Origin of the sequence: Bradyrhizobium sp. CCBAU 25338, assembly GCF_028128965.1 — a bacterium.
Taxonomy (GTDB): Bacteria; Pseudomonadota; Alphaproteobacteria; order Rhizobiales; family Xanthobacteraceae; genus Bradyrhizobium; species Bradyrhizobium liaoningense.
The window spans coordinates 169,827-225,568 of the sequence record NZ_LFKY01000041.1 but is presented as its reverse complement, the minus strand read 5'-3'; the positions used below and the strand labels follow the sequence as shown (position 1 = coordinate 225,568).

General features: G+C 65.5%; 53 protein-coding genes (1 of these 53 only partly in view). 25 read left to right on the top strand and 28 right to left on the bottom strand.

Features of this window, described 5'->3' with window-relative positions:
- The 4 genes from ACM42_RS28060 to ftsZ form a co-directional block, all read left to right on the top strand.
- Positions 1-883: the 3' portion of a D-alanine--D-alanine ligase family protein gene (locus ACM42_RS28060; protein WP_271530889.1), read on the top strand. 104 nt of this gene lie to the left of the window's left edge; 883 of the gene's 987 nt are visible here — the last part of the coding sequence; the start codon falls outside the window, past its left edge; its stop codon occupies positions 881-883.
- A 350-nt stretch (positions 884-1,233) separates the two neighbouring features.
- Positions 1,234-2,268, top strand: coding sequence for a cell division protein FtsQ/DivIB (locus tag ACM42_RS28055; RefSeq protein ID WP_271530888.1), 1,035 nt, complete (start codon positions 1,234-1,236; stop codon positions 2,266-2,268).
- The gene (ftsA, locus tag ACM42_RS28050) at positions 2,265-3,587 is read left to right on the top strand and encodes a cell division protein FtsA (protein ID WP_028177058.1); all 1,323 of its coding nucleotides are present in this window, start codon (positions 2,265-2,267) and stop codon (positions 3,585-3,587) included. The genes ACM42_RS28055 and ftsA overlap by 4 nt, the downstream gene beginning before the upstream one ends.
- An 87-nt stretch (positions 3,588-3,674) precedes the next feature.
- A complete protein-coding gene (gene ftsZ, locus ACM42_RS28045) occupies positions 3,675-5,468 on the top strand; it encodes a cell division protein FtsZ (RefSeq protein WP_271530887.1) in 1,794 nt (597 codons plus the stop codon).
- 117 nt (positions 5,469-5,585) lie between these two features.
- Here the strand turns inward: ftsZ and ACM42_RS28040 are convergent, their stop codons facing one another.
- Positions 5,586-5,891 carry a hypothetical protein gene (locus ACM42_RS28040; RefSeq protein WP_271531185.1) on the bottom strand — a complete coding sequence of 102 codons (306 nt, stop codon included), beginning with the start codon at positions 5,889-5,891 and terminating at the stop codon, positions 5,586-5,588.
- Between ACM42_RS28040 and lpxC the strand changes: the two genes are divergently transcribed.
- The 3 genes from lpxC to recN all read left to right on the top strand — a co-directional run bounded on the left by lpxC (position 5,829) and on the right by recN (position 9,632).
- Positions 5,829-6,791 carry a UDP-3-O-acyl-N-acetylglucosamine deacetylase gene (gene lpxC, locus ACM42_RS28035; RefSeq protein ID WP_271530886.1) on the top strand — a complete coding sequence of 321 codons (963 nt, stop codon included), beginning with the start codon at positions 5,829-5,831 and terminating at the stop codon, positions 6,789-6,791. The genes ACM42_RS28040 and lpxC overlap by 63 nt on opposite strands.
- Before the next feature lie 248 nt (positions 6,792-7,039).
- Positions 7,040-7,930, top strand: a complete 891-nt coding sequence (locus tag ACM42_RS28030; RefSeq protein ID WP_028177055.1) for an outer membrane protein assembly factor BamD — start codon at positions 7,040-7,042, stop codon at positions 7,928-7,930.
- A gap of 13 nt (positions 7,931-7,943) precedes the next feature.
- Positions 7,944-9,632, top strand: coding sequence for a DNA repair protein RecN (gene recN / locus ACM42_RS28025; RefSeq protein WP_271530885.1), 1,689 nt, complete (start codon positions 7,944-7,946; stop codon positions 9,630-9,632).
- Between the two features lie 116 nt (positions 9,633-9,748).
- Here recN and ACM42_RS28020 read toward each other — a convergent pair whose 3' ends face one another.
- A complete protein-coding gene (locus tag ACM42_RS28020; protein WP_271530884.1) occupies positions 9,749-10,036 on the bottom strand; it encodes a GIY-YIG nuclease family protein in 288 nt (95 codons plus the stop codon).
- 113 nt (positions 10,037-10,149) lie between these two features.
- Here ACM42_RS28020 and ligA point away from each other — a divergent pair, with 113 nt between their 5' ends.
- Entirely contained in the window at positions 10,150-12,297 is a 2,148-nt protein-coding gene (gene ligA / locus ACM42_RS28015) for an NAD-dependent DNA ligase LigA (protein WP_271530883.1), read from the top strand.
- A gap of 117 nt (positions 12,298-12,414) precedes the next feature.
- Here ligA and ACM42_RS28010 read toward each other — a convergent pair whose 3' ends face one another.
- Both ACM42_RS28010 and ACM42_RS28005 read right to left on the bottom strand, forming a co-directional pair.
- Positions 12,415-13,689: a multidrug effflux MFS transporter gene (locus tag ACM42_RS28010; RefSeq protein WP_271530882.1), complete on the bottom strand. Its 1,275-nt coding sequence runs from the start codon at positions 13,687-13,689 to the stop codon at positions 12,415-12,417.
- Between the two features lie 238 nt (positions 13,690-13,927).
- Positions 13,928-15,757, bottom strand: a complete 1,830-nt coding sequence (locus ACM42_RS28005; RefSeq protein WP_271530881.1) for an aminopeptidase P family protein — start codon at positions 15,755-15,757, stop codon at positions 13,928-13,930.
- 186 nt (positions 15,758-15,943) lie between these two features.
- Here ACM42_RS28005 and ACM42_RS28000 point away from each other — a divergent pair, with 186 nt between their 5' ends.
- A complete protein-coding gene (locus ACM42_RS28000; protein WP_271530880.1) occupies positions 15,944-16,123 on the top strand; it encodes a hypothetical protein in 180 nt (59 codons plus the stop codon).
- 115 nt (positions 16,124-16,238) lie between these two features.
- On the opposite strand, the gene ACM42_RS27995 is transcribed toward ACM42_RS28000, so the two are convergent.
- Positions 16,239-17,126 (bottom strand): 50S ribosomal protein L11 methyltransferase, encoded by an 888-nt coding sequence (locus tag ACM42_RS27995; RefSeq protein ID WP_271530879.1) that lies wholly within the window; start codon positions 17,124-17,126, stop codon positions 16,239-16,241.
- Between the two features lie 163 nt (positions 17,127-17,289).
- Between ACM42_RS27995 and ACM42_RS27990 the strand changes: the two genes are divergently transcribed.
- Positions 17,290-17,445: a Flp family type IVb pilin gene (locus ACM42_RS27990; RefSeq protein WP_124160098.1), complete on the top strand. Its 156-nt coding sequence runs from the start codon at positions 17,290-17,292 to the stop codon at positions 17,443-17,445.
- A gap of 288 nt (positions 17,446-17,733) precedes the next feature.
- Here ACM42_RS27990 and ACM42_RS27985 read toward each other — a convergent pair whose 3' ends face one another.
- A complete protein-coding gene (locus tag ACM42_RS27985; protein WP_271530878.1) occupies positions 17,734-19,344 on the bottom strand; it encodes a phytoene desaturase family protein in 1,611 nt (536 codons plus the stop codon).
- Between the two features lie 238 nt (positions 19,345-19,582).
- On the opposite strand from ACM42_RS27985, the gene ACM42_RS27980 reads away from it, so the two are divergent.
- Complete coding sequence (locus tag ACM42_RS27980) at positions 19,583-21,862, top strand: fused MFS/spermidine synthase (RefSeq protein WP_271530877.1); 2,280 nt, start codon at positions 19,583-19,585, stop codon at positions 21,860-21,862.
- A 150-nt stretch (positions 21,863-22,012) separates the two neighbouring features.
- Here the strand turns inward: ACM42_RS27980 and ACM42_RS27975 are convergent, their stop codons facing one another.
- A complete protein-coding gene (locus ACM42_RS27975) occupies positions 22,013-23,008 on the bottom strand; it encodes a glycerophosphodiester phosphodiesterase (protein ID WP_271530876.1) in 996 nt (331 codons plus the stop codon).
- Positions 23,009-23,046: 38 nt separating this feature from the next.
- Complete coding sequence (locus tag ACM42_RS27970) at positions 23,047-23,829, bottom strand: L,D-transpeptidase (RefSeq protein WP_035675393.1); 783 nt, start codon at positions 23,827-23,829, stop codon at positions 23,047-23,049.
- A 329-nt stretch (positions 23,830-24,158) separates the two neighbouring features.
- Here ACM42_RS27970 and ACM42_RS27965 point away from each other — a divergent pair, with 329 nt between their 5' ends.
- Positions 24,159-24,485 (top strand): hypothetical protein, encoded by a 327-nt coding sequence (locus tag ACM42_RS27965; RefSeq protein ID WP_271530875.1) that lies wholly within the window; start codon positions 24,159-24,161, stop codon positions 24,483-24,485.
- 119 nt (positions 24,486-24,604) lie between these two features.
- Here ACM42_RS27965 and ACM42_RS27960 read toward each other — a convergent pair whose 3' ends face one another.
- Together ACM42_RS27960 and ACM42_RS27955 are read right to left on the bottom strand one after the other, a co-directional pair.
- A complete protein-coding gene (locus ACM42_RS27960; RefSeq protein ID WP_028178298.1) occupies positions 24,605-25,366 on the bottom strand; it encodes an ABC transporter permease in 762 nt (253 codons plus the stop codon).
- Positions 25,363-26,286 (bottom strand): ABC transporter ATP-binding protein, encoded by a 924-nt coding sequence (locus tag ACM42_RS27955; RefSeq protein WP_271530874.1) that lies wholly within the window; start codon positions 26,284-26,286, stop codon positions 25,363-25,365. Before ACM42_RS27955 ends, ACM42_RS27960 begins: the two co-directional genes overlap by 4 nt.
- Before the next feature lie 281 nt (positions 26,287-26,567).
- On the opposite strand from ACM42_RS27955, the gene ACM42_RS27950 reads away from it, so the two are divergent.
- A complete protein-coding gene (locus ACM42_RS27950; protein WP_271530873.1) occupies positions 26,568-27,287 on the top strand; it encodes a hypothetical protein in 720 nt (239 codons plus the stop codon).
- 167 nt (positions 27,288-27,454) lie between these two features.
- Here ACM42_RS27950 and ACM42_RS27945 read toward each other — a convergent pair whose 3' ends face one another.
- Positions 27,455-28,117, bottom strand: a complete 663-nt coding sequence (locus tag ACM42_RS27945; RefSeq protein WP_271530872.1) for a TetR/AcrR family transcriptional regulator — start codon at positions 28,115-28,117, stop codon at positions 27,455-27,457.
- A gap of 196 nt (positions 28,118-28,313) precedes the next feature.
- On the opposite strand from ACM42_RS27945, the gene ACM42_RS27940 reads away from it, so the two are divergent.
- From ACM42_RS27940 to ACM42_RS27925, 4 genes are all read left to right on the top strand, one after another.
- Positions 28,314-28,493, top strand: a complete 180-nt coding sequence (locus ACM42_RS27940) for a hypothetical protein (RefSeq protein WP_442868951.1) — start codon at positions 28,314-28,316, stop codon at positions 28,491-28,493.
- A 54-nt stretch (positions 28,494-28,547) separates the two neighbouring features.
- Positions 28,548-28,793 (top strand): hypothetical protein, encoded by a 246-nt coding sequence (locus tag ACM42_RS27935; protein WP_271530871.1) that lies wholly within the window; start codon positions 28,548-28,550, stop codon positions 28,791-28,793.
- Between the two features lie 9 nt (positions 28,794-28,802).
- On the top strand, positions 28,803-29,168 hold the full coding sequence (locus ACM42_RS27930; protein ID WP_271530870.1) for a hypothetical protein: 366 nt from the start codon (positions 28,803-28,805) through the stop codon (positions 29,166-29,168).
- A gap of 138 nt (positions 29,169-29,306) precedes the next feature.
- Positions 29,307-30,251: a LysM peptidoglycan-binding domain-containing protein gene (locus ACM42_RS27925; protein WP_271530869.1), complete on the top strand. Its 945-nt coding sequence runs from the start codon at positions 29,307-29,309 to the stop codon at positions 30,249-30,251.
- A 108-nt stretch (positions 30,252-30,359) separates the two neighbouring features.
- On the opposite strand, the gene ACM42_RS27920 is transcribed toward ACM42_RS27925, so the two are convergent.
- Positions 30,360-31,433, bottom strand: a complete 1,074-nt coding sequence (locus tag ACM42_RS27920) for a tartrate dehydrogenase (protein WP_271530868.1) — start codon at positions 31,431-31,433, stop codon at positions 30,360-30,362.
- A 148-nt stretch (positions 31,434-31,581) separates the two neighbouring features.
- Here ACM42_RS27920 and ACM42_RS27915 point away from each other — a divergent pair, with 148 nt between their 5' ends.
- Positions 31,582-32,406 carry an aspartate dehydrogenase gene (locus ACM42_RS27915; RefSeq protein ID WP_271530867.1) on the top strand — a complete coding sequence of 275 codons (825 nt, stop codon included), beginning with the start codon at positions 31,582-31,584 and terminating at the stop codon, positions 32,404-32,406.
- 3 nt (positions 32,407-32,409) lie between these two features.
- On the opposite strand, the gene ACM42_RS27910 is transcribed toward ACM42_RS27915, so the two are convergent.
- The 9 genes from ACM42_RS27910 to ACM42_RS27870 all read right to left on the bottom strand — a co-directional run bounded on the left by ACM42_RS27910 (position 32,410) and on the right by ACM42_RS27870 (position 40,627).
- Positions 32,410-33,711, bottom strand: a complete 1,302-nt coding sequence (locus ACM42_RS27910) for a PQQ-dependent sugar dehydrogenase (protein ID WP_271530866.1) — start codon at positions 33,709-33,711, stop codon at positions 32,410-32,412.
- A gap of 138 nt (positions 33,712-33,849) precedes the next feature.
- On the bottom strand, positions 33,850-34,059 hold the full coding sequence (locus ACM42_RS27905; RefSeq protein ID WP_028178309.1) for a hypothetical protein: 210 nt from the start codon (positions 34,057-34,059) through the stop codon (positions 33,850-33,852).
- Between the two features lie 152 nt (positions 34,060-34,211).
- Positions 34,212-34,838, bottom strand: coding sequence for a methyltransferase family protein (locus tag ACM42_RS27900; protein ID WP_028178310.1), 627 nt, complete (start codon positions 34,836-34,838; stop codon positions 34,212-34,214).
- Positions 34,839-34,865: 27 nt separating this feature from the next.
- Positions 34,866-35,897: an NAD-dependent epimerase/dehydratase family protein gene (locus ACM42_RS27895; RefSeq protein WP_271530865.1), complete on the bottom strand. Its 1,032-nt coding sequence runs from the start codon at positions 35,895-35,897 to the stop codon at positions 34,866-34,868.
- A 28-nt stretch (positions 35,898-35,925) separates the two neighbouring features.
- Entirely contained in the window at positions 35,926-36,462 is a 537-nt protein-coding gene (locus ACM42_RS27890; protein WP_271530864.1) for an Mpo1 family 2-hydroxy fatty acid dioxygenase, read from the bottom strand.
- A gap of 152 nt (positions 36,463-36,614) precedes the next feature.
- Positions 36,615-37,280: an OmpA family protein gene (locus ACM42_RS27885; protein ID WP_271530863.1), complete on the bottom strand. Its 666-nt coding sequence runs from the start codon at positions 37,278-37,280 to the stop codon at positions 36,615-36,617.
- Positions 37,280-37,696, bottom strand: coding sequence for a hypothetical protein (locus tag ACM42_RS27880; RefSeq protein WP_028178314.1), 417 nt, complete (start codon positions 37,694-37,696; stop codon positions 37,280-37,282). Before ACM42_RS27880 ends, ACM42_RS27885 begins: the two co-directional genes overlap by 1 nt.
- Before the next feature lie 88 nt (positions 37,697-37,784).
- Positions 37,785-38,069: a type II toxin-antitoxin system HicB family antitoxin gene (locus ACM42_RS27875; RefSeq protein WP_271530861.1), complete on the bottom strand. Its 285-nt coding sequence runs from the start codon at positions 38,067-38,069 to the stop codon at positions 37,785-37,787.
- An 8-nt stretch (positions 38,070-38,077) separates the two neighbouring features.
- Positions 38,078-40,627, bottom strand: coding sequence for an ATP-dependent helicase (locus ACM42_RS27870; RefSeq protein WP_028178316.1), 2,550 nt, complete (start codon positions 40,625-40,627; stop codon positions 38,078-38,080).
- A gap of 236 nt (positions 40,628-40,863) precedes the next feature.
- Between ACM42_RS27870 and ACM42_RS27865 the strand changes: the two genes are divergently transcribed.
- Complete coding sequence (locus ACM42_RS27865; protein WP_008556598.1) at positions 40,864-41,037, top strand: DUF1328 domain-containing protein; 174 nt, start codon at positions 40,864-40,866, stop codon at positions 41,035-41,037.
- Between the two features lie 66 nt (positions 41,038-41,103).
- Here ACM42_RS27865 and ACM42_RS27860 read toward each other — a convergent pair whose 3' ends face one another.
- A complete protein-coding gene (locus tag ACM42_RS27860) occupies positions 41,104-41,610 on the bottom strand; it encodes a thioesterase family protein (protein WP_271530859.1) in 507 nt (168 codons plus the stop codon).
- 83 nt (positions 41,611-41,693) lie between these two features.
- On the opposite strand from ACM42_RS27860, the gene ACM42_RS27855 reads away from it, so the two are divergent.
- Positions 41,694-43,118: an FAD-binding oxidoreductase gene (locus tag ACM42_RS27855; RefSeq protein ID WP_271530858.1), complete on the top strand. Its 1,425-nt coding sequence runs from the start codon at positions 41,694-41,696 to the stop codon at positions 43,116-43,118.
- 288 nt (positions 43,119-43,406) lie between these two features.
- Here the strand turns inward: ACM42_RS27855 and ACM42_RS27850 are convergent, their stop codons facing one another.
- Both ACM42_RS27850 and ACM42_RS27845 read right to left on the bottom strand, forming a co-directional pair.
- Entirely contained in the window at positions 43,407-44,882 is a 1,476-nt protein-coding gene (locus ACM42_RS27850) for a caspase family protein (protein WP_271530856.1), read from the bottom strand.
- 102 nt (positions 44,883-44,984) lie between these two features.
- On the bottom strand, positions 44,985-46,151 hold the full coding sequence (locus ACM42_RS27845) for an ABC transporter substrate-binding protein (protein WP_271530854.1): 1,167 nt from the start codon (positions 46,149-46,151) through the stop codon (positions 44,985-44,987).
- Positions 46,152-46,476: 325 nt separating this feature from the next.
- On the opposite strand from ACM42_RS27845, the gene ACM42_RS27840 reads away from it, so the two are divergent.
- The 4 genes from ACM42_RS27840 (at position 46,477) to ACM42_RS27825 (ending at position 53,526) form a co-directional block, all read left to right on the top strand.
- Positions 46,477-48,870 (top strand): bifunctional diguanylate cyclase/phosphodiesterase, encoded by a 2,394-nt coding sequence (locus ACM42_RS27840; RefSeq protein WP_271530853.1) that lies wholly within the window; start codon positions 46,477-46,479, stop codon positions 48,868-48,870.
- A gap of 151 nt (positions 48,871-49,021) precedes the next feature.
- Complete coding sequence (locus ACM42_RS27835) at positions 49,022-50,320, top strand: MFS transporter (protein ID WP_271530852.1); 1,299 nt, start codon at positions 49,022-49,024, stop codon at positions 50,318-50,320.
- 158 nt (positions 50,321-50,478) lie between these two features.
- A complete protein-coding gene (locus ACM42_RS27830; RefSeq protein WP_271530851.1) occupies positions 50,479-53,094 on the top strand; it encodes an EAL domain-containing protein in 2,616 nt (871 codons plus the stop codon).
- Between the two features lie 78 nt (positions 53,095-53,172).
- Positions 53,173-53,526, top strand: coding sequence for a hypothetical protein (locus tag ACM42_RS27825; protein ID WP_271530850.1), 354 nt, complete (start codon positions 53,173-53,175; stop codon positions 53,524-53,526).
- 288 nt (positions 53,527-53,814) lie between these two features.
- On the opposite strand, the gene ACM42_RS27815 is transcribed toward ACM42_RS27825, so the two are convergent.
- The 3 genes from ACM42_RS27815 to ACM42_RS27805 form a co-directional block, all read right to left on the bottom strand.
- Positions 53,815-54,036: a hypothetical protein gene (locus tag ACM42_RS27815; protein ID WP_271530846.1), complete on the bottom strand. Its 222-nt coding sequence runs from the start codon at positions 54,034-54,036 to the stop codon at positions 53,815-53,817.
- Between the two features lie 51 nt (positions 54,037-54,087).
- Complete coding sequence (locus ACM42_RS27810; RefSeq protein ID WP_271530845.1) at positions 54,088-54,330, bottom strand: transcriptional regulator; 243 nt, start codon at positions 54,328-54,330, stop codon at positions 54,088-54,090.
- Between the two features lie 97 nt (positions 54,331-54,427).
- Positions 54,428-54,637, bottom strand: coding sequence for a cold-shock protein (locus ACM42_RS27805; RefSeq protein WP_124160095.1), 210 nt, complete (start codon positions 54,635-54,637; stop codon positions 54,428-54,430).
- 433 nt (positions 54,638-55,070) lie between these two features.
- Here ACM42_RS27805 and rpsU point away from each other — a divergent pair, with 433 nt between their 5' ends.
- Positions 55,071-55,346, top strand: coding sequence for a 30S ribosomal protein S21 (gene rpsU / locus ACM42_RS27800; RefSeq protein WP_100234872.1), 276 nt, complete (start codon positions 55,071-55,073; stop codon positions 55,344-55,346).
- Between the two features lie 91 nt (positions 55,347-55,437).
- Here the strand turns inward: rpsU and ACM42_RS27795 are convergent, their stop codons facing one another.
- On the bottom strand, positions 55,438-55,716 hold the full coding sequence (locus tag ACM42_RS27795) for a DUF1488 domain-containing protein (RefSeq protein WP_271530844.1): 279 nt from the start codon (positions 55,714-55,716) through the stop codon (positions 55,438-55,440).
- Positions 55,717-55,742 lie beyond the last annotated feature (26 nt).

The following is a 55,742-nucleotide window of genomic DNA, read 5'->3' as shown; positions in this document are numbered from 1 at the left end:
GTGGGACGTCGAGGACAAGGTGCATGTCGTCCAGTCGCGGCAGCTGCTCGAACATGCCCGCCCATTCGAGGACGAGTTCAAGCCGGGTACAACAGGCATTCCGCTGGAGCAGGCGCTCGACCAGGCCAAGGCCGAAGGACGGGTGCTGGTGCTCGGCCTGCATGGCGGACGGGCCGAGAACGGCGAATTGCAGGTGATGTGCGAGGCGCGCGGCGTGCCCTTCACCGGCTCGGGTTCGGCCTCCTCGCATCTCGCCTTCGACAAGATCGCGGCCAAGCGGTTCGCCGCCCTCGGCGGCGTGACGCCGCCAGCGAGCGTTGCGCTTGATAATATCGACGAGGCCTTCGCCGAATACGGAAGACTGATCGCGAAGCCGGCGCGCGACGGCTCGAGCTATGGGCTGATCTTCGTCAACGCCAAGCAGGACCTCGTCGCCGTCCGCAATGCGGCCAAGCACGAAGAGTATGTGATCGAGCCCTACATTGCCGGCGTCGAGGCGACCTGCGGCGTGCTGGAGCGCACCGATGGCTCGATCATCTCGCTGCCGCCGATCGAGATCATTCCGGGCGAGGGTAATTTCGACTACGCGGCGAAGTATCTGCTGAAGTCGACCCAGGAGATCTGCCCCGGCCGCTTCGCCCCCGAGATCACCGCAGCACTCCAGGAGCAGGCGATGCTGGCGCATCGCGCGATGTCCTGCACCGGCTATTCCCGCTCGGACTTCATCGTCTCGGACAAGGGCCTCGTCTATCTCGAAACCAACACGCTCCCCGGGCTGACCAAGTCCTCGCTCTACCCCAAGGCGCTGAAAGCCGCAGGGATCGAGTTCGTCGACTTCCTGCGCGGCCTGGTCGAGCTCGCCGGGCAGCGCGTGCAGAAATAATCGGAACTGGTTAACGGCCGGATCGGCGAAATCGCCCGGTTTGGCGGCCAAAACCGGTAAAATGCCGGACATCGCGCCACAAATACCGGATATCGCCGGGCAAAATGCGCATGTCGTTAACGAATTTTACCTTTTGTTTACCAGGACGTCCGAAGGTTAACGCTGGCGGCGCATATGGCGCTTTGGCTGCCGGCGCGTGAGCTGTCGCGGGTGATGTCACCTCCAGCGAACGCTTTGAAGGGGAGAGGTTTTCTTCTGCTGAAGACCAGCACCCGGCCCGGCAGGTCCGAGACGTCATGTTCGCCAGGATCCGCGCGATGTCGCGGGGAAACTGTTGACGAGCTCGTGCAATGGATGGAGCAGGAAGCCTCACCCGATCACTTTTCAGATCGCTGAGGCCCCAAGCTGACCTGAAGGCGGCCGCGGTTGGAGCGGTCGTGCTTCTGCGCGAGTGGGTGCAGGACAAGCGCCAGGAAAGACTCCAGGCCGCGCGCGCCGCAGCCAAGGACAAGATCAAGAGCAGGGCCAAGGCCGTCGTCGAGCGTGAGCCGCCACCGCGCGTCGTTGCGCTGGTCGAGCGCTATCTCCCGCGCCGGGTCGGACTTAGCATGACCGTGCTGCTGCTGATCGGGAGCTGCGGCTTCGGCATCGTCAAGGGCGGCCATCTCCAGGACTTCATCACCGCAGTCAGCGACGCCCGCAACGCGCTCGCCAACTCCGCCGGATTCCGCATCACTTCGGTCGTGATCAACGGCCGCAAGCAGCTCACCCAGGACGAGATCCTCGCAATCGGCGGCGTCAGCGGCCGCTCCTCGCTGCTGTTCCTCGACGCCGAAGCGGTGCGCGACAAGCTCAAGGCCAATCCCTGGATCGCGGATGCGACCGTGCTGAAGCTCTATCCGGGCCAGCTCATGATCGAGCTCACCGAGCGCAAGGCGTTCGCGCTGTGGCAGGAGGCCGGCCGGCTCTCCGTCATCGCCGATGACGGCGCCGTGCTCGAACCCTACGTCTCGCGCCGCTTCCTGTCGCTGCCGCTCGTGGTCGGCAAGGGAGCCGACACGCAGGCGCGCGATTTCCTGGCATTGCTGGCGCGCTATCCGCAGGTCAATTCGGTGACGAAGGCCGCGATCTTCGTTGGTGAGCGGCGCTGGAATCTGAGGCTCAAGGACGGCCTCGACATCCGCCTGCCCGAGCAGGACGTCGGCAACGCGCTGGCGATGCTGTCGAAGCTCGACAAGGACGACAGGCTGTTCTCCCGCGATATCGTCGCCGTCGACTTGCGCCTGCCCGATCGGCTGGTGGTGCAGCTGTCCGAGGACGCCGCCAAGGCGCGAGAAGATCAGTTCAAGGACAAGAAGAAAAAGAAGGCCGGGGATTCCGCATGACCGGTCTCGATCGCACCCAGACGCCGAAGACGCGCCCGATGCCGCACAAGCGCGGCGGCATCGTCGCCTGCCTCGACATCGGCACCAGCAAGATCGCCTGCATGATCGCACGGCTGAAGCCGTCGCCCCCGAGCGATGCGCTGCGCGGCCGCACCCATGCGGTGGAACTGATCGGCTACAGCCAGATCCAGTCGCGCGGGATGAAGGCCGGCGCGGTGATCGATCTCGGCGAATGCGAGCAGGCGGTGCGCCAGGCCGTCGGGCTCGCGGAGAAAATGGCCAAAGTGCGGGTCGAGTCGGTGCTGCTCTCGGTCTCCGGCGGCCGGCTCTCCGGCCAACTGGTCGAAGCCGCCGCAGACATCCGTGGCGGCGCCGTGACGCCCGCCGATGTCAGCCGCGTCACCTCCACCGGCATGCGCCACGCCACCGGCGAGGGCCGCACCGTGCTGCACGCGCTGCCGGTCGGCTATACGCTCGACGGTGTCAAAGGAATCCGCGATCCCCGCGGCATGGTCGCGCACCAGTTCGGCGTCGACATGAACGTCGTCACCTGCGACGCCACCGTGGCGCGGAACCTGATGCTGGCGGTGGAACGCTGCCACATTAATGTCGAAGCCATGGCGGCGAGCGCCTACGTGGCCGGCCTGTCGGTGCTGACCGACGACGAGGCCGATCTCGGCGCCGCCGTCGTCGAGATGGGCGCGGGCACCACCACAATCGCGGTCTATGCCGGCGGCCGTTTCGTGCATGCGGCGGGTTTTGCGGTCGGCGGGCAACACATCACGATGGATCTTGCGCGCGGACTCTCGGCGACCATTGCCGATGCCGAGCGAATCAAGACGTTATACGGGACCGTCATCACCGGCGGATCGGACTCGCGTGAGCTGATGTCTGTGCCGACAGCCGGTGACGAGCAGGATCTGCCGCAGATCGTCTCCCGCGCCACCATCGCCAACATCGTCAAGCACCGTGCCGAGGAAGTCTTCGAAATGGTTCGGGACAAGCTGAAGGATTCGCCCTTCGCCTCAGAGCCCAACGGCCGCGTCGTGCTGTCGGGCGGTGCCTCGCAGCTCACCGGTCTCGTCGAGCTCGGCACCCAGATTCTCGGCCGGCCCGTGCGGGTCGGCCGTCCGCTCGGTTTCGGCCGGCTGCCCAACGAGGCGAAGAACGCCGCGTTCGCGGTGCCGGCCGGACTCCTCGTCTACCCGCAATATGTTCACCTCGAACATGTCGAACCGCGGCATACGCGGCAGCAGGTCAGGACAGGGACCGGCGGATATTTCGGAAAGGTCGGACGATGGCTACGCGAGGGCTTCTGATGACTGCTTTCCGCAATCTTCGATTTTCACCAACTCCCGCGGCCGCCGGCCGGGGCGAACCCACGCGCGCGTGATCGAGAGGCAACCATGACCATCAGCATCAATGTTCCTGATATTCACGAACTGAAGCCCCGGATCACCGTGTTCGGCGTCGGCGGCGCCGGTGGCAACGCCGTCAACAACATGATCACGGCGGGCCTCCAGGGCGTCGATTTCGTGGTCGCCAACACCGACGCGCAGGCGCTGACGATGTCGAAGGCGCAGCGCATCGTGCAGATGGGCACGGCGGTCACGCAAGGGCTTGGCGCCGGCTCGCAGCCGAACGTCGGAGCCGCCGCGGCGGAAGAGGTGATCGACGAGCTGCGCGACCATCTCTCGGGCGCCAACATGGTGTTCGTCACCGCCGGCATGGGCGGCGGCACCGGCACCGGCGCCGCTCCCGTGATCGCCAAGACCGCGCGCGACATGGGCATCCTCACCGTCGGCGTCGTGACCAAGCCGTTCCACTTCGAGGGCGGCCGGCGCATGCGCACCGCGGAAGCCGGCATCAACGAACTGCACAAGGTCGTCGATACGCTCCTGATCATCCCGAACCAGAACCTGTTCCGGGTCGCCAACGAGAAGACCACCTTCGCCGACGCGTTCGCGATGGCCGACCAGGTGCTCTATTCTGGCGTCGCCTGCATCACCGACCTGATGGTCAAGGAAGGCCTGATCAACCTCGACTTCGCCGACGTCCGCGCCGTCATGCGCGAGATGGGCAAGGCAATGATGGGCACCGGCGAAGCCTCCGGCGACAAGCGCGCGCTGACCGCCGCGGAAGCGGCGATCGCCAACCCCCTGATCGACGACAGCTCGATGAAGGGCGCCAAGGGCCTCCTCATCTCCATCACCGGCGGCAAGGATCTCACCCTGTTCGAGGTCGACGAGGCCGCGACCCGCATCCGCGAGGAAGTCGACCAGGACGCCAACATCATCGTCGGCGCGACCTTCGACGAAGCGCTCGACGGCCTGATCCGCGTCTCGGTGGTCGCCACCGGCATCGAGCAGGCCGCGATCGCCCGCAACAGCCAGGCGACCTCCGCGCCAGTCGCAAACCCGGCACCGCAGGCGCAGCAGGCCGCCGCGCCTGCCGCCGCCGCCGAGAGCCGTCTCGCCGACCTGACCGCGCGGCTCCGTGCCGACAACCAGCGTCTGGCCGAGCGCGCCCAGAAGCTGGAAGCGCAGAGCCCGGCCGCCGCGTCGGCGCCGGCTGCTGCCGCGCCCCGTCAGAACGTCGAGCGCGCTGCGCTCGCCGCCATCGCCGCTGCCGTTGCCGAAGCCCCGCAGGCGCCGGCGCCGACACAGACCTATGGCGACGTCACCGTGCGGCCGATCGCACAGAAACCGACCCTGTTTCCGGAGCCCGACATGGCCCCGATCGCAATGCAGGAGCCGATGACGCCCGAAAACTTCATCCCGCCGCAGGCGGAACGTCCGCCGGTCCGCGCGCCGCGGATGCCGCGCATCGAGGAACTGCCGATGCCGGCCCAGGCCGAGATTCGTCAGGCCCGCGGCGAGGTTGAGGAAGAGACCCCGCAGAAGACCCGCCTGTCGCTGCTTCAGCGCCTCGCCAATGTCGGCCTCGGCCGTCGCGACGAGGAGAGCGAGCCGCCGGTCGCCGCCCGCACCGCCGGCCCCGCCATGCCGCCGCTGCCCGAGCGTCGCCCGCAGAAGACCGTGGCGCAGCAGATCGCATCAAGCGAGCCGGTATCAGAGTATGCCCGTCGTCCCGCGCCGCAGGGCCTGGATATGCACGGCCGCCCCGCGCCTGTTGCGCCGGCGCCACAGGGCGACGATCATCTTGATATCCCGGCCTTCCTGCGGCGGCAGGCGACCTGAGGATTGTTACAATAAGGCAGACGGAAAAAGGTCCCGGCAGCAAGCTTGCCGGGACCTTTCCCTTTATCCCGCTCAGATCCGGATTGTTCTGCCAAGCAACTGATTTTAAATCATTAATTACACATTCGGTGGTTCAGTAAAACTGCCGATAACCGCCTCGAGCCTGGGTTCAATTTGGTTAAGCCTTGGCGCGAATACGGCGGGTTTGGGGTAACAATCGGTAAAAAAGCGTGAGTTGGCGCTGTTTGAGGCAGTGACTATGGTTTGCCGTGACTTGGGGATACGGATTCGCGGGGCGTCGGCACTGGCCGGCGAAGCGAGTTTGTATAAGTCGCGATGGTCGTAGTGGGGCGGTTCCTGATGAAATTCAACCGGCAAACAACGCTTCGTGCGCAAGCCTCTGTGGCAGGCGTAGGCGTTCATTCCGGTCTTCCCGTCACTCTCACCCTTGGGCCTGCGCCTGTCGACGCAGGTTTTATTTTTGTCCGTACGGGCCTCGAGGGAAGCGACCGTGAAGTTCAGGCGACCGCCGAGCAGGTGGTGGCGACCGACCTCGCTACCGTTCTCGGCGACCGCAGCGGGCCGCTGGTATCCACCGCCGAGCACGTGCTTGCCGCACTGCGGGGCATGGGCGTCGACAACGCCACCATCGAGATCGATGGTCCCGAAGTGCCGATCATGGACGGCAGCGCCGCGGCCTTCATTGCGGCGATCGAACAGGCCGGCATCGTCACCCAGCCGGCGCAGCGCCGCCTCATTCAGGTTTTGAAGCCGATCTCGGTCAAGGTCGGCGACTCCTTCGGCGAGATCAGGCCGCACACCAGCGGGTTCCGCGTCGAGGTCGAGATCGACTTCACCAATCCCGTCATCGGCCAGCAGAGCTACGTCTTCGATCTCAACCCTGAAGGTTTCCGCCGCGAAATCGGCCGGGCCCGGACGTTCGGTCTGATGTGCGATGTCGCGCGGCTCTGGGGCGCGGGCTATGCCCTCGGCGCTTCCTTCGACAACACCGTCGTGTTCGACGATGAGCGGCTGCTCAATCCCGAGGGCCTGCGCTACGCCGATGAATGCGCCCGCCACAAGGTGCTCGACGTGATCGGCGACCTCTCGCTGGCCGGCCTGCCGCTGCTTGGCGCCTACCGCTCGGTGCGTGGCGGCCACAAGCTCAACCACGCTGTCCTGACCGCGCTGCTCGCCGACCGTACCGCCTGGCGCGTGGTCGAAGGCGAGGCTGCCCGCCGCACCGCGCGTCCCGTGGGCGAAGTCGGTCGCGGCATCGTCGGTGGCCGGATTGCCGCGGCCTTCGGACCGGACGTGTCCTGAAAGAGACCCGTCGCTTCGGCGTTTGGTTGGCGGCTCCCCCCGGGAAACTCCTGGTAACCAAGATCAGCTAGGATTGCGGCACGTTCGCCTTAATCCGGGCGAAATGCCTGCCTATCCGGTGGGTTAACGATCGTTTGTCGGATACATTGGCGTGGTCGCATGGCAGGCACCACGGTTACATTTCGCGCCCAAGGACGGGGTTCGTGGGCTGGCGGACACCGCATCACAGGGCGTCAGGGCTTAAACTCATGTCGGCACAGCGTATGACGCGCGGATATTTCTCGGTCTCGTCGCGAGCCCGTGGGCTGCTGCAGGCCGTCACCTTCATCATGCTCGCGCTGCCGCTCGCCGGCTGCGGCACGGGCTCGCTCTGGGACAAGTTCACTGCCAAGGACGACACCTTCGTCGAGGAGCCCGCCGACAAGATCTACAATGAGGGCCTGTACCTCATGAACGAGAAGAAGGACATGAAGGCGGCGACCAAGAAGTTCGAAGAGGTCGACCGCCAGCATCCTTATTCCGACTGGGCCCGCAAATCGCTGCTGATGTCGGCCTATGCGTCCTATCAGGGCGGCGACTATGACGGCTGCATCGGCGCTGCCACCCGCTACGTGACGCTGCATCCGGGCAGCCCGGACGCGGCCTATGCGCAATATCTGATCGCCGCCTCCCATTACGACCAGATCCCGGACATCAGCCGCGACCAGGCCCGCACCGAGAAGGCGATTGCCGCTCTGGAAGAGGTGGTGCGCAAATATCCGACTTCCGAATATGCGACTTCGGCCAAGGCCAAGATCGAGGGTGCGCGCGACCAGCTCGCCGGCAAGGAAATGAACGTCGGCCGCTACTACGCCCAGAAGCGCGACTACACGGCCGCGATCAACCGCTACAAGACCGTCGTCACGCAGTACCAGACCACCCGCCACGTCGAGGAGGCACTGTTCCGGCTCACCGAGGCCTATATGGCGATCGGCATCGTCGGCGAGGCGCAGACCGCGGCGGCGGTGCTTGGGCACAATTTTCCTGACAGCCGCTGGTACAAGGACGCCTATAATCTTGTAAAATCCGGCGGTCTCGAGCCGAGCGAGAATCAGGGGTCCTGGATCAGCCGGACCTTCAAGAAGATGGGTCTCGGCTAGGAAATTTGGTTCCATGCTGGCGCGTCTGTCGATCCGTGACATCGTCCTGATCGAACGGCTCGATATCGAATTCGCCTCGGGCCTCGCGGTTTTGACCGGCGAGACCGGTGCGGGCAAATCCATCCTGCTCGATGCCTTTGCACTGGCGCTCGGTGGCCGGGGCGATGCCGGCCTCGTGCGCCACGGCGCGGAGCAGGGGCAGGTCACCGCCGTGTTCGATGTCCCGAAGAATCACCCCGCAGCGAAGATCCTCGCCGAGAACGGCCTCGACGATACGAGTGTTGAAGACTCTTGCGAGATGATTCTCCGTCGGGTGCAGCTCGCCGACGGTCGCACCCGCGCCTTCATCAACGACCAGTCGATCAGCGTGCAGACGCTGAAGGCAGTCGGTGCCGCCCTGGTCGAGATCCACGGCCAGCACGACGAGCGCGCGCTGGTCGATGCCGCCACCCACCGCCGCCTGCTCGATGCTTTTGCCGGCCTGGAAAAGGACGTCGCCGAGGTCGAATCGCTCTGGGACGCCCGCCGTACCGCCAATACCGCGCTGGAGGAGCATCGCGCCGCCATGGAGAGCGCCGCGCGCGAGGCCGATTATCTCCGCCATGCCTCCGACGAGCTGAAGCAGCTCGCGCCCAAGGATGGCGAGGAGACCGCGCTGGCCTCGCGCCGCACCACCATGATGCAGGGCGAGAAGATCGCTTCCGACCTGCGCGAGGCGCAGGAGGCGGTCGGCGGCAATCATTCGCCGGTCGCTGCGCTGTCGGCGGCGGTGCGCCGGCTGGAGCGCCGCGGCGTCAACTCGCCGGCGCTGGTCGAGCCTGCGGTGAAGGCGATCGACGCTGCGATCAACGCGCTGGAGGAAGCCGACCAGCATCTCCAGGCGGCGCTCGCCGCGACCGATTTCGATCCGGCCGAGCTCGAGCGCATCGAGGAACGGCTGTTCGCCCTTCGCGCCGCCTCGCGCAAATATTCGACGCCGGTCGACGGCCTCGCCGCGCTTGCCGCCAAATATGCCGCCGACGTCGTGCTGATCGATGCCGGCGCCTCGCGGCTCAAGAAGCTGGAGCAGGCCGCGATCGAGGCAGACGGCCGCTATGCCGCTGCCGCCAAGAAGCTGTCATTGGCGCGGCAGAAATCGGCGGAGAAGCTCAACAAGGCGGTCAATGCCGAGCTCGCGCCGCTCAAGCTCGAACGGGCCAAATTCATGACCCAGGTCGAGACCGACGAGGCCGCACCCGGTCCGCAAGGCTTCGACCGTGTCGAGTTCTGGGTCCAGACCAATCCGGGCACCAAGCCGGGGCCGCTGATGAAGGTCGCCTCCGGCGGCGAGCTGTCGCGCTTCCTCCTCGCGCTCAAGGTCGTGCTGTCCGACCGCGGTTCGGCGCCGACCCTGGTGTTCGACGAGATCGACACCGGCGTCGGCGGTGCGGTTGCGGACGCCATTGGCGGGCGCCTCGCGCGCCTTGCCGGCAAGGTCCAGGTCATGGCCGTGACCCACGCCCCACAGGTCGCCGCCCGCGCCGACCAGCACCTCCTGATCTCCAAGGACGCCCTCGACAAGGGCAAGCGCGTCGCCACCCGCGTCAATGCGCTCGCCGCCGACCACCGCCGCGAGGAAATCGCGCGCATGCTGGCAGGCGCGGAGATCACGGCGGAGGCGAGGGCGGCCGCGGAACGGCTGCTCAAGGCGGCGACGGCTTAATAATACACACCGTCATTCCGGGGCGATGCGAAGCATCGAACTACGGTGCGCACTTGCGCACCTGAGAATCTCGAGATTCCGGGTTCGGCTCCTCGGGCCGCCTCGGAATGACTCCTTCAGTTGCAGATCGAGTCGTAGAGATCATCCCAATTTGGATTGTCCTTCTCGATCAGCTGGGTTTTCCAGGCCCGCTTCCACTTCTTCAGCTCCTTCTCGCGAGAGATTGCCGAGATAGGGTCATCATAGATCTCGAACCAGACCAGTTGCGTGATGTTGTATCTGGCCGTGAAGCCTGGCGCGGCCTTGATTCGATGCTCGTAGACGCGGCGCACAAGGTTATTGGTGATGCCGACGTAGATTGCCCCATCTCGCCGGCTTGCTAGAATATAGACGTAATACGCCACAAGCCCCTCCCAACCGTCATTCCGGGGCGCACGAAGTGCGAACCCGGAATCTCGAGGTTCCGGGTCTGGTCCTTCGGACCATCCCGGAACGACGAGACGCAACCTTAAGTAAAATGGCAAGAGCAGCAAAATCGAAACCGCTTCGCGACGTCGCCGACCTCACCAAGGCGCAGGCCAAGGTCGAGCACATGCGGCTCGCGCTCGAGATCGAGGGGCACAACGAGCGCTACTACCAGGAGGACGCGCCCACCGTCACCGACGCCGAGTACGACGCGCTGCGCCAGCGCTTCAACGCGATCGAGAAGCGCTTTCCCGAGTTCGTCACCGCGGACTCGCCCTCGCAGAAGGTCGGCGCGGCGCCGTCGGGCCGCTTCAAGAAAGTCCGGCATGCCGTTCCCATGCTGTCGCTCGACAACGCCTTTGCCGAAGAGGACGTGCGCGACTTCGTCGGCCGCATCGTGCGATTCCTGAAGCTCGACGACGACAGGGTCGATTTCTCCGCCGAGCCGAAGATCGATGGCCTCTCGATGTCGCTGCGCTACGAGGGCGGCGAGCTCGTCACCGCCGCAACGCGCGGCGACGGTGCGGTCGGCGAGGACGTCACCGCCAACATCCGCACGCTCGAAGACGTGCCCCAGAAGCTGAAGGGCCGCAACGTCCCCGAGATCTGCGAGGTTCGCGGCGAGGTCTACATGACCAAGAAGGCCTTCCTGGCGCTCAACGAGCGGCAGAAGGCCGAGGGCGGCACCATTTTCGCCAATCCGCGCAATTCGGCCGCGGGCTCGCTCCGGCAGAAGGACCCGACCATCACCGCCTCGCGCCCGCTCGGCTTCTTCGCCTACGCGTGGGGGCAGATGAGCGCGATGCCGGAAGACACGCAGAGCGGCATGATCGCCTGGTTCGAGCGCTGCGGCTTCAGGACCAATCCACTGACCAGGCTCTGTCACTCGGTCGAGGAATTGCTCGCCTTTCATCATGCGATCGAGGAGCAGCGCGCACGGCTCGACTACGACATCGATGGTGTCGTCTACAAGGTCGACCGCATCGACTGGCAGGAGCGGCTCGGCTTCGTCTCGCGCACGCCGCGCTGGGGCATCGCGCACAAATTCCCGGCCGAGCGCGCCATGACGGTGCTGCGCGACATCGAGATCCAGGTCGGCCGTACCGGGTCGTTCACGCCGGTCGGCAAGCTCGAGCCGGTCGGCGTCGGCGGCGTCATCGTGCAGAACGTCACGCTGCACAACGAAGACTACATCAAGGGCATCGGCAACAAGGGCGAGGTGCTGCGCGAGGGCCGTGACATCAGGATCGGCGACACCGTCGTGATCCAGCGCGCCGGCGACGTCATCCCGCAGGTGGTCGACGTCGTCATCGACAAGCGGCCCCGTAGTGCCAAGGAGTTCCACTTCCCGAAGAAGTGCCCGTGTCCGCTGCACACCGACGTCGTGCGCGAGGAGACGGCGACGGGCGAGGAGGGCTCGCGCGCCCGCTGCACCGGCGAGTTCGCCTGTCCCTATCAGAAGATCGAGCATCTCAAGCTGTTCGTGTCGCGGCGCGCCTTCGACATCGACGGCCTCGGCGAGAAGCAGCTTCAGTATTTCTTCGACGAGGGGTGGGTGAAGGAGCCCGCCGACATCTTCACGCTGGAGAAGCGCAACGCGAAGCTCAAGCTCGAGGAGATCGAGGGCTATGGCACGACCTCGGTCCGCAATCTGTTCGGTGCGATCGAGAGCCGGCGCAGAATTGCGCTGGAACGCTTCATTTATGCGCTCGGCATGCGCCATGTCGGCGAGACCACGGCGCTGGCCCTGGCTCGCGGCTACGGCTCGTGGGACGCCTTCCACGATGCCTGCCTCAAGGTCGCCAAGGGCGACGAGGAGGCGATCGCGGAGATGGACGCGCTCGACCAGATCGGCGACACCGTGATCAAGAGCATCGCCGATTATTTCGGCGAGAGCCACAACCGCGGCATCGTCGAGCGGCTGACGAAGGAGGTCGAGATCGTCGACGCCGAGAAGCCGAAGAGCAATTCGGCCGTCGCCGGCAAGACCGTGGTGTTCACGGGCTCGCTGGAGAAGATGACGCGGGATGAAGCCAAGGCCACAGCAGAGCGTTTGGGGGCAAAGGTGTCGGGCTCGGTGTCGAAGAAGACCGATCTCGTCGTCGCCGGCCCCGGCGCGGGCTCGAAGCTCGCGGAAGCCAACAAGCACGGGGTCAAGGTCCTGACCGAAGACGAGTGGCTGAAGCTGATCGGGGAGTGAGGTCTCTCTCCGTCATTGCGAGGAGCGTAGCGACGAAGCAATCCAGAATCTTTCCGCAGTGACAGTCTGGATTGCTTCACTCCGCTCGCAATGACGGGGGAGAGAGCACCGCGCCCCCTACATCATCCCCGTCTCTTCCTCCTCGGCCTTGTCGATCAGTGTCTCGCTCACCGTCACCTCGCGCCGAGGGACGACGAAGATCATCGTGCAGGCGCAGAGCAAGGAGATCGCGAGGACCGCGGAGGTGAGCGGCAGAGTCGTTGCGGAATGGCCACCGAGATAGGCGCCGAATTGCGACATCAGCGCGCCGATGCCTTGCTGGAGGAAGCCCATGGCACCCGAGGCGGTGCCGGCAGCCTCCGGGCGGATGCTGATGGCGCCGGCGGCGGAATTCGCCATCACGAACGCATTGCCGGCCATCACGATCATCTGCGTGCCGAACAGCCAGGCGGGCGCCTCGTTCCAGCCGACGAGGCTCCAGAGCAGGTTCAACAGGCTGCCGCAGAGCTGGAGGGCGAGCCCGAGCCAGATCAGTCTCTCCAGTGAGTGCCGCGGCGCAAAGCGCACGCAGAGCAGATTGCCGACGAGATAGGCAAAGCCCGTCGTCGCGAACCAGGCGCCGTATTCGGCGCTGGTCCGGCCCATCTGCGTTACCACGATGTAGGGGCCGCCACCGGCGAAGGTGAAGATGATCTGCGAAGCCAGCACCTGGCACATCACATAACCGACGAAGGCGCGGTTCGTGATCAGCATGCCGACGTCGCGGCGGAAGCCGCTGCCGGCGGCGCGGCTGCGGCGGGTCTCAGGCAGCGCCACCGCGATACCGACGGCGACAACGATCGCGGCGATGGTGATGGCGTAGAAGATCGCGCGCCAGCCGAACGCGGTCTCGATCAGGCCGCCGGTGAGCGGCGACACCATCTGCCCGATCATCAGCGCGGCGATGACGAGACTGATCATCGAGGCGACGCGGTCGCGCTCGTAGATGTCGCGGATTATGGCACGGCTGACCACCATGCCGGCGGCGCCGCCCAGCGCCTGGAAGAAGCGCGCGGCGATCAGTTGCGGCAGGTTCTGCGCGAAGATGCAGGCGATGCTGGCCGCGACCATCAGCACCAGCCCTCCGAGCAGCACCGGGCGCCGTCCGAACCGGTCCGACAGCGGTCCCATGATCAGCTGCGACAGCGCGATGCCGACCATGTAGAGCGAGACGGTCATCTGAGCGATCGAGATGTCGCTGTCGAAATTCGTCGCCAGCACCGGCAGCGCCGGAACCAGCATGTAGAGCGAGATCGGCGCGATCCCGGTCATGACGACCAGCAGCAGCAACACGACGCGCGATGTCGCGATGCTGGTGGCCGCTCCCGGCGGCTTGCTGATCATGCCGTGCATGCGTGTCCGTCTCTCGAATTCGAATCGACTGTAGCGCGCCCGCGCAAGACGGATATCGGCGTTTCGGAATGCGGCTATACGGATTCCGGGACGGTTATGATTGGGCGCGCTGCTTACGCGATAAAGCAGGTGTCATTCCCCGCGCAGGCGGGGAATCCAGTATTCCAGAGACAGAAGGGGGATATGGGGAAGCAGCGTTGCGCTGATCGCGTAGTGCTATGCGGCTGGGAATGAGTGATTAAGCCTTCAGCTCCGCGGTCGCCTGATCGAGCCAGGCCTTCGTCGCCTCGTCCAGCGCTGGCCGCACCTCGGCCCGGACGCGGGCGTGATAGGCATTGAGCCAATCGAGTTCATCGCGGCTCAGCATCGCCGCATCGATCAGCCGGCGGTCGATCGGCGCCAGGGTCAGCGTCTCGAACGCGTTCATCGGCTTCTCGGCGCCCTTGATGTCGGCGGCGACGACCAGCTCGAGGTTCTCGATACGGATGCCGAAACCGTCGGTCTTGTAGTAGCCGGGCTCGTTGGAGAGGATCATGCCGCGCTTCAGCGGCGTGGTGCCGAGCTTCGAGATCCGCGCCGGCCCTTCGTGCACCGAGAGATAGCTGCCGACGCCGTGGCCGGTGCCGTGCTCGAAATCGAGGCCGGCAGCCCAGAGATACTGCCGCGCCAGCGTGTCGAGCTGCGCTCCCGTGGTGCCGTCGGGGAAGATCGCGCGCGCGATCGCGATATGGCCGCGCAGCACGCGGGTGAAGCGGTCGCGCATCTCGTCCGTGGGCTCGCCGACCGCCATGGTGCGCGTGACGTCGGTGGTGCCGTCTTCATATTGCGCGCCGGAATCGATCAGCAGCAGGTCGCCGGGCGCGATCCGCCGGTTGCTCTTGCGGGTGACGCGGTAGTGCACGATGGCGCCGTTCGGGCCGGTGCCGGAGATGGTCGGAAACGACACGTCCTTGAGCGCGCCGGTATCGCGGCGGAACGTTTCCAGCGCCTCCACCGCATCGATCTCGGTCAGCTTGCCGCTTGGCGCCTCGCGATCGATCCATGCGAGAAAGCGCGCCAGCGCCACGGCGTCGCGCACATGGGCCGTCTTGGTGCCCTTGATCTCGGTCGCGTTCTTGACCGCCTTGAGCAGTGCCACGGGATCGCTGCCGCGCACCGGCTTGCCGCCGGCGCCCGCGATCAGCCGGCTCAGCGCGTCGGCCGCGGTGGTGTTGTCGAGAGCGATCGCCGCGCCGCTTTTGGCGAGCGCCATCAGTGCCGGCGCCATGGCGTCCGGTTCTCGCACGTCGGCGGACTGCTCGAGATGGTCGCGCGTGAGATTGGAGAGCTTGCGGTGGTCGATGAAGATGGTGGGACGGCCGTCCTTCGGCACCAGCGCGTAGGACAGCGGCAGCGGCGTGTGCGCGACGTCGGCGCCGCGGATGTTGAAGGTCCAGGCCACCGCGTGGCTGTCCGACAGCACCAGCGCATCGGTTCCGAGCTTGGCGATCTCGCCCCTGATCTGCGTCAGCTTCTCGGCTTCAGTGACGCCGGCATGCTGGAGGCCGTGCACGGCGACGGGAGCGAGCGGCGGCTGCGGCCGGTCCTGCCAGATCGCGTCGATCGGATTGCTGTCGACGGCAACCAGCTCGGCGCCGGCCTTGGTGCAGGCTGCGGACAGGCGTTCGGCTGCCGCAAAAGTGTGCAGCCACGGATCGAATCCAAGGCGGTCACCGGCTTTCAGATGCGCCGCCACCCAGCTCTCCGGCGGCGGGTCGATCAGCGATTCCACGGCCCAGGCCTTTGCGTCGACCTGCTTGGCGGCCTGAAGCGTGTAGCGGCCGTCGACGAACACTGCAGCTTCCTGGGACAGCACCACCGCCAGTCCCGCCGAGCCCGTAAAGCCGGTCAGCCAGGCCAGCCGCTCTTCCGACGGCGGCACATATTCGTTCTGCTGCTGATCGGCGCGTGGGATCACGAAGCCGGTCAGCTTGCGACGGGCGAGTTCTTCGCGAAGTGCGGCCAGCCGTGCCGTCAATGCGACACCGGCCTCCGGCTCCTCGAATGTCTGGAAGTGTGCTTCGAACATGGTGGATCACTTTAGGATCATGGGGATCGGTCCGCAATCTCGACGCATTTACGTCGCATCTGGCATGGACTGTGCTTGAAATAGGTCCATTCGAATCGAGTGGAGTAAGGATGCGGCAGTTGCGCTTCGTCCGGATAACAGGGAAATTCGAGCAAGTGGTTCATCTCAACGGCGAGGGGACACACGATGCCAGCGTTCACGTTTGAGAAGATTTCGCCGCCAGCGCGCCGCGGCCCGGCTGCAACACCACCGAAGAAGCCGCGCGGTCTCATCAGCCAAATGATCGATCGTTTCGCCGAGCGCCGCGCGAGGCGCACCTTGCAGGAGCAGCGCGCGATGCGCCGCGACGAAAAGCCGGTAGAGTAGCGGTATTGACGATGCCGTAGGCGGGCAAAGGCGCAAAACGCCGTGCCCACCATCTTTCCTTTGTTACGGACGAAGGGTGGGCACGCTTCGCTTTGCCCACCCTAAGGCACCTCGTTCATCCGACCTTCCGCAGCAACAAACTGCTCCATCCCTCGATCCGCAAATGCCGCAGCGGCACCAGCCCGCGCGCGCGATAGGCGGCGATCACGGCTGGGGCCTGGGGCGTCAGCAGGCCGGAGAGGATGACGTAGGCCCGAGGAGCCAGGTGCCGCGCCATCGGGCTCGCCAATTGCCGCAAGGGATTGGCAAGGATGTTCGCGAGCACCAGGTCGAACGGGCCCGCGCGCGCAAAATCCGGCGCAGCAAACCCCGTGGCGCGGATCACCCGCACATTGTTGCCGACTTCGTTCAGGGAGGCGTTCTCAGCCGCCACCCGCACCGAGGGCGGATCGATGTCGGAGGCAAGCACGGCGCGATGCAGCGCCTTCGCCGCTGCGATCGCCAGCACGCCGGTCCCCGTGCCGAGGTCGAGCACGTTTTGCGGCCGGGAACTCTTCAGGACATGGTCAAGCAGCAGTAAACAGCCGCGCGTCGTGCCGTGGTGACCGGTGCCGAAGGCGAGCGCTGCCTCGATCTCGATGGCGAGCTTGTTAGGCGCCACACGGTCACGGTCATGGCTGCCGTGCACGACGAAGCGCCCGGCCGGGACCGGCACGAGATCCTCAAGGCTGGCCTTGACCCAGTCCTTGGCCTCGACGGTGTCGAAGGCGAGGGTCGCGGCGATCTCATTTCCTGCTGAAATTGCAACGAGTTCGCGCAGCCATGCCTGATCCGGCGCCTCGGCGAAATGGAGCGTGACGTCCCATTGTCCGTCCGGCCGCTCGAAGGCGGCGACCGCCGCATCGCCCTCGAAAAACACCTCGGTGAGCACGTCGACGACGCGCCTGGCGTCGGCCTCGCTGCCGATTGAAAAGCTGGCGCGATGGGTGGGCGAAGGCTGCATTCAGGGGTTCCGTTGAGTTCAATTTTGGGAACTTTTGGTGCCAATTTCCCGACAACTTGCGGTTCCCGGGTTAACTCGACCGAAGGTTCCGCCCTATACATTCTCAAGTGTTGGATCCAGCTAGCACAGCTTGGAGTTGAAACGGAGGCGAGTCTTGAAGCACATGGTTCAGAAGTTCTGGTCGGACGAGTCGGGTGCAACCGCGATCGAGTACGGTCTGATTGCCGCGGGTATCGCGCTGGCGATCATCACCGTGGTGAACGGCCTGGGCACCACCATGAATGAGAAGTTCACTTCGATTAGCACCTCCTTGAAGTAATTTCCGCCTGCATTTCCCAGCGGGGGGCTGTTTTTCTTCAGAGGCTGTTCCTGATCACCGCCCGCCAGGGAATTCCCTGGCGGGCGAGGTCGTTTCTGCAGCATCTGTTCTCTGCGGATCTTCACAGGTTGTCCGCGGGCTTGCCGGGACCCTATCCACCGCTTTTCCCCGCAATTGTCCCTACGATTTTCCACCGGCTTTCCCCAGGATCGGCCCCGACGGTCTTGCCCAGCATCCTCCGCCCGACCACAGACCTTTCGACAGCCTGTCCACAAGCAATCCACAGACCTATCCACGGCTTCTGAACAGCGACCGGTGATCCCGCAGGATCGCCTGCGCCGCGTTGTGCCCGGGGGCGCCGGTGACGCCGCCGCCGGGATGGGCCCCGGAGCCGCAATGGTACAGGCCCTTCAGGGGCCCGCGATAATCGGCATGGCCCAGCATCGGCCGCGCCGAGAACAGCTGGTTCAGCGTCAGCGCGCCGTGGAAGATGTCGCCTCCCAACAGTCCGAACTGCCGTTCGAGATCGAGCGGGGACAGGATCTGGCGGCCGAGCACGCTCGCCGCAAAGCCGGGCGCGTATTTGTCCACCGTCGCGATCATGAGATCGGCGACCTCTTCGCGATGCTCGTCCCACGATGTTCCATCGGGAAGCTCCGGCGCGACATGCTGGCAGAACAGGCTCGCGACATGCTTGCCTGCGGGCGCCAGCGTGTCGTCGAGCGTCGAGGGGATCAGCATCTCGACGACGGGCTCGCGGCTCCAGCCCTGCGCCCGCGCATCGAGCCAGGCGCGGTCCATGTAGCCGAGGCTCGGGGCCAGGATGATGCCGGAAGAGAGATGATCGCCCTCGCCCGGCAGCGCCGTGAAGGAGGGCAGGCGGTCCAGCGCCACGTTCATGCGGAAGGTGCCGGAGCCGTTCTTCCAGTGCCGGATGCGGGCAAGGAAGTCCGCAGGGAGAGCGTCGGCCGCGACCAGCCGCGTGTAGAGCAGCTTTGGATTGACATTGGCCGCGACATATCTTGCGCGGACGGCCGAGCCGTTCTCCAGCACGACGCCGACGGCGCGGTCGCGCTCCACGATGATCTCACGGACGCCGGCATCCGTTTCGATGACGACGCCATGGTCGCGGGCCGCGCGCGCCATCGCCTGCGTGATCGCGCCCATGCCGCCGATGGCGTGGCCCCAGACGCCTTTCTTGCCGTTCACCTCGCCGAAGGCGTGATGCAGCATCACATAGGCCGAGCCGGCGGCGTAGGGGCTGGCATAGTTGCCGACGATGGCGTCGAAGCCGAACAGTGCCTTGACCAGATCATGCTCGAAGCGCTCGTCCAGCATTTCGCCGGCTGAACGGGTGAAGAGATCGAGCAGGCTGCGGCTCTGCTCCAGCGTGAGGCCGCGCAGGATGTTGGCGCTCTGGAGCGCGTTCACGGCCTCGCGGATCGCGTTCGTGCCAAATCCGTCGAGCAGGTTCGGCGGCGCGCGCAGCACGAACTGCCTGAGCACGTCGGCGATGTCTTCCAGCTCGCGTGAGAAGCCGTCGATGGCTTCCGCATCATGCGCGCTGAGCCGGGCGACTGACGCTTTCGTCCGCCCCTCGCCGGTGAGGAGATAGCTGCTGTCGGGCGCGGGTAGAAAATTCTGCGCGCGCCGTTCGACGATCCGCAGGCCGTGCTCGGCGAGCTTGAGATCACGGATCACCTGCGGATTGAGCAGGCTCACCGTGTAGGCTGCGACCGAATTGCGGTATCCCGGATGAAACTCCTCCGTGACTGCGGCCCCGCCGACCACCTTGCGGCGCTCGACCATGCGCACCCGCAGGCCCGCCATCGCGAGATAGGCCGCGCAGGTGAGGCCGTTATGGCCAGCGCCGATGATGACGACGTCGGTTTCGGTCATGAAGAATGCAAGAGCCAGTGTACTGTCATTCCGGGGCTCGCGAAGCGAGAACTATGGCGCGCAAGTGCGCACCTGAGAATCTCGAGGTTCCGGGTTCGATGCTACGCATCGCCCCGGAACGACCCTCTAATAGCAAGCGTCTCTGGCTGCAACATCGCGCCACACTTTATTGCCCGTTGCGGTACGGTGTGCTCCATTGCGCGCGTCCGGCGCCCGCCGGAGTTTTGCCGGAGCATCCATGGATTCCATCGTGCAACCCGCCGCCACGGAGCAGCCTTCGGCGTCGCGCAACCGGCTGCTGCTGGCGGTCTACACGGCTGCGATCTTCGTCAGCGCGCTGCTGCTGTTCTCGGTGCAGCCGCTGTTCACGAAGATGGTGCTGCCGCGGCTCGGCGGCTCGCCGGCGGTGTGGTCGGTGGCCATGGTGTTCTTCCAGTCGCTGCTGCTGGCCGGTTACGCCTACGCGCATCTTTTGATGCAGGTGCGGCGCCGCATCGTTCCCGTCGCGGTGCACATGGCGCTGCTGATTGCCGCCTTCGCCACGCTGCCGCTCGGCATCGCCTCCGCCTATGGCGAGCCGCCCGCTTCGGGCTATGCGTTCTGGCTGCTCGGCCTGTTCGTGGTCTCGATCGGGCTGCCGTTCTTCGCGCTCGCCGCCAACAATCCGCTGCTGCAGGCCTGGTTCGTCCGCACCGGCCATCCCGCCGGGCACGATCCCTATTTCCTCTATGCCTCCTCCAACATCGGCAGCTTCCTCGCATTGTTGTCCTATCCGTTCCTGCTCGAGCCGATGTTCACGCTGCACATGCAGAACCGGTTCTGGACGGGAGGCTATGGCCTGTTGATCGTTCTCATCGGCGCCTGCGGCGTGCTGTTGTTGCGTTCGCCGAAGCTGGCAGTCGCCGACGCGCGGGACGAGCAGGTGAACGCACCGGTGCCGGGGCTGGTCACGCGGCTGCGCTGGATCTTCCTGGCCGCGGTGCCGTCCGGCCTTCTCATCGCGGTGACTGCGCACATCTCCACCGACGTCGCCGCGGCGCCGCTCCTGTGGGTGCTGCCGCTGTCGCTGTACCTGCTCACCTGGGTCGTCGTGTTCCAGTCGCGGCCGCTGTTGCCGCACAAATGGATGCTGATGCTCCAGCCGGTCGCCATTGCGGGCGTCGTCGTGCTGCTGGCCTTCGGCGGCGAGCAGAATCTGCTGCTGACGCTCGGCGGTCATCAATTGTGCTTCTTCGTCATTGCCATGGCCTGCCACGGCGAACTGGCGCGGACGCGGCCGGCCGCCAGATATCTCACCGGCTTCTATGTCGCGCTGTCGTTCGGCGGGATGGTCGGCGGCCTGTTCGCAGGGCTCGTCGCTCCATTCACCTTCTCGTGGATCGCCGAATATCCGATCCTGATCGCGCTTGCCGCGCTGTGCCGCCCCTCCGCGAACGAACGCCTCGCCGGCATCGTCAGATGGTACTGGCTGGCGCTCGCCGCGCTCGCGGTGGCGCTCGTCGCACCGTCGTATACGACCGGCGACCTCTCGACCTGGTTCGAGGATCACCGCGTCTGGGTCGCCGGCGCCGTCGGCGTGCTCGCCGCGCTGCTCGCGCTGATCCTCAATGCCGGCCGCTGGAAGATCTTTGCCACCGTCGCGCTCGCGCTGGCGTTGATCCGTGTTTATCCTGCGGACGAGGGCCGCGTCACGACGGTGCGCAGCTTCTTCGGCGTGCACAAGATCGTGGTGACGCCGGGCGGCTATTTCCACGTGCTGATGCACGGCACCACCATTCACGGCGCCGAGCGCTTCCGCAACGATGACGGCACGCCGGTCATCGGCCGGCCCGAGCCGATCACCTATTATCACAAGGACGGCGGCATCGGTCAGGCCGTCAGCGCCATTCGCGAGCGCAAGGGCGCGCCGCTCAAGGTCGCCGCGATCGGCGTCGGCTCCGGCACGCTCGCCTGCGCCGCCGAGCCGGGGGAGAACTGGACCTTCTTCGAGATCGACCAGTCCATGGTCGACGCGGCGCGTGACCCCAGGAATTTCCGCTACATATCGAGCTGCATGCCGGACATGAAGCCCGTCATCGGCGATGCGCGCCTCACCTTCGCGAAGGAGCCCGATGGCGCTTACGATCTCATCATCGTCGATGCCTACTCGTCCGATGCAATCCCGATTCATCTCGCCACCGAAGAGGCGATGAAGATCTACAAGGACAAGCTCGCGCCCCACGGCGCGGTCGTGATGCACGTCTCCAACCGGCATCTGGATCTCGAGACCGTCGTTGTCGGCATTGCGGACGCCAACGATCTCACGAGCTGGGTCTTCAACGAGGATTCCGGGCGCGATTCCGACTACATCTTTTCGACCGACGTCGTCATCTCCGCGCGCGAAGAGGCCGACATCGGCAGGCTCGCATCCTCCAAGCAATGGGTACAGACCGAAGCCGACGACAGGGTGCGGGTCTGGACCGACGATTACTCGAATATCCTGGGCGCGCTGTATCGGCGTTTGCGGGACGGGGAGTAGGCTTCGCGCCTCAAGTGATCTCGTGCCCCGGACGCAGCGCAGCACGAAGTGGTGCGCTGCAGAGCCGGGGCCCATGGCGCGGCGTTCTGGGTCCCGGCTCTGCGCCGCACCGCTACGCGCTGCGTCGCGTCCGGGACACGAGATCTGGGTTTACGGCGCCACCGGCGTCCCTGACGGCAGCGCGATCCCCTTCTCGCCGGCGATCTGCCGCAGCAGGTCCGGCCTGTCCGAGATGATCCCATCGACGCCGAGCTCGATCATGCGCGCCATGTCTTCGGGCTTGTTGACCGTCCAGACCACGACACGCAGTCCGAGTTCATGGGCCTCGGTGACCAGTGGCGCGGTCACATCGCCGAAGTAAGGCGACCAGATCGCGCCGCCCGCAGCCTTGATCGTCCGTGGCAGCGAGCCGCCGTGGTCGGCCGGGCTGAAGCCCGCCGTCCAGTTGGTCGCCTTGTCGCGTGCCACCGTCGGGCTCGAGCCGCGCTGGAGCGTCAGGTACACGGTCGGAATCTTAGGCGCCTGCTGCTGGACGAGAAACAGGGTTCGCCAGTCGAACGACTGGATCGTGACGCGGTCGGAGAGTCCTTCGGTCTCGATCACCCCGAGCAGCTTCGCGACGAAGGCCTGCGGATCAGGCGCTTCATCCGGATGGTTCGGATCGATCTTGGTCTCGATGTTGAAGCCGACGCGCGCGTTGCCGGACTTGCGCACCAGTGCGAACAGCTCGCGCAAGGTGGGAATGCGCGTCCCCGGCACGGCACGCTGGTCGGGGAATTGTTTCGCGTAGGCACTGTCCGGTCGGATCTGGCCGACGTCATAGGTCCTGACCTCGTCGAGCCGCAGCTTCACGAAAGGCGTGCCGGGCGGGGTGATGTAGGCCCCATCGGGGCCGCGTGCGAGATCGGGGTTGAGCCCGCGCTCATGCGACAGGATGACCTCGCCGTCGGCGGTGACACCGACGTCGAGCTCCAGCGTGTCCACGCCCATCGACAGCGCATTGGCGAAGGCGGGCAGGGTGTTTTCCGGCAGCAGCGCCCGCCCGCCGCGATGCGCCTCGAGATCGAAGGCCAAATCCGATCCCATGGCCCGTCCCGCCATCAGAACGCAGAACACGATCAGAACGGTCGTGGCACGTGGCTTCATGGTGCCTCGGCCGGCGAGGGCGGTTGATGGCGGTCGCGTCAGTTCTGATAGTAATAGCCGCGCGGCTGATAATACTGCCGGGGCTGCGGCTGATAGTAGCCTTGCTGGCCGTAGCCCTGGTCGTAATAGGTCCGCGGCTGCTGCTGCTGATAGACCTGCGTGTCGTAGAGCGGGCGGGTGGCCGAGCGCGGCGCCGGATAGCGCGCGCCGGTGTCGCTGCCGTCGGCCGGATAGATGTAGTTGTCGTCCTGCGGCATGTAGCGGCGCGCGGGCTGCGCCGGCGGCGCCAGGTTCACGGGATCACCGGCGGTCGCGTATTGCTCCTCAGCCGGCTGCGGTGCGCGGGCCACCGCATTGGCGTTGCGGCCGCGCGGATTGCGAGCCAGCGCCACCTGCGCCGAGCCGGTCAGCGTCACCGTGGTGTTGAGCACGCCCTGCTGCTGAACCAGCGCATAGAGCGTCGAGGCATTCTGGCGTGACAGCCGCACGCAGCCATGGGAGGCGGGCGAGCCGAGCCGGCCGACCGAGTCCGTGCCGTGGATGGCGTGCCCAACCTTGGTGAAGAAGATCGCGTGCGGCATCGGCGCGTCGTCGAATTCCTTGGAGTAGTGATCCTCTTCCATGCGGAAGGCGCGGAACGCGCCGTTCGGCGTCTCGCGCGAGGGGATGCCGGTCGACACCGGCCAGTGATAGCGCGCGACGCCGTCGACGGCGACGGTCATCTGCTGATTGTCCTTGTCGACGGTGATCTCGACCTTGGCCTGCGCGGCACCCGCGCTCAAGAGCAGCGATGAGGTGAAAGCAATGAAAAACGAACGCATCTGGAAACGCATATCAATCTCGGCCTCCGGCCTGTTCACGCTAGGCGCCGCGGCTCTCCGTCCCCGGCGTGCAATATGCCTGCAATCCGGCTTTCGTTCCAGCGAGCTGCCGGCCCATCGTTAACGCGATGCCTGATGTAAGCAAGGCCGCTCTGCGCCGCGCCACGCGCGGCACCGCTGACATTTTCGCGAGCGGAGGCGCGTTCACAACGTCGACAATTCGTCACAAAGGCGCAACCATTCCGCCGCGCGGCGCGTTGGTAATGGCCTGTCTCGACAGGCGGCACGTCCGCCGCCGTTTACCTCTTTCCTTCCCCTGGGGACCGAAAATGAACAAAGCCCGTCTCGCCGCCGCGCCATTGCCGGCCAGTGTGCCCGTCCGCCTGCTGTTCGCCGCCGCCGCCATCCTGCTGGCGTTGTTGTCGCTGCCGCAAGTCAGTCATGCCCAGGGCATCGTGCGCGGCGCGCAGGAGGGTTCTTATGAAGGTAACCGCATCGGCGGGCCCGTGGGCGGCGCAGTCGGCGGCGTCGTCGGCGCCGGCGTTGGTGGGGCCGTCGGTGCAGTCGAGGGCGTGCTCGGCATTCCCCACCGCCACTACCGTCACCGCTGTCGCGGATATTACGACCGCCATCACCGCTTCCATTGCTATCGGTGAGTCGACCGTAGTCATTCCGGGGCGCCCGAAGGGCGAGCCCGGAATCCATTCGTCCACCAACTCTGCCGCACGATGGATTCCGGGCTCGCGCTGCGCGCGCCCCGGAATGACGACGGCAATCAGTTCTTCAGCCGGTATCCCGTCCGGAAGATCCACCAGATCACGACCAGGCAGATCACCAGGAACGCCAGCGTCATGCCGATGCTGACGGACATGCTGACGTCTGCGATCTCGTAGAAGCTCCAGCGGAAGCCGGAGATCAGGTACACCACCGGGTTGAGCAGCGCGACCGTGCGCCAGGTGGGCGGCAGCATGTCGATGGAATAGAAGCTGCCGCCGAGGAAGGTCAGCGGCGTCACCACCAGCATCGGGATCATCTGCAGCTTTTCGAAGCCGTCGGCCCAGATCCCGATGATGAAGCCGAACAGGCTGAACGTCACCGCGGTCAGCACCAGGAAGGCCAGCATCCAAACCGGATGCTGGATGTGCAGCGGCACGAACAGGCCGGCTGTCGCCAGGATGATGAGGCCCAGGATGATCGACTTGGTCGCGGCGGCACCGACATAGCCGAGCACGATCTCGAAATAGGAGATCGGCGCCGACAGGATCTCGTAGATCGTGCCGGTGAATTTCGGGAAGTAGATGCCGAAGGAGGCGTTGGCGATGCTCTGCGTCAGCACCGAGAGCATGATCAGGCCCGGCACGATGAAGGTGCCGTAGCTGACGCCCTCGACCTGGCTGATGCGCGAGCCGATCGCGGCGCCGAACACCACGAAATAGAGCGAAGTCGAGACCACAGGCGAGACGATGCTTTGCAGCAGCGTGCGCCAGGTGCGCGCCATTTCGAACAGGTAGATGGCGCGGATGGCGCGGTGATTCATGACGTCCTCACGAGATCGACGAAGATGTCCTCGAGCGACGATTGCGTCGTGTCGAGGTCGTTGAAGCGGATGCCGGCGGTGCGCAGGTCGCCGAGCAGGCTGGTGATGCCCGTGCGCTCGCCCTGGGTGTCGTAGTCGTAGACCAGCGTCGCGCCGTTATCGCAGAGCTCGAGCTCGTAATGGCGAAGGCTCTCCGGCAGCGAGGCGATCTTGCCCTGCAGATGCAGCGTCAGCCGCTTCTTGCCGAGCTTCTGCATCAAGGTCGTCTTGTCCTCGACCAGCACGATCTCGCCCTTGTTGATGACGCCGATGCGGTCGGCCATCTCCTCGGCCTCCTCGATGTAGTGCGTGGTGAGGATGATGGTGACGCCGGACTGCTGAAGCCCGCGCACCACCTCCCACATGCCCTTGCGCAGCTCGACATCGACGCCGGCGGTGGGCTCGTCCAGGAACAGGATCTGCGGCTCGTGCGACAGCGCTTTGGCGATCATCACGCGACGCTTCATGCCGCCGGAGAGCGTGATGATCTTGCTGTCCTTCTTGTCCCACAGCGAGAGGTCCTTCAGCACCTTCTCGATATGTTCGGGGTTCTTCGGCTTGCCGAACAGGCCGCGCGAGAAGCTCACGGTCGCCCACACGCTCTCGAAGGCGTCGGTGTGCAATTCCTGCGGCACGAGGCCGATCAGCGAGCGCGCCTTGCGGTAGGAGGTCTGGATGTCCTCGCCGCCGACCAAAACCTTGCCTTCGCTCGGGTTGGCGATGCCGCAGATGATCGAGATCAGCGTGGTCTTGCCGGCTCCGTTGGGACCGAGCAGCGCAAAAATCTCGCCGCGCTTGATGTCGAGATTGACGTTCTTGAGCGCCTTGAAGCCGGACCCATAGGTCTTCGACAGATTGGCGACGGAAATGATGGAAGACATGATGGCCGGCGGGCTGGGGAGGGAAAGGGGAACGCCGGACCCACTCGGAAAGGCGGGTCGGCGGAGCCCTGAAATAGGAACGCTGTTGTTGGCCCGCAATTCCCCGGAGGAAAATGGTCTCAAAACAGGCCATTCAGTGGTATGTTCCGGGCAAGTGTTGCGCGATGGTCACGGCTTGCTGCGAAGATTGTCGCTCACGCGGCTCTTTGTTGCGTCTGGGAGCGCGCCGTGGCTACGATTCCGGCCAATCGCTAAGCGTATTGTCTCCAGGGAAAAAATCGATGAGACCGAACGGCCGTCACACCGCCGGCGCCAGCCAATTGTCCACCCTCCGTGTGTGGGCGATGGGCCTGCTCCTGCTGTCAGCTGTTGCCATCAGCCCGACCACCGCCAAGGCCGCGCCGAGCCAGGCCGCTGTGGCAACCACGCATGTCTACCTGCTCCGTGGCGTGCTCAACATCTTCTCGCTCGGGCTCGACACGATCGGCGCCCGGCTCCAGGCGCAGGGCGTCCCGGTGACCGTCGCCAACTTCGTGTCCTGGTCCTCGCTCGCCGATGAAGCGGCGGCCGCCTACAGGGCCGGCCGGCTCAAGACCATCGTCCTGGTCGGCCATTCCTCCGGCGCGACGGCGCTGCCGGACATGATCGCCAAGCTCAATCAGTTCGGCGTGCCCGTGAAGCTCGCGATCGGCCTCGATTCGGTGTTCAAGACCAAGCTCTCGACCGGCGCGGAGCGTTACATCAACATCTATATCGGCGATGGTCCCGGCGAGCCGGTGCGGGCCGCAGCGGGTTTTCGCGGCAAGCTCGACAATGTCGACGTGCGCGGCTCCGGCGTCGGCCACATCTCGATCGACAAGAACGAGGCGATCCAGCGTCGCGTCATTGCCGAGATCGATGCCGCCATCATGCGCTCGCGCGCACCGGCGGCGCCGGTCGCCGAACCCCGCACGCCGCGACAGGCACGCTCGGCGGCGGCAACCGCTCCCGCGAGGAACTGAGCTTCTTTGCGCGACGGGCTCGTCGCGCAGCCATCCTTCGGCGATCGCTGGAACAGCGCGGTCGGGATCAACGGATCGTTCTTGCCCAGACCGCCAGGAACGGCGGCTTGTGCTTGCGGAAATAGTCCCGGAAGGCGGGATAGAGCGCCTTGTGGCAAGTGGACGCCCTATCGCTTCCTGACCAGCGTGAGGGGACGGCTGGCCCTTTGATCGCGGGGCTTGCTCGCGGCGTTCTCGGCTTCGGGCGGGCTCAGGAAGCGGATGAGCATCGTCTTCAGATGCGCAGTGCTCTGCTTGATATCCAGCTTCGGATTGCGGATCGGCATTGCGCGAGATCCGTCGATGATCGCGATCAGGATGTTTGCCGTCGCCTCCGGGTCCAGTCCCGGATCCACCCGTCCCTGGCTTTGCGCCTGGCGCAGGAAGTCGGCCCACATGCGGCGAACCGCTTCGGTGTGCCGTTCGATGATCTTGGCGAATTCCGGATTGCGGGCGGCCTCCGCGAGGCCGTCCAGATTGAGGATCTGGGCAGGACGAAACCGCAAGCTGGTTTCCTCGATGTCGGCGAGCAGCGCCTCGATCACGTTCGTGGCCGAGAGAATCTTTTCGAAACGCTCCGCCGAACGAGCCAGACCCAAATCGATCATCGCCTCGATGATCGCGATCTTGCTCGGAAAGTAGTGATAGAGGTGCCCCGGACTGATCCCCGCCTCGGTGCAGATGTCGGTCGTGCTGGCGCCGCGGAAGCCGTCCCTGGTGAAGCAGCGGATCGCCGCGCCGAGGATCTCCCCGCGCTTCCGCTCATGCTTGACGGGGTCCACCTTCCTCAAGACGCGTTCTCCTTTCCGTGAGGGCCGATTTAGCACGCCGGTCCGTCACGAGAAAATCAAAATTAGAGAGTTCCATCTATTTATGTTGACGAGCGACAACCGGCGTGAGAATGATTTATAGAGTAATCTCTCTAGTAAAGAGTCCAGGCTTGAGCGGGACCATGCGCATTCGCTGCCTCCGATGGACAGCATCCCCATGCGGTTCGGAGGTGCTCCCAAATATGTCGCGTGCGAGGCGTTCGGGCGGTTTCCCGGCTTCGCGGGGCAGGGGCTCGGCCTGCCACCGGCCTGGACGGATTCCGGCGCCAAGGAGAGTCCGGCCGGGAATCCGGCCCCGGCAACCCAGGTGAATTCAGAGCAGATGCTCACGCAATGATCCGGATGCGTTGTCCGACTTCAACAACATTCGTGGCTGACCAGAGTAGATGACATGACCCAAGCAACGATCCGTCCCCTGCGCCAAGGTGCAGCGCGCGCCGATGCGCGTGTGTGCGCGAGAAGCGCGCCCCTGTTCACGGCCGATGAGGTGTGGAGCCGAACGAACGCGGATCGGCGCTCGGCCGGCGAGACGGACGACCAGGATTCGATCCTGGAACCCGGCTTCTGGATGGCGACAGTGGTCGCGTTCCTGCCCACGGTCGCGGGATGTTTCTATCTCTTTCTGAGCCAAGGATGAGGCCCAAGGATGAGGCGCGTATCGAGCGCGGCGGCCTTGTCCGCGGTCTTGACGCTGTTGCTGGCGGGCTGCGGGTCGAGCGCAAATCTGCCTCCGGCGTATCATCCTCCGCAGCCGCCCAGCGCCAAGGCGGTGAAAGAGGGCGTCACGAAAGCGGCTGCCGAAGCCAAGCTGACCGGGGGACTGGAGACATCCGCCGTCCGCCATTCCGACCACGGGCCGGGATCGTATTTCGTCTGCTTGAGGCAGAGTGGCCCATCAGCCAGCAACCGCCCCGCCTATTCGGTCTTTTTCGACGATGACACCTACAAGGGTGTCCAGAGTTCGGTGATTCTCGAGGCCTGCGAAGCCGAGCCATGGACACCGTTCAATTAAATGGATTCCCTCCAATTGATGCCACGATGCCGCGGCGGGTGTCACGGTCCCGGTTCCGTGCCCCAAATTCCACCCAATCGGCGGTCACTAAGCGCGGCGGGGGAAGCCTCTGCCTCCTGTAGTGGGACTGCTGGACTGATGCTTGATCCAAGGCGAATTGTCGTGCTGGCAGCGGTTGCGCTGCTCGCCTTCGGCACCGGCACGGCCGCTGCCACACCAGCCAAGTCCAAGACCACCGCGGCCGCCCCCGCCGCGGCGCCGCCGCCTGCGCTGTTCGAGCCATTGCCGCCGCCAAAAATCTACCTGTTCCGCGGCGCCATGGGTCCGATCTTCTCGACCGGAATGGATCGGCTCGAAGAGAAGCTAACCAGGGCCGGCTTCTCGGCCAACGTCTACGAATTCACCATCTGCCGGTGGATCGGCGATCGCGCCATCTCCAGCTACAAGGAATCGCCGGCGCCGATCGTGCTGATCGGCCACTCCATGGGCGGCCTGTGCTCGATCGTCATCTCCGAGATGGCGGCCAAGGAGAACATCCCGATCAGCCTCGTCATCGCCATCGATCCGGCGCATGCGACCGGCGACGTGCCGCTCAACGTCGAGCGGTTCATCAACATCTTCCTCTCCGACAGCGTGCTCGGCGGCGGCGACGTCGTGGCCGTGCCCGGCTTTCGCGGCCATTATGCGAGCTACGACCTGAAGGAAAACTCGCGCGTCAGCCACATCAACATCGAGAAGTCCGACGACATCCACCGCCAGATCGTCGAGATGGTGACGCAGCTCCCGCGCATCCCGCCGCAAGCCCAGGCCGATGCCGTGCCGTTGCGCTATCTGGTGCCGGCGGACACGCTGGTCGAATTGTGGGACAGCGGCGTGCGGGTGCCGGTGCGCCGCGGCGACACCATGGAGAGCATCGCCGCAGCCAATCGCGTGCCGCTGTGGACGCTCGCGCAGAGCAATTCATTGCCGGAGAACGCGCAGCTCACCCCGGGGCAGACCATCATCGTCCCGCGTCACCTGACGCCGCCGGAGCCTGCGGCCGCGATGGCACTGCCACCGCCGGCGGCGGGTGGACGAAAATAGAAGGTCCCATCGCTGAGAACGCTGCGCTTGTTGAGCGGGCGGTTGTTCCGCAAGCCACGAAAGATCGTGGATGGCCGGAACAGGCCCGGCCATGACGTAGAGCAGTGATCAGACATTCGACCCGTTGATCGCGTCGATCACGGCATCGGTCACTTCCTTGGTGGTGGCCTTGCCGCCGACATCCGGCGTCAGCACGCCGGCGGCGCAGACGCGTTCGACGGCCGCCATCAGCCTCGAGGCGGCATCCTTCTCGCCGAGATGCTCGAGCATCTGGACACCTGTCCAGAACGTCGCGACCGGGTTGGCGATGCCTTTGCCGGTGATGTCGAAGGCCGAGCCGTGGATCGGCTCGAACATCGAGGGGAAGCGGCGCTGCGGATCGATGTTGGCGGTCGGCGCGACGCCGAGGCTTCCGGCGAGCGCACCGGCGAGATCGGAGAGGATGTCGGCGTGGAGATTGGTCGCCACGATGGTGTCGAGGCTCTTCGGATGCAGCGTCATGCGCACAGTCATGGCGTCGACCAGCATCTTGTCCCAGCTGACGTCGGGGAATTCTCCGGCAATTTCGGCCGCGATCTCGTCCCACATCACCATGCCATGGCGCTGCGCGTTCGACTTGGTCACGACGGTCAGCAGCTTGCGCGGACGCGACTGCGCGAGCTGGAACGCGTAGCGCATGATCCGCGTCACGCCGACGCGGGTGAAGACCGCCACTTCCGTGCCGACCTCCTCCGGCAGGCCCCTGTGGGCGCGGCCGCCCATGCCGGCATATTCGCCTTCCGAGTTCTCGCGCACGATCACCCAGTCGAGATCGCCGACGCCGACATTGCGCAGCGGCGAGGCCACGCCCGGCAGGATTTTTGTCGGCCGCACATTGGCGTATTGGTCGAAGCCCTGGCAGATCGGCAACCGCAGGCCCCACAGCGTGATGTGGTCGGGCACATCAGGGGCGCCGACCGCGCCGAAATAGATCGCGTCGAACTTCTTCAGCTCGGTGAGGCCGTCGGCCGGCATCATCACGCCGTGCTTCTTGTAATAGTCCGAGCCCCAGTCGAACGTGGTGACGTTGAAGGCGAGATCGCCGCTGCGCTTTGCCAGAGCCTCCAGCACGCGGACACCGGCCGAGATCACCTCGGGCCCGATGCCGTCGGCGGGGATGGCTGCGATCGAATGGGTGCGCATGGGAATGCTCCGTATCAGTGAGATTGCGGCGAGGATCACGGTCCGGGCCGCAGCGAGTCCCTGCCGGCCGCAGGGCCAATTCAATTGACGCTGGCTTATACCGAAAATGATACGCTATGACATCAATCCGGCGGGAAAGTGGGATGCGATGACCGATCAGAGGGGCCAGAGTGAGTTGCGGGTTGCTATTGTAGGGCTGGGCTCGATCGGCACCAAGATCGCGACCGCGCTCGACCACGGCATCGAAGGTCTGGCGCTGTCCGCCGTCGCTGTGCGCGATCCCGCCAAGCACCAGGCCTTCCTCGACGGCTTGCGTCGTCCGCCGCAGGTTTTGCCCCTCGACCAGCTCGGCGATGCCGCTGATATCGTGGTCGAGTGCGCGCCGAGCAGTCAGCTGCGCGCGATCGTCGAGCCCGCGGTGAAGCGCGGCAAGGCCGCGGTCGTCGTCAGCGTCGGCGGGTTGCTCGACAATTTCGATCTCGTCGATCTCGCCCGCGCCAATGGCGGCCGCATCCTCGTGCCGACCGGCGCGCTGATCGGGCTCGATGCCGTGAACGCCGCCGCGGTCGGCACCATCCATTCGGTGAAGATGGTGACACGCAAGCCGATCGACGGGCTGAAGGGCGCGCCGTTCATCGTCAAGAATGACATCGACATCGACAATCTGCGCGAGCCGCTGAAGCTGTTCGAGGGCACGGCGCGCGAGGCCGCGAAGGGCTTTCCGGCCAATCTCAACGTCGCGGTTGCGCTGTCGCTCGCGGGCGTCGGGCCCGACCGCACGATGGTGCAGATCTGGGCCGACCCGACCGTGACGCGCAACGTTCACCGCATCGAGGTCGAGGCGGATTCGGCACGGTTTTCGATGTCGATCGAGAACATCCCGTCCGATAATCCCAAGACGGGGCTGATCACGGCGCTCTCGGTGATCGCGCTGCTGCGCAAGCAGCGCGCCACGCTCTGCGTCGGGACGTGAGCATCAAGCGCCCGTCACGCGCCAGATCACGTTGCCGACGTCGTCGGCCATCAGCAGCGACTTGTCCGGGCCGATCGCGACGCCGACCGGGCGGCCATAGGATTCCTTCTCGTCCGGCGCGAGGAAGCCCGACAGGATGTCGCGCGCGGGACCGGACGGGCGGCCGTTCTCGAACGGGATGAACACGACCTTGTAGCCGGACAGCTTGCTGCGGTTCCACGAGCCGTGCTGGCCGATCACCATCCCGTCTCCGAAGCCGGGCAGGGTACCCGCGGGCATCCAGCACAGGCCGAGCGAAGCCGTGTGGCCGCCGAGCGCATAGTCCGGCTGAAGCGCCTTGGCGACCATCGCCGGATCCTGCGGCACGCGGTCGTCCACCGTCTTGCCCCAGTAGCAATAGGGCCAGCCGTAGAAGCCGCCGTCGCGCACCGAGGTGAGATAATCGGGCGGCGTCTCGTCGCCGAGGCCGTCGCGCTCGTTGACGACGGTCCAGAGCACATTCGTGTTCGGCTCCCATGCCAATCCAACCGGGTTGCGCAGGCCGGCACCAAAAATCCGATGCGTGCCGGCGACGAGGTCGAGCTCGTAGACCGCGGCGCGGCCTTCCTCGACCTCCATGCCCATCTCGGCGATGTTGCTGAGCGAGCCGACGCCGGCATAGAGCTTCTTGCCGTCGGGGCTTGCCAGGAGACTGCGCGTCCAGTGTCCGCCCGGCTTGAACGTCGTGAGCCGCTTGCCCGGGGCGGTGATGCGGTCGGCGTTCGCGACGTAGGGAAAAGCCATCACGCCGTCGGTGTTGCCGACATAGAAGGTGTCGCCGACCAGCGCCATGCCGAAAGGCTGGCTGAGGTTCTCCATGAACGCGCCGCGATATTCGGCGACGCCGTCGCCGTCCTTGTCGCGCAAGAGCGTGATGCGGTTGGCGGAAACGCCGAGCGCTGCGGCACGCCGCATCGTCGCCTGCATCGCATAATGGAACACGGAGCGCGGGGGACCTGCGATCTGCGTTGCCTCAGCGATCAGCACATCGCCATTGGGCAGCACCTCGATCCAGCGCGGATGGTCGAGGCCGGTCGCGAACGCATTGACCTTGAGCCCGGGCGCGACCGTCGGCTTCTGCCCCTCGCGCCAGCCGCGTGCGGTCGGCATCTTCAAGGTCGGGAGCGCGCCTTGCGGCTTCGCCTCGGGAATGGCCGGCCTCTCGCCCCAGGCCGGTGCGGGCTCCGTGCCCGACAGTTTTCGCCATTGCAGCGCGATGCCGCCGATGAACGCGACGAACTGCGCGAAGATGCTGGAAAACGTCATGAGAAGCCCCTGTGTGCGCCGCATCCAACTGGCTGGCGGGGCAGACGTCAACCTGTGCGGCGGGCCGCGCGGGCCTATTCCCATGGAATGGCAGCCGATCGAATTTGCATGGGACGGACGCGGCGTTTGCGCCTGTGATCAGCGGCCGATCTGTCGCTCCAGCCGTCGTGCCGCGCGAAAATCATCCAGGTGATGGATGTTCGGCGCCAGCGCGGCTTCCCTGGACAAGAGATGATACACCCGCGCGACCGTGCGCTGCTTCTGCTTGGTCCGCCCGGGCGGCAGCGCCCGCGCCTTGCGGAGGGCGGCAATCGCATGCGCGCGGAAATAATCGTAGGCGTCCGACATGGCTCGATGCTCTGCGTGCAATGCAGGTGTCGAGAGGTAACGGACGAGCGTGGGGGCGGTTCCTTGGCGCATCGGTCCGTGCCCCGGACGCAGCGCAGCGTTGCACGCTGCAGCGCGTCCGGGACACGAGAGTGAGGCGAGCTGCTATGCCTTCAGCGCGGCGACAGGAACGGAATGATCATCGGAACGCGGCGGCAATAGGCGCCGTAGGCGTCCTCGCCGAGCTCCTTGGAGAGGAACACCTCTTCCATCCGGCCCTTCTGCCACATGCCGAGCGAGATCAGGATGGCGCCGAGAATCGCTGTCACCGTGCCGACCGCGATGCCGGTCGCCAGCATGCCGGCGATCAGGCCGGTGTAGATCGGGTGGCGCACGATGCCGTACGGCCCGGTGTCGATGACGCGATGGTCTTCCTTGTGAGTGATGGTGTTCGACCAGAATTTTCCGAGATGCAGCCGGCCCCACCACGTGAAGGAGATTCCGGCGAGCACGATCAGCGCCGTAATGTAGACGGCCGTATTGCTGAACACCCAGAGCGGCTTTTCGTTCAGCACTTCCGCGGTCCACGGCGTGAACAGGATGCCGCCGACCAGGATCGGAATGCGATAGCGCCCGGACTCCAGCGTCATCACCTGCTTTTGCGTGCGCCCCTGCCAGAACGAGGCGCCGACCCAGCTGGCGAGCCAGGCGAGCCAGATCAGGGCGAGCAGTTGCGTCGGCCAGGTCGTGGTCCAACCACCCCAGGCGACAGAGAGAAGCTTGCTGAAATCGAAGGACATGAAGGTTCTTTGCGTTGGGCGGAGCGATCAGCTCGCGCGCGAGGAGAGCGCGTGATGCTTGATGGCGCCGGAGGGCTGCTGCCCGTTGCGGGCGAGCAGATGGGTGATGGTTTCGCGCAAGACCGGCTCGATCGGACGCGGCGAATAGCCGAGCTCGGTGCGCGCCTTGCCGATCGAGAGGTCGCTCGCGGCGAGCGCGATGCGCACGCCCTCGGCGGTGCCGTTGGGCGGCCGGCGCGTGACGTGATCGGCGATGTATTCGAGCATGATCGCGGAGAGCTCGGCGATCTTTCCGGGCACGACGACCGGAAACTGCCGGCGGCCGCTCATCGCCGACATCATCCGCAGGATGCGACCGAGCGGAACGCAATCGCCGCCGAGAATGTAGCGCTGGCCGAGGCGGCCGCGTTCCATGGTCAGCACGAGGCCCATGGCGACGTCGCGGACGTCGACCAGGTTGACCAGGAAGTCGAGATGCGGCTGCACCTTCTTCTGGAGGAAGTACCACAGCATCGCGGTCGGCGGCGTCAGATTGTGGTCGGCAGCGCCGATCGGCATGGTCGGCGTGCCGATCACGAGCGGGAAGCCCGCAGCCGCCGCCTTTGCGGCATGATGCTCGGCGAGCGACTTCGATCGCGTATAGGCGCCGGGCATCGCGTCGGCCGGTTGCAGCGCCTCTTCGGCGGGAACGCCTTTGAGGTCGGAATAGGGGAACAGGATCGACTCGGTCGAGCAGTGCAGGAAGCGCGAGACACCGCGCTTCATGGCAGCCGCGAGCACGATCTCGGTGCCGCGGCAATTCACGTCGTGAAAGTCCTGCTTGTTGGCGACCCACATGCCGGGCAGGCCGGCGAGGTGATAGACCTGATCGACACCGGCGATCGCAGCATCGACCGCGGCGCCGTCCAGCACCGAGCCGTGGACGTGTTCAACGTCGGCATTCGCCGCGGCCGGCACCCGGACATCGAGAACACGGACCCGCTGCCCGCGGGCGCGGAGCGCTTCGACGAGATGATGTCCGATGAAGCCACTGCCACCGGTAACCAGGACGAGAGCCATGCAGAAGGTTGCTGTTTCGCTTTTGGAGTTATCGGGTCGAAAGGGAATTGGTCGGAAGAGGCGCCAGAATCGCGGCAAGGTCGCGACGGAAGCCCAAGGCAATGAACAATTTTGCCATCACGAACATCGGTCCAAGCAAAAGATGCGAAGGAAAAGTGAACAACGAGGCCTCGCGGCCCTCAAAAACCTTGTGGCCGATGGTCTGCGCGGCGAGGCCGAGCACCACCAGCGTGGCGAAAATTGCCCACATGGCCGCAGTGCTGACTTGCGCTGCGGTCGTTGTCGCAACCGAAAATAGTACGACGGAGACGGCCAGAATGCCGAGCCCGAGCGCCATGTCGAGCAGCAGCCAATAGATCAATACCGGCAAAGCCAGGATCACGGCCAGGCTGACGTTGAAACCGAGCAGCGGAAGCTTGACCAGCGTCAGCGGCAGCACGGCGCCGGTGAACAGCAACAAAATGCCGACCACATGCATCGCCGTGTTCCGGGGATCGCGATGGTACTCGACGTAAACGGCAAGTTGGCGCTGAAAGAAGCCACCCATTTCGGTCTCATGCTGCATGGGGTCAGGAAGGGCGAACAGAGGCTATAGCACCGGACCCGGCGGTGCACAAACCGGCGCTTTTGTCGCGCCAAGCCGTGCCGGCGCGCCCCGGACAGGCTGCAAAACGCCAGCGCTTCAAAGGGTTCCGCTCGCCGCGGAACCGCGTTCGCTCAGCGCTTCTTGGCGGGTTTTTTCGCCGCAGGCGCAGGGGCCGCGGCCGGACGCGGCTCCTCCGGCAGCTTGGCATAGGTCAGGATCTGCAACTGCCCGTTGACGGCCGAGGTCGGCTTCGCCCGGTCGAGAAATTGCTCCTCGCCGAGGCCGATCGGATGCAGCCGCTTGGTCGAGATCTTGAACGTGTTCACCAGCACGTCGCGGATCGCGTCTGCCCGCCGCTGGCTCAGGATCGCGTTGGCCTCGCGCGTCTTCGAATTGGATTCGACGTGGCCGACGATCAGGAACGTGTAGGGCAGCAGCGAGGCATGAACCAGCGCATCCGCGATCCGGCCGACGGTCTGATAGGACGCCGGCTGGATGATCGGCGTGTCGGCGTCGAACTGGATCTGCGCATTGAAGGCCGGCAGCTTGGCGAGATCAGGCGCGATCAGCGGCCGGTTCACGGGTCCCGGATCGTTCTTGATCCTGGTCTTGGCGCGCTCCATCACCTGCTGCTTCAGCGCGGGCAGATCGACCTCGGCGGCCTCTTCGAAATGGTTCAGCTTGTCGACGATGTCGTCGCGGGTCGGCGCTGCCGTTTGCGCGCCGGCAGTGCCCGCGAGCAAAGCGAGCCCCAGCGCAACGATCGTTCCGGCAGTGAAGAGCCCCTCCGCGCGCATCAGCGATACCCCGCGTCGTCGACGGCCTTCAGGCAGTTGTTGCTGATGCCCTTGGGCGTCGAGACCAGGCAGGGGACCGACTTGCTGGTCTCCTTGGTCGAGCCGCCGCAGACCTTGACGATCTCGCGCTGGCACGCGTTCGCCACCGTGACGCGCGCGGCGACGCGCTTCTGGATGGCGTCGAACACGCCGAAATAGTCGCTCGCGCATTGCGGGGACAGCACGTCGCGGTTGCGCGACAGGCACTCCTTCAGCCGGTTCGAATCCGGATTGACGCCGCGGCAATTGGCGACGATTTCCGCGCCGCAGCTTGCCGCCAGCTTTCCGATCGAATCGCCAAAGCTCATGGTCTCCGCCGCCGCAAGCGACGGCATCCCCAATGCAAGCACGATCAATGTGATGGAGCCCCGGAACATGGGTTTATCTGATACGGGGAAGTTCGCGATGGTCAAGGGCTGTTCGGCGGAGAACCGTCGAACGCCCGGGGAGTGCGGCGAACAGTCCTCACTCCGAGGCATCGAGGGGCGGCCATTCGATCAGGACAGCCGTGTGTTTCCCGAGATCGTCGGCAAAATCAGGATCGGCCTTGAGCTCGTCCAACGTCCGCGGCGGGGGAAGCTGGCGGCCGTCCGCGGCCAGCTCCTGCGCAAAGAATGCGAGCGCCTCGGGCGCATTCTCCAGCGCCTCGTCGAGATCGTCGCCGCCGGAAATGCAGCCGGGCAGGTCGGGAAACCACAGGCTGACAGCCTCCGGATCGGCGTCCTCGATGATGGCAACGTACTGAGCCATACCGGGCCTCACGCCCGCTGCACGAAGCTGTCCACGACCTTCTTCTCGCCGGCCTTGTCGAAGGCGATGGTGAGCTTGTTGCCGTCGATCTTGGTGACGCGGCCGTAGCCGAATTTCTGGTGGAAGACGCGGTCTTCGAGCGAGAATTCCGAGGTCGTGCCGGTCGATTTGGCGACCAGCTCGCCTTCGATCGTCAAGGGCCCGCGCCGGCGCGAGGAGAAGCTGCCGAAATCGGGGCCGGATGACGAGGAGGTCGAGAACGTGGTGGCCTCCTCCTCGAAGCCGCCCCGGCCGCCGCCGCTGCGGCCGCCGCCGCGGTTGCGGTTGGCTTGGGCGCGCTGCCAGCCCGGCGTCGAATAGCTGGAGCCGAACGCCTCCATGTCGTCGAAGCGCGAGGCGCCGTAGCCGCCGGTGCCGCCCCAGGCCGAGCCGCCCTTGGATTCCGTGATCTCGACATTGGCCGCCGGCAATTCGTCGAGGAAGCGCGATGGGATCGTGGTCGACCAGGTGCCGTGGATCCGCCGGTTGGTCGCAAAATAGATCTTTGCGCGGCGGCGCGCGCGGGTGAGGCCGACATGGCCGAGCCTGCGCTCCTCCTCGAGGCCGGCGCGGCCCTGTTCGTCCAGCGTGCGCTGGCTCGGGAACAGGCCTTCCTCCCAGCCCGGCAGGAATACGTTGTCGAATTCGAGGCCCTTGGCCGAATGCAGCGTCATCAGCGACACCGCGTCGTCCTCGGCGCCGCCCTCGCGGTCCATCACCAGCGAGATGTGCTCCAGGAACCCTTGCAGATTCTCGAACTCCTCCATCGAGCGCACCAGCTCTTTCAGGTTCTCCAGCCGGCCCGCCGCGTCCGCCGAGCGGTCCTTCTGCCACATCTCGGTGTAGCCGCTCTCGTCAAGCACGATCTGGGCGAGGTCGGTATGCGCGGTGACCTCGCGCTGGGCGCGCCAGCGGTCGAACTGGGCGACGAGGTCGCGCAGCGACCCGCGCGCCTTCGGCTTCAGCTCGTCGGTCTCGACCACCGCGCGCGCGGCCTCGAACAGGGGAATGCGGCGCTTGCGGGCGTGGTCGTGCAGCATCTGCACGGTGGCATCGCCGAGGCCGCGCTTGGGCGTATTGACGATGCGCTCGAAGGCGAGGTCGTCGGCCGGTGAGTTGATGACGCGCAAATAGGCCAGCGCGTCGCGGATTTCGGCGCGCTCGTAGAAGCGCGGGCCGCCGATGACGCGATAGGGCAGGCCGAGCGTGACGAAGCGGTCTTCGAACTCGCGCATCTGGTAGGAGGCGCGCACCAGGATCGCGATCTCGTTGAGCTTCTCGCCCTGGCGCTGGAGCTGCTCGATCTCCTCGCCGATGCCGCGGGCTTCCTCTTCGGAATCCCAGGAGCCCGTCACCGTGACCTTCTCGCCGTCCTGATCCTCGGTGCGCAGCGTCTTGCCGAGCCGGCCTTCATTGTGTGCGATCAAATGCGAGGCGGCGGCGAGGATGTGGCCGGTCGAGCGATAGTTGCGCTCGAGGCGGATCACCTTGGCTCCGGGGAAATCGTGCTCGAAACGCAGGATGTTGTCGACCTCGGCACCGCGCCAGCCATAGATCGACTGGTCGTCGTCGCCGACGCAGCAGATGTTTTTCAGCCTCGCAGCGGCTGGCGCCAATGCTTGCGCCGCTAGGGCCGCGTCCCTGCTGGGGTCATCGATCGCGTCCGGAGCGGCCGCAACCGGCAGCGCTGGCTGCGAAGGCGCCTGCGACAGCAGCCGCAGCCAAAGATATTGCGCGACGTTGGTGTCCTGGTATTCGTCGACCAGGATGTATTTGAAGCGCTGCTGGTACTGCCTGAGGATATCAGGGTGCTCGCGGAAGATCCGGATGTTCTCCAGCAGCAAATCGCCGAAATCGGCCGCGTTCAGGATCTTCAGCCGTTCCTGGTAGCTCGCATAGAGCTTGCCGCCCTTGCCGTTGGCGAAGACGGCGGCCTCGCCCGAGGGCACTTGCGACGGCATCAGGCCGCGGTTTTTCCAGCCGTCGATCAGGCCGGCCAGCATCCGTGCCGGCCAGCGCTTGTCGTCGATGTTCTCGGCCTGCAGCAGCTGCTTGAGCAGCCGGACCTGGTCGTCGACGTCGAGCACGGTGAAGTTCGACTTGAGCTGCGCCAGTTCGGCATGGAAACGCAGGATGCGGCCGCCGATGGAGTGGAAGGTGCCGAGCCACGGCATGCCCTCGACGGCATGGCCGAGCATCTGGCCGAGCCGATGCTTCATCTCGCGCGCGGCCTTGTTGGTGAAGGTCACCGACAGGATCTCGGCGGGGCGGGCGCGGCCCTGGCTCAGGATGTGGGCGATGCGCGTGGTCAGGACGCGCGTCTTGCCGGTGCCAGCGCCGGCCAGCACGAGAACCGGGCCGTCCAGTGTCTCCACGGCCTCGCGCTGCTCGGGATTGAGCCCGGAGAGGTATTTCGGGCCCACCGAGGCGCGCGCACGCGCGGCGATGCCGCCGGCTGCGGGCTGGTGGTCGGGGACATTCTGGGACGTGATCTTGCTCGGCTCGGTCATGCGAATCATTGGCCCCACGATGGCACCGCGGGGTGGTGGAAGGGAGCCTTCTTAACAGGGATTGAAGCCCATATGGGGCGCCGGGGACAGGTTTTCCACGTGCGCGGCAGGCCGATTTGTTCCAGCGCCAGCCGCGAATTTCGCCCCCGCATGGGCCGGAACCATCGTTCCCGCGTCGAGATTGTCTGGACAGGTGGCGCGGCCAGCCGCGTCGACGCAGACAACATCAAGACGAGGGTTTGACCATGCTAGGCTGGGTTGTGACGTTTCTGGTTATTGCACTGATCGCCGGCATCCTGGGCTTCGGCGGCATCGCCGGCGCTTCGATCGAGATCGCCAAGATCATCTTCTTCATCGCGGTCGTCCTGTTCCTGGTCTCGGCCGTGGTCGGCCTGGCGCGCGGCCGCAACAGGATATAGCGGCGTGTCCACCACTCCCCCGCGGGGAGAGGGTGAACCAGCAAGCGGCGGATGCAGCTTGAGCTGCTACCGTTTCGAGGGCATCGCCACACTGCGGCCGATGCCCTCAGGCCGCGGCACGGCGCCGTGGGCCTTTGTGATCCCAGCGATACGTTCGCGGATGTCTGGCGGAAACGGCGCGACGCGCCGCGCATTCATGTCCATGTGCAGCGACATGTTCTCGGACGTGGCCGACAGCCAGCCCTCGGTTGCGTGCCGCATCTCCTCGAACGTGTGCAGCCGCTTGTCGTCGGCCTCCAGCAGCCAGACGAAGATCTGCACGGGATCGCCGAAGTGGATCTCGCGCAGGTACCGGACGTGGCATTCGGCCGTGAAGGTCGAGCCGCCTCGCTCCTTCATGTAAGTCGGTCCGATCCCGAGCTCGCTCCAGAGCTGGTCGATCGCGCGGTCGAACATCACGTTGTAATAGGCCATGTTGAGATGGCCGTTATAGTCGATCCATTGCGGCTCGATCTGCATGATCGAGGCGCGGAACGGCTCGGCTTTGGGCGCTGAGGCGGTGGTCTCCGGCATGTTTCCTTCCAACGATGCGTCCGGTCGCTTGACTTGACCGGTTTTATGTCCTTTGCCACGGTTCTTCTTTCGGGAGGAATTCCGTGGGTACGACCATCACCAATAATCTGCCGCGGCCGGAGCCGAAAGCCCTCGCGAGCACGCTGGAGCAGCTTGCCGCACGCTTCGGCAACCGCCTCATCACCTCGCAGGCCGTGCGCGAGCAGCACGGCCATACCACCACATGGATCCCCAACCAGCCGCCGGACGGCGTGGTGATGGCGCAGGAGACGGCCGACATCCAGGACGTGGTGCGGATCTGCGCGAAAAACCGCGTGCCGGTCATTGCCTTCGGCACCGGCACCTCGCTCGAGGGCCAGGTCAACGCGCCCGCGGGCGGCATCTCGATCGACCTGCGCGACATGAACAAGGTGCTCGCGGTGCATGCCGAAGACCTCGACTGCGTGATCCAGCCCGGCGTCACCCGCAAGGCGCTGAACGAGCATCTGCGCGACCAGGGCCTGTTCTTCCCGATCGATCCCGGCGCGGATGCTTCGCTCGGCGGCATGGCCTCGACCCGCGCCTCCGGCACCAACGCGGTGCGCTACGGCACCATGCGCGACAGCGTGCTGGCGCTGAAGGTGGTGCGCGGCGACGGCGAGATCATCACGACCGGCACGCGGGCCAAGAAATCCTCGGCCGGCTACGACCTCACGCATCTGTTCGTCGGTGCCGAGGGCACGCTCGGCATCATCTCGGAATTGACCATTCGCCTGCGCGGCATCCCCGAGACGATCGCGGCGGGCGCGGTCTCGTTCGAGACCGTGCACGGGGCCTGTCAGGCCGTGATCCTGGCGATCCAGACAGGCATTCCCGTCGCGCGCATCGAGCTGCTCAATGCCGCGCAGGTGAAGGCCTGCAATGCCTATTCGAAGCTGACGCTGCCGGAGACGCCCCTGCTGCTGATGGAATTCCACGGCAGCGAGATCGAGGTCGGCGAGCAGTCCAAGGCGTTCGGCGAAATCGGAAGGGAGTGCGGCGGCGGCGATTTTTCCTGGACCACCAAGCCGGAGGACCGCACCAAGCTGTGGCAGGCGCGGCACGACGCCTATTGGTCGGTGAAGGCGCTGCGGCCCGGCGACAGCATCGGCGTGGTCGCGACCGACGTCTGCGTGCCGATTTCACGGCTCGCCGATTGCGTCAGCGAGACCGAGGAGGATCTCAAGCGCCTCAACCTGCTGTCGCCGATCGTCGGCCATGTCGGCGACGGAAATTTCCACTGCTCGCTGGTCTGCGACACCAACGACGCCGACGAGATGGCACGCGGCGAGGAGTTCATGCATCGCCTGGTCGAGCGCGCGCAGGCGATGGACGGCACCTGCACCGGCGAGCACGGCATCGGCCAGGGCAAGCAGAAATATCTCAAGGCCGAGCTCGGCCCCGAGGCGCTCGATGCGATGCGGGCGTTGAAGAAGGCGCTCGATCCGCTGAACATCTTCAACCCCGGCAAGATCGTGCCGGAGGCTTGAGGCCTGCGCAGTCAGCGACAGGGAGCTTTCGGCAATCCCGCCGCTCAGATATTGTCGCGTGCAATCCAGGCAGGCCGGGTTCGCGAGGCCATGCAGCGCGACTACCCGTCGCTATTGCAGTAGATGCCAGCTGCCGCATGCGGGGCGCGTCATGGCCGGGCTTGTCCTGGCTTGTCCCGGCCATCCACGCCTTGTTAGACGGCGCAGAGAACGTGGATGCCCGGGACAAAGCCCAGGCATGACGACCTCGTGTAGATGCTCAAGTCCGATTACCTCAGTAGGACCGGCTCAGTATCTGCGGTAGTCGCCGCGATAATGGTCTCCGCCGCGGCTGCCCATTCCCATGCCGAGGCCGATACCAACACCGACGCCGATGCCTTGCATGACAGCCTCGGGCGGCGGGCCGCGATCCGGCGGCGGCGCGCGCTCGTAGACGACTTGGTCGGACGGCGGTCGTCGCTTGGGCGGCGTCTCGACCACCTTGCGCTTCGGCGGGGTGTCGACGCGCTTCTTGATGACGGGCGCGACGCTCGGATTGACCGGCGTCGACGGCGTCGAGCACGGGCAGGTCGGCGCCATCGCGACGGCGACCGGGGCAGGCGTCGCAGCGGCGGCCACGGGCAAGGCGTAGTTGCGGTTCTGGACGCGGAGCAGCAGCCTGCGCGCGGTTGCCGCGAGATCGCTGTTGTCCCAGTTCTGCAGATAAGCCTCGAACGAGGCGCGTGTGTTGATCGCGGTCGCGCGCTCCCAGGCCAGCATCTGCCGCCGCCGCTCGAGCACGGTGCGTAGGCGCGGCGTGCGGGCGTCCTGTGCGTAGAGTTCGATATAGGCCTGATAAGCGGGCACCGTGTCCTCGGTGATCACGAGTTCATAGGCGACCGGGGCCGGCTTGCCCTGCAGTTCCTTGCGCCAGTCCTCGAGGCTGCGCGTGGCACTCGCAAGCGCCATTGAAGCTGCGCCTGGAAGGGCGGACGTCTGGACGCTGCTCTCGCCGAAGAACCTGAAGTCGGTCGTCAGCGACGAGCTCTCCCAGGGGATCTGCCGGCCGTCGGTCGATTGCGCCACGGCGACGCGGATGCGCTTGAAGACCTCCTCGATCGGCAGATTGGGCTGCTTGGCGATGGTCAGCGCAGCCGCGGTGTAGGGGCTGTCGATGCCGTTGCCGTCCTCGGCTTCGGCGCCGGGCGAGGTCGAATAGGAGATGAAGGAGCCGGGCGCGCCGGCCTTGGTGTCGACGATCGCAAGGCCGTGGCCGGCGCCGCTGAGCGCGGGGAACGGATTGTTGCGGCAGGCATCGAGCATGAAGATGCGCGCCCGCGTCGGCAGCGCGCCGAGCGTGTTGAGCAGGTCGTTCAGCCGCACGCCCTGGAGCGGAATGTCGGCCTCGCGCTTGGGATCGAGATCAACTGGCACCAGATAATTCTCGCCGTCGATCTGCAGGCCATGGCCGGCATAGAACACCAGTGCGACGGTATCGGCGCCGCTGGCACTGACCCTGCCGGCGAAATCCGAGATCGCCGCGCGCATCTCGTTCTGCGAAAGGTTGGCCGCGGTGGTGACGGTGAAGCCGGCATTGCCGAGCAGCTCCATCATGCCTTTGGCATCGTTGGCGGCGTTGGGCAGCTCCGGCACGGCGCGATAGGCGGATTGGCCGATCACCAGCGCAAGCCGCGTTTCGGCGGCGGCGCCGGTCGGCGTCATCAATTGCGTGAGCGCAAGAAGCCCGGATGCAAGCAGAAGATTGGAAAAGGTCGGACGGCGCATGGTGTCACCTCCATCGGCAATACGCGCGATGATGTCACTTTTTCTACGTCTGCGCCATGAGGCCGTCTGTGCGCCGGATCACGGAGCGCGGATCTTCTACGGCTACAATCGGTCGACCGCCGTGAACGTCCCGTCCTTCTGGATCACCGTCAGGAACACCTTCGGCGGCGTGTCGATCATGCGCGGGCCGACGGTGACGATGGTGCCGCTGATGTCGAAACGGCCGATATCGTTGATGGTGCGCAACAGGCTGGCGCGCGTCGGCTGCGGTCCGGCCTTTTCCAGCGCCGCGGCCGCGAGGCGACCGGAGATATAGCCTTCGAGCGACACGAAGTCCGGTGTCAGCGTCGGATCGAACGCCTGCTGCGCCCTCTGGTAGTCGGCGACGAGCTTGAGCGAGCGGTCCCAGGGAAAAGGCACCACCTGCGAGACGATGACGCCTTCGCCGTCCGGGCCAAGCTCCCCGGCGAGCGCGTTGGCGCCGACGAAGGAGATGTTGACGAAGGTCGGAGAGAAGCCGCTGCGGCGCGCGAGCTTGATGAATTCCGCGCAGGGACCATAGGTCCCGACCATGACGATGGCCTCGGGCTCGGCGCGCTTGATCACCCGCAAGGCCGCGGCGACCGCGCGGGTGTTGCGCTCGAAAGTGCCCTCGGCGGCGAGTTCGAGGCCGCGCCTTGCAAGCGCCCGCTTGACGCCAAGGAGACCGTCGCGGCCGAAGGAATCGTCTTGGTAGAAGATGCCGATGCGGGTGAAGCGGCGATCCTCGGTGAGGTGCTTGACCCAGGCCTCGGCCTCCGCGCCGTAGCTCGCGCGGATGTTGACGACGTTGGGAAGCTCGAGGTCGCGGAGGAATTCGGCGCCGCTGAAGGGGCCGATGAAGGGAATGTTCCTGGTGCTGGTGATGGGAATTGTCGCGATGGCGGTCGGCGTGCCGACCGCGCCGATCAGCGCGAACACCTTGTCGTCCTCGATCAGGCGCAGCGTCTGCGTCACCGACCGGTCGGGGTCGTAGCCGTCGTCGCGGCTGATCAGCTGGAGCCTGCGGCCGTGGACGCCGCCCTTGGCGTTGATCTCGGTGAATGCCGCGACGATGCCTTGCCGCATGCGCTGTCCGAGCGCGGAGGAGGGGCCTTCGAGCGCTGCCGCCTGACCGAACAGGATCGCGTCCTCGCCGACGCCGACTTCGTCGCCTTTGGCGGAAGGCGTCGCTGCGGCCAACAATGCGATGGTCAAGCCGACGTAGGTCGCGAATGGCGATCGTGTCATGAGGATGCTTGCCGGATACAGGACGCGTTGCGGAGACGATAAATCCTGCGGGCTGAACAGGACGCTAATTTGTGCGCGTCGGCGGTCCGTAGGACTCCGGGTAAAGCCGGCAAGTTACTGCCACTCTGCCGGAACTTTCTGGGCAATCGTTAACTAAGCCGCGCGATGCGCGGGCGCCTGGTTTGCGAAATTGGGCAGTTCTTAACCCCGATCCTGGTCCGGTAGTCGCGCCGGCGGCTCAACCAGAAGTTCGTGTCGCCGTATCGATGGGGACTTGCAGGTCAAGATGGGCGGTCGCGATCAGAACGATCAGGATCGGAGGCGTATGAGCGGATGGTGGCGTGCCGCGCCGCTACTCGGGCTTTATCGCCCTGCGCTCGTGGCGGTCGGCATCGGCCTTCTGTTCTCGATCGTGGGCGCCGCCGCCGTGGCGCGGTGGGAAGATCGCGTCAACCGGGGCGAGTTCGAGAACGCCGCCGAGACCCAGGCGATCGTCATGCAGAACGGCATGAACGAGTACATATCGAGGCTCCTCGCACTGCGCACGCTGTTCGAATCGACCAGCGACGAAGTCACTCGCAGCGAATTCGAGACCTTCAGCGCCCGCCTGTTCGAGCGCCATCCCGGCATGCTGCGCATTGCCTGGTTGCCGCGCGTCAACAGCAAGGAGCGCGCCGAATACGAGGCCGCGGCGATCGCCGACGGCGTGTCCGGCTATCGGATCAAGTCGCTGCAGGGTGAGAGATTCGTCACCGCAACGCAGGGCGACGAATATTTTCCGGTGTTCTACTCGACTCAGCCGAAGACCTCGTCGGTCTATGGCATGGACTACGCGACCGTTCCGGAGCGCCGGGCGGTGCTGGAGCGCGCGCGCGACAACGATCGCGTCGCAGCCATTCGCACGCGCCTCTTCGAGCCGAAGCAGGGGGGCAGCCGGGTGCCCGACGTTCTCGTCGCCATTCCCGTCTACGCCAAGGGCACGTCGCGCGAGGAGATCGCGGACCGGCGCCGCAATCTCGCCGGCTTCGTCGTCGGCATCTTCGACCTGCCGCTGCTGATCCAGTCCATTCGCGTGACCACCGGGGCAAGCCCGGCGGTCAGCGTGAACGTCTACCCGCCCTTCGCGGCGCAGGTCGCCAAGCTGGAGGAAACGCTGCCGGATTACTCGTCGGCCGCCACCGCGCCGCGCTCGATGCGGGACATCGCGCGGGCCGTGCACTGGTCGGGCAGTCTCAAGATCGGCGATACCGACTGGCAGGTGCGGGCGGTTCCAACCGCCGGCGGTCCGCTGGCGACGACTTACGATCGCGCGGGCGCGGTGCTGATCGTCGGCATGCTGCTGACGATGTCGCTGTCGACCTATCTGATGCTTGCGAGCCGCAATTCGCGGCGGCTGTCGCAGGCGAACCGGCGGGTGCTCGAGCTTGCCCAGACCGACATACTCACCGGACTGCCGAACCGCGCCTTCTTCCTCACCCGGCTCGACGAGATGAACGGGCAATCCGGCGTGACGGGTCTGCCCTTCGCGATCCTGATGCTCGACCTCGACCGCTTCAAGAACGTCAACGACTCCCTCGGACACGCAGCCGGCGATGCGCTGCTGCGCCAGGTGGCGCAGCGGTTGAAATCCGCGATGCGCGCGAACGACGTGCTGGCGCGGCTCGGCGGCGACGAATTCGCCATCATCCAGGAAGCCTGCGAGGATCAGCGCGCCTGCTCGACCGAGCTGGCGGCGCGGATCGCCAAGCTCGTGAGCGAACCGTTCCTGCTGCCGGGACACCGCGTCGAGATCGGCACCAGCATCGGCATCGCGATCTCGCCGGACCACGGCAGCGATCAGGAGCAGCTCCTGAAGAAAGCGGATCTCGCGCTTTATCGTTCGAAATCAGCGGGCCGCAACTGCTTCACCATTTACGACGAGGCGATGTCGGCCGAGCTGGAGGCCCGCAACACGCTGGAAGGAGATCTGCGCGACGCCATCGCACAGTGCCAGCTGGAGGTGCACTACCAGCCGTTCGTCGACGCCCTCAGCGGCGTACGGCGCGGCTTCGAGGCGCTGGTGCGCTGGCGGCATCCGGCGCGCGGACTGATCCCGCCCGACCAGTTCATCTCGCTTGCGGAAGAGACCGGGCTGATCGTGCCGCTCGGCGAATTCGTGCTGCGGCGCGCCTGTGCGGACGCCGCCGGCTGGCCCTCCGATCTCATGGTCGCCGTCAATTTGTCGCCGATCCAGTTCAAGGAGGCCGAGCTGTTCGAAATGATCTGCGCGGCGCTCGCCGATTCCGGCCTGCCACCGCAGAGGCTGGAGATCGAGATCACGGAATCCGTGCTGCTGGAGCGCGCGGCCGAGAACCACGCCTTCATGGAGCGGCTGAAGGGCATCGGGATCGAGCTGGCGCTCGACGATTTCGGCACCGGCTATTCGTCGCTCAGCTACCTGACCGCGTTCCCGTTCGACAAGATCAAGATCGACAAGTCGTTCATCCGCAACCTCACGCATCAGCCGCGCAGCTCCGCCATCATCTCCGCGATCGTGACACTGGCGCGCGGGCTGGACATGTCGGTCACGGCCGAGGGCGTCGAGACGTGCGAGGAATTCGAGCGGCTTAAGGTGCTCGGCGTCAATTTCGCGCAAGGCTATCTGTTGGGCAGGCCGCAACCGATCGAAGGGATCCAGTTCGACGAGCCGGCCAAACCTTCGCGGCGCGACGCCGCCTGAACGCGCCTCGCGAGGCGTGGATGGCCGGGACGAAGTCCGGTCCGACGCCGTGGCAGCTCCGTCCTCGCCCAGCGGGCATGCGCGAAAAAGCGCTTGACCAGAGCATTCCCGGATGATCCGAAGGAACGTCTAGGGATGAAACAAGCACAACATGCGGCTTCCGTTCTTCTACGGCTGGGTGGTGGTCGCCGTGACCTTCGTCACCATGGCCATCGGCGTCAACGCGCGTACCGCCTTCTCGCTGTTCTTTCCGCCCATCATCTCCGAGTTCGGCTGGGAGCGCGGCGTCACGGCGGGCGCCTTCTCCTTCGGCTTCGTGGTGTCGGGCGTGGTCAGCCCGCTGATCGGCCGCCTGATGGATCGCGCCGGTCCGCGCGCGGTGATGGAGCTCGGCGTCGTGCTGATGGGCGGCGGGCTACTGCTGGCACCGCTGACCAGCGCGCCGTGGCATCTCTATGTCACTATCGGCGTCATGGTCGGTGCGGGCTCGGTGTGCCTCGGCTATTCCGGCCAGTCGCTGTTCCTGCCGAACTGGTTCATCCGCAAGCGCGGCTTCGCCATCGGCATCGCTTTCGCGGGTGTCGGCATCGGCTCGGTGACGCTGCTGCCATGGGTGCAGCACATGATCGAGCAGACCGGCTGGCGCACCGCCTGCACGGCGATGGGCCTGCTCATCCTGGTGGTGCTGGCGCCGATAAATCTGCTCTTGCACAGGCGCCCGCAGGACATCGGCCTTGAACCGGACGGCGACGCTGCCCCGGTGCCGGGCGCGGCCCAACCGGTCTCCAACATCGTCGATCCCGTCTGGGTCGGGATCGACTGGACGCTCAAGCGAGCCGTCGCGACCGCGCGTTTCTGGTGGATCGCGCTCGGCTATTTCTGCGGCCTTTACATCTGGTACGCGGTGCAGGTGCATCAGACCAAATTCCTGCTCGACATCGGCTTCAGCCCCGGTGTTGCGGTGTGGGCACTCGGCATCGTCAGCCTGCTCGGAATTCCCGGCCAGATCCTGCTCGGGCATGTCTCCGACCGGATCGGGCGAGAATGGGTGTGGGCGATCAGCTGCGCGGGCTTTGCGATTTGCTTTGCGGCTCTGATGGCGCTGAAATTCCAGCCGTCGCTGTGGCTGGTTTATGTGATGGTGCTCACGCAAGGCGCGCTCGGCTACGGTCTCACCTCGATCATGGGGGCGGTGGTGTTCGAGATTTTCCAGGGCAGGCATCAGGGCAGCATCTTCGGCACGATCATGCTGGCGGCGCTGGCGGGTGGTGCGGCCGGACCGTGGGTGACGGGCTTCCTCTATGATCGTGCCGGCGACTACACGCTTGCCTTTGCCATCGCGATGGTCATGAGCGGATTGTCGGCGCTCGCGATCTGGCGGGCCGCGCCGCGCAATGTGCGGGCCGTCGCCGGCCGGCTGCACAAGCTCCCCGGCGGTATTGCGAAGTAGGTTGGCTCAACCATCGCATTGCTCGTTCCTTCTTCGGAGAACGTTAAGCATGTCGCGTCTTGGCGTGACGCCACGGGCCCGCAAAAACGTCTTGGACACCACCGGAGCGCTAGCGTCGGTTCAGTGCCACTTGTTCCCGATGCCGTCCGGTTCCAACGATGTCTGCCTCCGATTGTCCTGCGACCGAAATCCCGGACGTGCTGCGCGCCGCACTCGCACGCGCCGAGGATGGCGTCGTCATCGTCGATGACGCGCATCGCATCACGCACTTCAACCCTGCCGCGGAGCGGATCTGGAAGCTCGCTGCCACCGAGGTGCTCGGCCGCAACGCCGCCGTTCTCACCCTCAAATGTCTCGAGTCCGGCGCGACCGCGGATTTACGCGAGGAGATCAGCCTCGTGCGGCGCGACGGCAGCCGTATCAAGGCGCTGGTGTCGATGTCATCAACGACGATTGGCGGCGCGACCCATCGCATCGTGTTCGCACGCGACGTCACTCTTGATGCGGAGCGGCGCGTCAGGATCGGGCTTCTCCACGCCGTCGCCGACCAGACCAACCGCGCGGTGATCATCACCGACGTCGAGCAGAACATCGTCTACGTCAATTCGGCGTTCACGGCGCTGTTCGGCTATACCAGCGAGGAGGCCGCAGGTCGCAGCGCCGACGGGCTCGTCGCCGGTCGTCACACCGATCGCAAGGCCCTCGCGAAGCTCGTCAGGCGCCTGATGCGTGGCGGCCATCGCGGCGAGACCGAGGTGCTCGTCTACGACAAGGACGGCGAGGAGATCTGGGTCTCCGCCCGGATCGACACGTTCCGCGACAGCAGGGGCCGGGTCAAGCATATCTTCGCGCTGCTCGAGGATATCACCGAGACCAAGCAGCTGCGCTCGCTTCAGCAGCTCATCATGAGCGCGCTCGCCGACGAGGTGCCGATCGGCGAGATCGCCGATCGGCTGTGCCGTCGCGTCGAGGAGATCGCGCCCGACGTGGTCTGTTCGCTGCTTCACGTCGATGCCGCCGGCCTGATCCATCCGCTCGGTGGTCCCAGCCTGCCTGAGGACTATTCCCGCGCGCTGGACGGCATCGCGATCGGTCCCAATGTCGGCTCCTGCGGCACCGCGGCCTTCTACGGTACACCGGTTCTGGCGACCGATCTCGATACCGATCCGCGCTGGCAGCCCTACAAGGCGATGCCGCTCGCGATCGGCCTGCGTGCCTGCTGGTCGACCCCGGTCAAGGCCAAGGACGGCCGCGTCATCGCGACCTTCGCCTTTTACTATCGCGAGCCGCGCGCGCCGAGCAATTGGCACCGGCGCATCGTCGAGGCCTGCGTCAACCTCGGCGCCTTCGCGATCGAGCGCAAGGAGGCGCGCGCGGAGATCGCGCGGCTCGCCTATCACGACATCCTCACCGGCCTGCCCAATCGAGCCCAGTTGCGGCACCTGATCACCACGGCCATCGATGCCTGCCCGACCGGCAGCCATGTCGCGCTGGCCTTCCTCGACCTCGATCATTTCAAGGACGTCAACGATACGCTCGGTCACGCCGCCGGCGACGAGCTCCTGGTCCAGCTCGCGCAACGCCTGCGCGAGCATATCGGTCCCGGCGACATGCTGGGGCGGCTCGGCGGCGACGAGTTCGTCATCCTGCTGCCGCAACGTAACGCCGAGAGCGCCGAGCGCGTCGCGGCCGATATCGCCGAAGCGCTGGCGCGGCCGCTCCGGCTCGGGTCGAAGCTGATGCCGATGTCCGCCAGCATCGGCATCAGCCTCTACCCCGATCACGCCACCGATATCGACACCTTGATGCAGCAGGCGGACGCCGCCATGTACATGGCCAAGCAGGCCGGACGCTCGACCCATCGCATCTTCAGTGCCGAGATGAACGTGCTCGCCGAGCAGCGGTTGGCCCTGATCGCGGCGCTGCGCCGCGCGATCGCGGAGGGCGCACTGAGTCTCAGCTACCAGCCGCAGATCCGCAGCTGCGACGGCGCGATCCATGGCGTCGAAGCGCTGGCGCGCTGGCGCGATGCCGTGCTCGGCGACGTCTCTCCGGCAAAGTTCATCCCGCTCGCCGAGGAATGCGGCCTGATCGAGCAGATCGGCCTGTGGTCCGTGCGCGAGGCCTGCCGGCAGATCGCGAGCTGGCGCCACGCCGGGCTCAACATTCCCTGCGTCTCGGTGAACCTGTCGCCGATCAATTTCCGTAACGTCGCGCTGGCGGCGCGGCTCAAGGACATCCTGGCCGAACACGATCTGCCGCCGGACGCGCTGATGCTGGAGATTACCGAAGGCGCGTTCATGCAGGATGGCGTCGCAGCGCTGGAGACGATGAACGCGATCCGCGAGCTCGGCGTCGGCCTCTCGGTGGACGATTTCGGCACCGGATACTCCAGCCTGAGCCGGCTCGCGCATTTTCCGATCCGCGAATTGAAGATCGACCGCAGTTTCATGCGCGACATCGAGAAAGACGCGGGCGCGCTCGCGATCGCCACCGCGGTGGTCCGCGTCGGCCAGGGCCTCGGCATGACCGTGGTCGCCGAGGGCGTCGAGACCGAGGGGCAGCGCAAGACGCTGGCCGAGCTCGGCTGCGACATCGTCCAGGGCTTTCTCTATGCACCCGCGTTGCCTCCCGTCGCCTTCGAGCGCTGGCTGATCGACCACTGCGCCGAGCAGGCGAGGACGATGCTGGGGCGGCTCGACCTTGCGCCCGCGGGCGGGGCTGCAGTGCACCGGTCAGCGTCGCTGCCCTTGGGCGATATTCGCAGCCGATAGGGAACGCATTGGCGACCGGCGATTTGGTCCTCGACATCCGCCGGAGGGGCACCGCGCCACGTCCTGTTTGCAAACTGCATGGGCCCGATGAAAAGACCGGAAAGCAGCGCCACCGCCCGAGCGGCAGGCTTTCGACCTTCGCAACCGCAGCTCAAGGCCATCACGGCATGGATCGCCTGTCAGAGCGACAAGCCCAGCCTGTCCGAGGCAATAAGCCGCTTGGTGGAACTGGGGCTTGCGTTGCACGCCGAGCCGGATCGCCAGAAGCGGCGCGCTCGCAAGATGGCCGGCGATGCGATCGATCGCATGGGCGACACGACGACGACGGCGGAGGACAGGGCAGTCCGCAAGGGGGATCTGCTCGACGGGCCCAAGGAATTCGATCGCGTGCGAGTTGATCGGTCCAAGCGCAGCAAGCCGATCCGACAATAGGCCGAGCACCAGGAAGCCGCCGACACCGGAGGAATTCGAACCGCCAGCGACATGGAGGACAAGCAATGAGACGGTATTCCCAATCGCATGCAGCGGAGGAGGCGCACAACCTCTTCAAGCAGCCCGCGACGAAGCCCGCGACTGATCACGAGAAGGCGGAGCAGGCCTTCAACGCAAATCGGGAACGACTGAAGGCTGAACGGTTGGCGAGGGAAGCTGAACGACGAAGCCAGTCCGAGAGGACGACCTAAAGCACGAAAACCGCCGCGCACTTCTCCGGATCATGCTTTAGAGCATCGGAAGCACGACGATCCCGTCTTCGAGCTCCCCTGAAGCAAGGCGCGCCCGCGCCATACGTTCGAACTCCGTTCGGTGCTTCTGTAGATAGCTGAAGGCCTGCTTCTGGGTGCTGAATGTCGTGGCAAGCCGGCACATCTGCCGATTGGCGCCGGACGCGAGAAAGAACGTGATGGTTCCGTGGTCTGGCTTGATTCTAGGCACGATCTGCACCCTCCGGCATAGGATCGGCTCTTCAGATTTCGCCGGCGGTGTTGAATATGACTATCGTACCGGCTTCCTCGAACGCTTCTTGAGCGCAGGCGCCGGCAAGGCCGTTCGAAGAGCTTCATCAGCCGCTTGCTTCGCCTCGCGGACCTCTCGGAGCCGCGCCATGTTCTTGCGAACCTCGATGGCCTGCCTTTCGACATCTGCCAACGCCCGCGCTCCCTCTTCAGCGGCGAGGCGCCTGCGATCGGAACGCGCGATGCTTTCGGATGACGGCTCTGCCGGTTTCTTGGTGCTCATCGCTCACCCGGATCCACAACGGCCAAAACCCACTCAATCCCAGGATTGAGCGGGTAGAGCAACCGTTTCAGTACATCCGTGAAACGGCGCCACGATATCAGGCCAGCGAGAGATTCTCAGCGCTGGCTTTGCCTCGCACCTTATCGGTCTTGATCTCGAAATTGACCTTTTGGCCCTCGCCGAGACCAGCAAGACCAGCTCGTTCAACCGCGCTGATGTGAACGAACACATCGTTGCCGCCGTCGCTCGGCTGGATGAAACCGAAGCCCTTTTGGCCATTGAACCACTTGACTGTACCTGTCGTCATTTTCTTCTCCAAAGCGCGCAAGCGCATCCCGCGCGACATTCACGCGGCTATCTTCAACTTCGTCGATGTCTTTGGAAAAGGAGCCCGCGGGCGCATTCAACAAGGCACAGCGGCTAATCGAACGACCCCCAATATACACGGCTTTCGCGATTTTGCAAGGAGCGAAGCCAGTTTGATTTCTGCGAGCCAGGTCTACTGTTCCGATCGAGGCGCTTTGCGTGTGTCCGTCGACCTGCAAGCAGGACGTTATCGATTGACAGCGCTGCGCGACAGTGGTCACGTTGACGGTAACAAGCTGCTCGCCGTGACAGGCAGATCGGCTCGTCCGAAGCCGCGACATTGTCGCCCCCACTATCCTCAAAAATCGCAATGAGCTCCTGCGCAATTGGCTGCCCTGCAGGACGTGTCGCATTCGCAGCCCAGGAGGATCAAATTGCACGTACTCGTCAGAGACAACAATGTTGAGCAGGCACTCCGTGTTCTCAAGAAGAAGATGCAGCGCGAGGGCGTCTTCCGGGAAATGAAGCAACGCCGTTCCTACGAAAAGCCGTCCGAGAGAAAGACCCGCGAGAAATCCGAGGCCATTCGCCGCGCCCGCAAGCTCGCCCGGAAGCAGGCGATCAGGGAGGGATTGCTGCCCGCGCCACCGAAAAAGAAACCCTTCGAGCGCAAGCCGCCCCTGCCGGAGATCAAGGCAAGGTCGGAGTAGAAGCGATCTTGATTCCGGATCTCATGCCATGACGGCCGCGTCACCTGGGAGGCCGCAGAAAGGCCTGGCCAGGCCGCGGCTGCTGTCTTCGCTATAGCCTGAAATCGATGCCGCGAAGCACGATGCCCGGCGGCGTGCCTTCGAACTCTGTGGCGCGATATTTGCTCTCGGCGCATGCTTCGATGCGATCGCGTAGACGGGCGAATTGGGCTTCCCGCTGCTCGGGCTTGACTCGCGCGCCGCGCTCGAGATCATCCATCGCGGAGGTCGAGATCGCGCAAGGAATCTCCCGGGCGCCGTCATGCATCGAGAACCGGACGATCATCCGGTCGTATTCGTGGTCGATAAAGCGGCCGCTGGTCAGTGTCATGGCTCACTCCGTTACGTGTTGGCTTC

Excerpts from the sequence above, each read along its gene's own strand:
- ACM42_RS27950 (WP_271530873.1), top strand. The coding sequence starts at position 26,568 with ATGAGACCGAACGGCCGTCACACCGCCGGCGCCAGCCAATTGTCCACC.
- ACM42_RS27805 (WP_124160095.1), bottom strand. The coding sequence starts at position 54,637 with ATGACGACAGGTACAGTCAAGTGGTTCAATGGCCAAAAGGGCTTCGGT.
- ACM42_RS27960 (WP_028178298.1), bottom strand. The coding sequence starts at position 25,366 with ATGAATCACCGCGCCATCCGCGCCATCTACCTGTTCGAAATGGCGCGC.
- ACM42_RS27895 (WP_271530865.1), bottom strand. The coding sequence starts at position 35,897 with ATGGCTCTCGTCCTGGTTACCGGTGGCAGTGGCTTCATCGGACATCAT.
- ACM42_RS27990 (WP_124160098.1), top strand. The coding sequence starts at position 17,290 with ATGGTTCAGAAGTTCTGGTCGGACGAGTCGGGTGCAACCGCGATCGAG.
- ACM42_RS27965 (WP_271530875.1), top strand. The coding sequence starts at position 24,159 with ATGAACAAAGCCCGTCTCGCCGCCGCGCCATTGCCGGCCAGTGTGCCC.
- ACM42_RS27955 (WP_271530874.1), bottom strand. The coding sequence starts at position 26,286 with ATGTCTTCCATCATTTCCGTCGCCAATCTGTCGAAGACCTATGGGTCC.
- ACM42_RS27880 (WP_028178314.1), bottom strand. The coding sequence starts at position 37,696 with ATGTTCCGGGGCTCCATCACATTGATCGTGCTTGCATTGGGGATGCCG.
- ACM42_RS27995 (WP_271530879.1), bottom strand. The coding sequence starts at position 17,126 with ATGCAGCCTTCGCCCACCCATCGCGCCAGCTTTTCAATCGGCAGCGAG.
- ACM42_RS28055 (WP_271530888.1), top strand. The coding sequence starts at position 1,234 with ATGGATGGAGCAGGAAGCCTCACCCGATCACTTTTCAGATCGCTGAGG.
- ACM42_RS27810 (WP_271530845.1), bottom strand. The coding sequence starts at position 54,330 with ATGAGCACCAAGAAACCGGCAGAGCCGTCATCCGAAAGCATCGCGCGT.
- ACM42_RS27830 (WP_271530851.1), top strand. The coding sequence starts at position 50,479 with ATGTCTGCCTCCGATTGTCCTGCGACCGAAATCCCGGACGTGCTGCGC.
- ACM42_RS27985 (WP_271530878.1), bottom strand. The coding sequence starts at position 19,344 with ATGACCGAAACCGACGTCGTCATCATCGGCGCTGGCCATAACGGCCTC.
- ACM42_RS27980 (WP_271530877.1), top strand. The coding sequence starts at position 19,583 with ATGGATTCCATCGTGCAACCCGCCGCCACGGAGCAGCCTTCGGCGTCG.
- recN (WP_271530885.1), top strand. The coding sequence starts at position 7,944 with ATGCTGGCGCGTCTGTCGATCCGTGACATCGTCCTGATCGAACGGCTC.
- ACM42_RS27870 (WP_028178316.1), bottom strand. The coding sequence starts at position 40,627 with ATGATTCGCATGACCGAGCCGAGCAAGATCACGTCCCAGAATGTCCCC.
- ftsA (WP_028177058.1), top strand. The coding sequence starts at position 2,265 with ATGACCGGTCTCGATCGCACCCAGACGCCGAAGACGCGCCCGATGCCG.
- ACM42_RS27885 (WP_271530863.1), bottom strand. The coding sequence starts at position 37,280 with ATGCGCGCGGAGGGGCTCTTCACTGCCGGAACGATCGTTGCGCTGGGG.
- ACM42_RS27940 (WP_442868951.1), top strand. The coding sequence starts at position 28,314 with ATGCGGTTCGGAGGTGCTCCCAAATATGTCGCGTGCGAGGCGTTCGGG.
- ACM42_RS27900 (WP_028178310.1), bottom strand. The coding sequence starts at position 34,838 with ATGTCCTTCGATTTCAGCAAGCTTCTCTCTGTCGCCTGGGGTGGTTGG.
- ACM42_RS27875 (WP_271530861.1), bottom strand. The coding sequence starts at position 38,069 with ATGGCTCAGTACGTTGCCATCATCGAGGACGCCGATCCGGAGGCTGTC.
- ACM42_RS28040 (WP_271531185.1), bottom strand. The coding sequence starts at position 5,891 with ATGAACGCCTACGCCTGCCACAGAGGCTTGCGCACGAAGCGTTGTTTG.
- ACM42_RS27865 (WP_008556598.1), top strand. The coding sequence starts at position 40,864 with ATGCTAGGCTGGGTTGTGACGTTTCTGGTTATTGCACTGATCGCCGGC.
- ACM42_RS28000 (WP_271530880.1), top strand. The coding sequence starts at position 15,944 with ATGCCAGCGTTCACGTTTGAGAAGATTTCGCCGCCAGCGCGCCGCGGC.
- lpxC (WP_271530886.1), top strand. The coding sequence starts at position 5,829 with ATGAAATTCAACCGGCAAACAACGCTTCGTGCGCAAGCCTCTGTGGCA.
- ACM42_RS27890 (WP_271530864.1), bottom strand. The coding sequence starts at position 36,462 with ATGCAGCATGAGACCGAAATGGGTGGCTTCTTTCAGCGCCAACTTGCC.
- ACM42_RS27920 (WP_271530868.1), bottom strand. The coding sequence starts at position 31,433 with ATGCGCACCCATTCGATCGCAGCCATCCCCGCCGACGGCATCGGGCCC.
- ACM42_RS27910 (WP_271530866.1), bottom strand. The coding sequence starts at position 33,711 with ATGACGTTTTCCAGCATCTTCGCGCAGTTCGTCGCGTTCATCGGCGGC.
- ACM42_RS27825 (WP_271530850.1), top strand. The coding sequence starts at position 53,173 with ATGGGCCCGATGAAAAGACCGGAAAGCAGCGCCACCGCCCGAGCGGCA.
- ACM42_RS27915 (WP_271530867.1), top strand. The coding sequence starts at position 31,582 with ATGACCGATCAGAGGGGCCAGAGTGAGTTGCGGGTTGCTATTGTAGGG.
- ACM42_RS27795 (WP_271530844.1), bottom strand. The coding sequence starts at position 55,716 with ATGACACTGACCAGCGGCCGCTTTATCGACCACGAATACGACCGGATG.
- ACM42_RS27935 (WP_271530871.1), top strand. The coding sequence starts at position 28,548 with ATGACCCAAGCAACGATCCGTCCCCTGCGCCAAGGTGCAGCGCGCGCC.
- ACM42_RS27925 (WP_271530869.1), top strand. The coding sequence starts at position 29,307 with ATGCTTGATCCAAGGCGAATTGTCGTGCTGGCAGCGGTTGCGCTGCTC.
- ACM42_RS27840 (WP_271530853.1), top strand. The coding sequence starts at position 46,477 with ATGAGCGGATGGTGGCGTGCCGCGCCGCTACTCGGGCTTTATCGCCCT.
- ACM42_RS27975 (WP_271530876.1), bottom strand. The coding sequence starts at position 23,008 with ATGAAGCCACGTGCCACGACCGTTCTGATCGTGTTCTGCGTTCTGATG.
- ACM42_RS28005 (WP_271530881.1), bottom strand. The coding sequence starts at position 15,757 with ATGTTCGAAGCACACTTCCAGACATTCGAGGAGCCGGAGGCCGGTGTC.
- ftsZ (WP_271530887.1), top strand. The coding sequence starts at position 3,675 with ATGACCATCAGCATCAATGTTCCTGATATTCACGAACTGAAGCCCCGG.
- ACM42_RS27835 (WP_271530852.1), top strand. The coding sequence starts at position 49,022 with ATGCGGCTTCCGTTCTTCTACGGCTGGGTGGTGGTCGCCGTGACCTTC.
- ACM42_RS27970 (WP_035675393.1), bottom strand. The coding sequence starts at position 23,829 with ATGCGTTCGTTTTTCATTGCTTTCACCTCATCGCTGCTCTTGAGCGCG.
- ACM42_RS27845 (WP_271530854.1), bottom strand. The coding sequence starts at position 46,151 with ATGACACGATCGCCATTCGCGACCTACGTCGGCTTGACCATCGCATTG.
- ACM42_RS28030 (WP_028177055.1), top strand. The coding sequence starts at position 7,040 with ATGTCGGCACAGCGTATGACGCGCGGATATTTCTCGGTCTCGTCGCGA.
- ACM42_RS27860 (WP_271530859.1), bottom strand. The coding sequence starts at position 41,610 with ATGCCGGAGACCACCGCCTCAGCGCCCAAAGCCGAGCCGTTCCGCGCC.
- ACM42_RS27850 (WP_271530856.1), bottom strand. The coding sequence starts at position 44,882 with ATGCGCCGTCCGACCTTTTCCAATCTTCTGCTTGCATCCGGGCTTCTT.
- ligA (WP_271530883.1), top strand. The coding sequence starts at position 10,150 with ATGGCAAGAGCAGCAAAATCGAAACCGCTTCGCGACGTCGCCGACCTC.
- ACM42_RS27930 (WP_271530870.1), top strand. The coding sequence starts at position 28,803 with ATGAGGCGCGTATCGAGCGCGGCGGCCTTGTCCGCGGTCTTGACGCTG.
- ACM42_RS27905 (WP_028178309.1), bottom strand. The coding sequence starts at position 34,059 with ATGTCGGACGCCTACGATTATTTCCGCGCGCATGCGATTGCCGCCCTC.
- ACM42_RS28010 (WP_271530882.1), bottom strand. The coding sequence starts at position 13,689 with ATGCACGGCATGATCAGCAAGCCGCCGGGAGCGGCCACCAGCATCGCG.